Source organism: Herbidospora yilanensis (genome assembly GCF_001570565.1).
GTDB classification, from domain to species: Bacteria; Actinomycetota; Actinomycetes; order Streptosporangiales; family Streptosporangiaceae; genus Herbidospora; species Herbidospora yilanensis.
Map to the genome: position 1 here is coordinate 56,727 of NZ_BBXE01000033.1, position 57,671 is coordinate 114,397.

Genomic DNA, 57,671 nt, shown 5'->3' on the forward strand with positions numbered 1-57,671 from the left:
GGGCCGAGGTGAGCGCGACGACCGCGACCCTCGACCGCGACGTCGAGTACGAGGACGTCGCCATGGCCACGGTCCGTTTCACCACCGGCGCGCTGGCCTCCGTCGTGACGAGCCTGCTGTCCCGCCGCGAGGAGAGCTACCTGCGCTTCGACTTCACCGACGCGACCGTGGAACTCCGCCATCTGTACGGCTACCGCAACGAGAACTGGACCGCCACGACCGACCTGTGGCAGCCCCCCGACGACCGCCCCAGTTCCCACGAGGCCCAGCTCGCGGCACTGCTGGACGCCTACGAGAAGGACGAGCGCCCGCCCATGAGCGCCCGCCAGGGCCGCCAGGCCCTGGAACTGGCCACCGGCATCTACGCCTCGGCCCACCGCAGACGCCCCGTGACCCGCGCCGAGCTGACCCCCGACGACCCCTTCTACCACCGGCTGGACGGCGGCGCATGGACGAGCTGATCTACGACGAGCGCGGTGTGGAGATCCTGCGCTACGTCTACGACGACCGCGACACCGACGTCTTCGAGTCGCCCAAGCCCTACTTCCACCCGATCAGGACGCTCGACGGCGATCTGGTAAGCGCCTTCCGGCCGCACGACCACCGCTGGCACAAGGGCCTGGCGATGACGGTCTCCGACCTGTCGGGCCAGAACTTCTGGGGCGGCGGCACCTACGTCCGCGAGAGGGCGGGCTACGTCGACCTGCCCAACACCGGCACGATCCGGCACGACGGCTTCGACCGTCCGGGCGTCCAGCGGCTGAGCTGGCACACCCGCGACGGCGAGCACTGGATCGACGAGCTGCGCGAGTTCCGGGTGACCGACGTCGAGGACGACTCGTGGGCGCTGGAGTTCGCCACGACGCTCCGCAACGTCCGGGGGGCCGGCCTGGTGTTCGGCAGCCCGACGACCAACGGCCGCCCGATGGCGGGCTACTGCGGCCTCTTCTGGCGCGGCCCGCGCTCCTTCGAGCACGGCGAGGTGATCGCCGAGGCGGGAGAGGGGCCTGACATGATGGGCCGCACCTCCCGGTGGCTGGCCTACGTCGGCCGCCACGACGGCGTCGACCGATCGTCGACGCTGCTCTTCCAGGCCCCGGTCCCGGTGACGTGGTTCGTGCGGACGACGCCGTTCGCGGCGGTCAACCCCTCGATCGCGTTCGACGAGATTGTTAACCTGCCGCCTGGAGAGAGCATGCGGCTTGGCTACCGCGTCGTCGTCTGCTCGGGGGCCTGGGACCGGCCCCGGCTGGTCGCGTACGTGAAGGAGCACGCATGTTCGGCATAGGCGTCACCGCCCTGAGTGTCTACGACTGGCCCGGCGCCGACGGCCGCTGCGGGGGATCCCCGCATCTGCACACGTTGTGCGCGGAGGCCTACGTCGTGGTGGCGGGCAGCGGGTCGGTACAGACCCTGACCTGGGAGGGCTATCAGGAGACCCCCCTCGCGCCGGGGGCGGTGGTGTGGTTCACGCCGGGCACCGTCCACCGGTTAGTGAACGACGGCGGGCTGAAGATCGTGGTGGTGATGCAGAACAGCGGCCTGCCCGAGGCGGGCGACGCGGTGTTCACCTTCCCCAACGCGGTGCTGAGCGGCGACTACAACCGGGCCGCCGGCATGGCCCCCCGGTGGCGGCGCGACCTGGCCCTGGAAGGGTTCCGCCAGCTCAAGGAGGCGGGCCGGCCGGGCTTCGAGAAGTTCCTGGAGCACGCCGTGCGGATCGTCGGCGACCGGCTCGACGACTTCGAGGACCTGTGGCGCGAGGGCCCGCTGAAGGCCGTCGAGGACACCGAGAAGCAGCTCGCGTCACTGCGGCGGGGCGACTACGACTACCTGCGCGAGGCCCGCATCCAGGAGGCGTCCGGCGAGCCGCGCGACGGCATGTGCGGGCATCTGTTCACCTATCCCGGATAAGCGCGGCTTAAGAGCGGCTTAAAGCAGTACTATCAGTAAACTTTCTTAAAAGAAGACATTGACTCACCTGATCACGCGGCTTAGGTTCACGGTCATCGGGGCGGAACGACTCTGCCCGCCGAGGCGTCCGGGCCGCGTGAGAAAGGTGACGCTCACGCGGCCCGGGCTTACCCTGCCAATCGTGCGATTTCTCACCGTCCCGCTGGTCCTCCTGGCGGTCCTGCTGCTGCCGTTCCCGGCGTCGGCCCACAACGTGTTGAAGAGCAGCGACCCGGCCGACGGCGCGACCGTCTCCCGGCTCGACCGGGTGACGCTGACCTTCGACCAGCCGGTCCGCCCCGACTTCGCCAAACTGGCGCTGACGGGCCCCGACGGGGCGCGCTACGAGGCCGGCCTGACGGTCCGCGACGAGGTCGTGACCGCGACGGTGAAACCCCTTCCCTCCGGGGGCGTGTACGTCATCGGCTGGCAGATCGTCTCCAACGACGGCCACCCGGTGACCGGGACGATCCGGTTCACCTACACCCCCTCGGCCGCGGGCACCCCGACGGGGGCCGCCGCGACGCTGGCGCCCGCGCCCGGCGCGGTGTCGGCCCCGATCCCGGCCGCCTCGGGCGGAAGCTGGGTCTGGGGCCTGCTGGTCTTCGCCCTGCTGATGCTGGCCCTGTCGACCTGGGTCCTGCACCGCCACGAGTCGCGCCCCCGCCGCGCCGGCTCGACGCGCCCGGCCCACGACCGGACCCTCGCATGACCCTTCTCGACTCCCGCCCCGCCGCCGTCGACCGGCGGCTGCGGGCCCTGCCCCTGGCCGGGTTGGCCGGCGCGGGGCTGACCGCCGTCGTGGTGGCCACGTGGGCCACACTCCCGGAACCGCCCTTCGGGCTGCCCACAGCGGGCCCCTGGGTCGAGTTCGGGCTTCCGGTGACCCGGTTCATCCTGGACGTCGCCGCGCTCGTCACCGTGGGTCTCAGCCTCTTGCCGAAGCTGCTGGGGTTCGACCATCCGGAGGCGACCGAACCGGCCGCGTCCCGGGCGCGGCGCTGGGCGGTCTACTCGGCGATCGTGTGGGCGTTCGCGGCGCTGGTCTCCACGCTGCTGAGCGCCGCCGAGGTGATGCCCGACCGGTTCCCCGACGTCCCGCTGTTCGTCGACGCGATCGGCTCGGGGCAGGGGCTCGTGGTGAGCGCGGCGGCGGCCACGCTGAGCGCGGCCATCGGGATGTTCGCCGTCAGGTTCGGCGAGAAGGTGCCCGCCGAACTGCGGGTCGGCGCGGCCGTGTTCGGGCTGCTGCCGCTGCCGGTGACCGGGCACGCCACGAACTGGTACTGGCACGACCTGAGCATGGTCGCGATGGAGCTGCACGTCATCGGCGCGGCCCTGTGGACGGGCGGGCTGCTCGCGGTGGCGCTGCTGCTGGCGTCCGACCGCGAACTGCTGGGCCGCACCCTGCCGAGGTTCTCGAAGCTGGCCACCACGGCGCTGCTCGTGGTCGCCGCGTCGGGCCTGTTCAGCGGGATCGTGGAGCTGCTGCTCTCCCCCGCCGAGGCGTTTCCCGCCTCGCTGGTGACGACCCAATACGGCGTCCTGGTGCTCGTCAAGACGGCGCTGGCCGGGCTGATCGCCCTGCTGGGCGCCAACATCCGGTTCCGGCTGCTGCCGGGGGTGGTCGACCGCCGCCCGACCGCTTTCGCGGCCTGGGCGGCGGTCGAGCTGACCGTGCTCGGCCTCGCCTACGGCGTGGCCGTCGTCATCACGCGGACGGGCGGCTGAGCCGTCTGCCGACGAGTTCCACGACGAGCCACGCCACCGCGAGCCCGCCGATCGCGTAGGGCCACGCCCACGGGGCGTAGGGCGGCGCGATCAGGTAGGCGTCCTGCAGCCAGAGCCCGCCGAACACGCCGCCCGTGACGAGCAGCGCGCCGACGACCACCCGCACGTACAGCACGGGCACCAGGAACGCCAGGTCGACGCAGAGCGCCGCCACCAGCAGGAAGAACGGGATCGCCGAGGTCGGGAAGCCGACCCCGGCGAGCAGCGGCCAGATCACCATCCGGTAGGCCACGTAGCCCGCCGCGACCAGCGTCGCGGTGAACCGGTAGCCGGTCGCCGCCCGCGCCGCGACCAGGATCGCCATGCCGACGATCCCGGCCCAGAGCGAGTAGACCTGGTCGGGCACGGGCAGCGCGAAGTTCTGCACCGCGATCAGGTCGACCGGCCGCCCGAGGTCCTCGGCCGCGAAGGCCAGCAGCGACGGCTCGGCCTCCGGTTCGCCGCGCACCCAGGCGGCCAGCCCGATCACGCCGTACTCCTGGTGCTCGCTCGGGAAGATCGCGTTCTCCAGGAAGAAGCCGAAGAGCGCCGCCAGCACGACGGTCCGCCGCCGGCCCGGGGGCGCGCCGACGTACCAGCCCCGGATCACTCCCGCGATCATGAACGCGGTGCCGATGAACAACAGCGCGTGCGACGGGCTCCACGCGGTGATGTCGAGGCCGTTGATCCGGTGGTTGATCAGGTCGAGCGGGATGGCGACCAGGAAGGTCCCGGTCCCCCACAGGATCAGCCGCTGGGCCGCCCTGTCGACGCCGTAGCCGGTGTACCAGTGCACGATCGTCAGCCCGACCACGATCATCGTGCCGACCGTGTTGATCAGATGGGGTGGCGCGAGGTCGTCGCGCAACCAGCGGAAGTGCCACGACACGTCCCAGGACGCGCCGAGCACCTTGAGGCAGAACGCCACGATCCAGGCCGTGTAGAGCACCCGGAAGAGGTCGGGCGGGGTCGGGCGGCCGGGCAGGCCACGCGACCAGAGGGGCAGGCCCCAGGCCACGACCTGACGGGGCACCCGCGTGAGCATCGTTCCAGTCACCACGCGCGAAATGATGCCGTTCCCTTTACTCGCGGCGCAATCAAGAGATGAGGTTACGGAATGGACCTCGATCGCAAAGCCGCCCTTCTCGGCGGGCAGGACATGTGGACGCTCCCCGCCGCGCCCGAGATCGGCCTGCCGTCGCTGGTGACCTCCGACGGCCCGATCGGGGTGCGCGGCCCCCGGTGGATCGCCGGCGACCCGGCCGTCGCGCTGCCCTCCCCGACCGCCCTGGCCGCCACGTGGGACGTCGGCCTCGCCCGCCGCGTGGGCGAACTGCTGGCCGCCGAGTGCCGCCGCAAGGGCGTGCACGTGCTGCTCGCGCCGACGGTCAACCTGCACCGCACCCCCTTGGGCGGACGCCACTTCGAGTGCTTCTCGGAGGACCCGCTGCTGACAGGGGAGATCGGGGCGGCGTACGTGACCGGGGTGCAGTCGGGCGGGGTCGGCGTGACGCTGAAGCACTTCGTGGCCAACGACTCCGAGACCGACCGGATGACCGTGGACGTCCGGGTGGACGAGCGCACCCTCCGGGAGCTCTACCTGGCCCCCTTCGAGCTGGTGGTGCGCAGGGCGGCGCCGTGGGGGGTGATGGCGGCCTACAACGGCGTCAACGGGCTGCCGATGTGCGAGCACGCCGGGCTGATCGAGGGCGTGCTGCGCGGCGAGTGGGGGTTCGACGGGGTCGTGATGTCCGACTGGACGGCCGCCCGCGACGCCGTCGGCTGCGCGCTGGGCGGGCTCGACCTGGCCATGCCGGGGCCGGGGAGCGTCTACGGCGAGCCGCTGGCCAGGGCGGTGCGCGACGGGCTCGTACCGGAGGAGCTCCTCGACCGGAAGGTGGCCAGGCTCCGGACGCTCCTCGACCGGGCCGACCTGTCCGGGCGGGAGTCGCCCGACGGGGTCGCGCTCGCGCGGGAGGTCGCGGCGCGGTCGGCCACCCTGCTCGCCAACGACGGCGTGCTGCCGCTCGCGCCGTCCGCGAAGGTCGCGCTGATCGGCGGCCTGGCCGCCGACGCCCGGATCCTCGGCGGCGGCAGCGCCCTGGTCTTCCCCGAGCACGCCGTCTCACCGCTCGAAGGCCTCACCGCCGCCGGGGTCGAGGTGACCTACAGCCGGGGCGCGGACGCGAGCGACCGGATCGGCTCCGCCGTGATGGCCGCCACCGCGACCGCGCGCGACGCCGCCGGGCGGATCCTGGGCGAGTTCCCGCTCCACGACGGCACGCTCGTCTGGCTCGGCGACGTCCCCGTCCCCTACGAGGACCTGCACAGCGTCGAGATCAGCGGCGTCCTCGACGCGGCCCCCGGCTGGAACACCCTGGCCGTCGAGGGCGTCGGCCGGTTCACCCTGGAGGCCGACGGCCGGACGCTGTTCGACGGCGTGGTCCACCCGACCGGCGACGACCCCATGGCCGCGTTCTTCCTCCCCCCGCAGCACGAAGTGCTCGCCGACCTGCCCGGCCCGGTCGTCGTCAGCCTGGTCCACACCGTCACGCACGCGCCCACCTACCAGCCCTTCGTCGGCTTCTCCCTCTGCCACCGCCCCCCGAGGCCCACCACGGGCCGGATGATCTCCGAGGCCGTCGCGGCGGCCGCGGCGGCCGACGTGGCCGTCGTCGTGGTCGGCACCTCGAAGGAGGTGGAGAGCGAGGGCTTCGACCGCACGTCGCTGCGGCTCCCCGGCCGCCAGGACGAACTCGTCGCGAAGGTCGCCGCGGCCAACCCGCGCACGGTCGTCGTGGTCAACGCCGGGTCACCGGTCGAGATGCCGTGGCGCGACGAGGTCGCCGCGATCCTCCTGACCTGGTTCCCCGGCCAGGAGGGCGGCCACGCCCTGGCCGACGTCCTCACCGGCGCCGCCGAACCCGGCGGCCGCCTCCCCACCACCTGGCCCGCCGCCCTCGGCGACTGCCCCGTGACCAACGTCACACCCACCGGCGGAGTCCTCGCCTACGACGAGGGCCGCTTCATCGGCTACCGCGCCTGGGACCGCCACGACACGGCCCCGGCCTTCCCGTTCGGCCACGGCCTCGGCTACACGACGTGGTCGTACGACGAGATCGCCGTCGACGGCATGACGGTGACCGTCACCCTGACCAACACCGGCGACCGGCCCGGACGCGAGGTCGTGCAGGTCTACCTGGCCCCCGAGGACCCGGGCGACCGCCCGGCCCGCTGGCTGGCGGCCTTCACGACGTGCGAGGCGGAGCCGGGCGAGACCGTCTCGGTCGGCGTGGAGATCCCCCGGCGGGCGGTGGAGGTCTGGACCGAGAACGGCTGGCAGGCCGTCCCCGGGCGCTATCGCGTCCTCAGCGGACTCTCAGTCGGCGCCGATAGCATCGCGATATGACGTTTCGCGGGGGCCGGCGCGGCCTCGCCGTGCTCGCCGCCGTGCTCGTGGCCGTCGCCGGGATCATCTGGATCGCCTGGCCCTCCGACGGGCTCCCCCAGGGGCAGGACGTGGTCATCCCCGTCGTCGACGGCCCGGCCGACGACCAGAAGGTGCTGATCGACGCCTCCTACTTCCCGCCCGAGGGCGACGGCAGGGCGCCGGCGGTGCTGCTCGGGCACGGGTTCGGCGGCAGCAAGAACAGCGTCCGTGACCAGGCCGGGCAGCTCGCCCGGGAGGGCTACGCGGTGCTCACCTGGTCGGCGCGCGGGTTCGGGCGCTCCACCGGGGAGATCGCGCTCAACTCGCCCGACTACGAGGTCAAGGACGTCCGGCAGCTCATCGACTGGCTGGCGAAGAAGCCCGAGGTGCTGCTCGACGCGGCCGGCGACCCGCGCGTCGGCATGGCGGGCGGCTCCTACGGCGGCGCGATCGCCCTGATGACCGCCGCCCACGATCCCCGCGTCGACGCCATCGTGCCCTCGATCACCTGGTACGACCTGGCCGACGCCCTGTTCCCCGAGGCGTCGGGGGCCGGGCCGGCCACGGGCGTGTTCAAGAAGATGTGGGCCGGGATCTTCTTCAGCGCCGGCGGGTCGGGGCTCAACCCCGCCTCGCAGGCCGACGGGCTGGCGCGGCTGCTGAGCGGCTCCGGCGGGCAGCCGGCCCCCGACGGGGTCACCCCCGAGCAGGCGCAGTGCGGGCGGTTCCTGCCGTCGATCTGCGCGGTCTACCAGCAGATCGCCGCCACCGGGAAGGCCACGCCCGAGGCCGTCGACCTGCTGCGCCGGTCGAGCCCCGTCTCGGTGCAGGGCCGGATCAAGGTGCCGTCGCTGATCATCCAGGGGCAGCGCGACTCGTTGTTCCCGCTCGGCCACGCCGACCTGAACGCCAAGGCCATCGCCGCGACCGGCGCCCCGGTCGAGGTCGCCTGGATCGCCGGGGGCCACGACGGCGGCGACGCCGAGGCCGACTTCGTCTTCGCCCAGACCCTCAACTGGTTCGACGCCCACCTCAAGAAGGACGGCGCGGCCACCGGCCGGGCGTTCACCGTCTCGCGCGACGGCGGCCGCGACCCCGGCACCCGGCAGAACGTCCTGCTGCATGCCGAGGGCGCGGCCTACCCCGGCCTCGGCGGCACCGTGACGACCGAACTCGACCTGCTCGGCCCCGACCAGGAGGTGGCCACGCCGCCCGGCGGCAGCCCCGCCGCCATCTCCTCGGTGCCGGGCCTGAGCGGCCTGCTCGGCGGCGGCGCGGGAGGCGGCGGGCCGGCGGGCGCCTCGCTCGACCTGCCGGGCCAGGTCGCGGTCTTCCAGACCCGTCCACTCGACCGCACGCTCACGGTGACCGGTTCGCCCACCGCCGAGATCAAGGTGTACGGCGAGGGCGAGGTCACCCTCTTCGCCAAGCTCTACGACGCCGCCTCCGGACAACTCGCGGTGCTCCCCGGCGGCCTGGCCGCGCCGCTGCGCGTCACCGCGACCCCGACCGGCACGCCGGTCAGGGTCACCCTCCCGGCCATCGACCGGCGCGTCGAGGCGGGCCACGTGCTGCGCCTGGCGATCACCACGACCGACATGGCCTACGCTCTCCCGGCGCAACCCAGCGTGCACAGGGTCGGCCTGGCCTCCACGACGCTGACGATGCCGGTCGACGCCGGTCTGGCCGCGCCCGCGCGGGGCCCCGCCTGGTGGACGTGGGCGTTCCCGCTCGCGTCGGTCCTGGCGGCGGCGGCGATCCTGCTGACCGGCCGGCCGCGCCGCGCCATCGTCGCGCCCGACCCCGCGCCGGCCGAGGTGCCGCTGCAGATCACCGGGCTGACCAAGCGCTACAAGAACGGCCACAAGGCCGTCGACGACCTGTCGTTCCGGGTCGAGAAGGGGCAGGTGCTCGGCCTGCTCGGGCCCAACGGCGCGGGCAAGACGACCACGATGCGGATGATGATGGGCCTCATCCACCCCGACGGGGGCGAGATCCGCATCTTCGGTGAGAAGGTCGTGCCGGGCTCGCCGGTGTTGTCGCGGCTGGGCTCCTTCGTCGAGGGCGCGGGCTTCCTGCCGCACCTGTCGGGCCGCGACAACCTCACGCTCTACTGGCAGGCCACCGGCCGCCCGGCCGGCGACGCCCACCTGGAGGAGGCGCTGGAGATCGCCGGTCTGGGCGCCGCCGTCGAACGCGCCGTGCGCACCTACTCGCAGGGCATGCGGCAGCGCCTGGCCATCGCCCAGGCCATGCTGGGCCTGCCCGACCTGCTCGTGCTCGACGAGCCCACCAACGGGCTCGACCCGCCCCAGATCGCCGAGATGCGGCGGGTGCTGAAGGCGTACGCCACCGAGGGCCGGACCGTCATCGTGTCGAGCCACCTGCTCGGCGAGGTCGAGCAGACGTGCAGCCACGCCGTGGTCATGCACCGGGGCCGCCTGGTGTCGGCCGGTCCGGTCGCCGAACTGCTCCGCCGGGGCGAACTCAACGGCTCCACCCGCCTGGAGGACGTGTTCCTCGACCTGATCGGAGAAAAGGCATGACCGCGACCGGCTACGCGCCCGGGCGCACCCTCCCGCTGCGGGTCGAGTTCGTCCGCCAGTTCCGGCGCCGCCGCACGATGGTCATGTTCGGGCTGCTCGCGGCGCTGCCGTGGATCCTGGTGATCGCCTTCCAGTTCGGCCCGAACAACAACCGGGGCGGCACCGGCCTGCGGATCTCCGACCTGGCCATGGAGGGAGGCCTGAACTTCGCCGCGTTCGCCCTGTCGGTCTCGGCGAGCTTCCTGCTGATGGTCGCGGTGGCGCTGTTCTGCGGCGACACCGTGGCCAGCGAGGCCAACTGGTCGTCGCTGCGCTACCTGCTGGCCGCGCCGATCCCCCGCGACCGGCTGCTGCGCCAGAAGCTCATCGTCGCCCTCGCCTATTCGGCCGCCGCCGTCACGGTCGTGCCGGTGATGGCGGTGCTGGCGGGCACCCTGGCGTTCGGCTGGAACGACGTGCGGGTGCCCGGCACCGGCGAGGTCATCGCGGCCCTCGACGTCCTGCCCAAATTCGGAATCGTCATCCTGTACGCCATGGTCACCAACCTGGTCGTCGCATCACTGGCGTTCCTGCTCTCGGTGAGCACCGACTCACCGCTGGGCGCGGTCGGCGGCGCGGTCGGCCTGGTGATCGTCAGCACCATCCTGCAGGCGGTGGAGGCCTTGGGCGGCCTGCGCGAATTCCTGCCGACCTTCTGGAACACCGCCTGGCTCGACGCCCTCGCGCCGGTCCCCGACTACAGTGGCATGATCAAGGGCACCGCGATCGCGGTCACGTACGCCGCCGTGCTGCTGGCCTTCGCGTTCCGCCGGTTCCGCCGTAAGGACGTCGTTTCCTGACATTGACAGGTCTCCGATTTCGTGTAGGAATCGATGGGACAAAAAGGCTCAATTAAGCTCGGACGCTTTAATTAAGCGCAATCACGCCCACACAACGCACCGGGCCGAAACCTCCTGCGCCCCTGGGACCGTGCCATTGCCGGTTCCCTTTTCGTCGCGCCCGGCCAGACGAACCGGAAGGACCTGCTCGTGACCAGTGTCGTTTCGTCGCCCCGGTTGGATGTCCCCTCCTTCTACTGCCCCTTCCCCTACGCCATCTCCCCCGAGGCCGACGACGTGGACCGTGCCACCGTGAAATGGATGGACGACTTCGGCCTCTTCCGCTCCCCCGAACAACGGCAGTACCTCGCCGCCCAGCGCATCGGCCACTGCGCCGCCCTGGCGCTTCCGCACGGCCGCGGAGAAGGGCTCCGTCTCGCGGCCGACTACGTCTTCTGGTTGTTCACATTCGACGACATGTACTGCGACGAACGTGTCCACGAGATGTCGCTCGACGCGTTCGTGCAGTTCGTCAGCAAACTGACCCGCATCGTCGAGGCGCCCACCGCGAAGATCCTCACCGACGACCCGTGGGCCGAGGGCCTGCGCGACATCCGGTTACGGATGGAGCGGACCGCGACCCCGGTCCAGCTCGCCCGCTGGGTCGAGGAGCAGCGCAAATACCTCTTCGGGCTGATCTGGGAGACGGCCAACCGGCTGGAGGGACGGATCCCGCCCGTCGACGACTACGTGACCATGTGGCTGAACGCCAGCGCGTGCGGCGCCAGCGTGATGTTCGTGGACATCAGCGCCGGCTACGAGGTCAGCGCCGACGACATGGCCGACTCGAGGGTACGGGCGCTCACCGAGATGGCCAACGCGATCATCGCCTGGGACAACGACCTGATCTCCTTCAACAAGGAGTCGTACCGGCAGCACCGTTACGGCTATCCGCAGATCCAGAACCTGGTCAGCGTGCTGACCTCGGGCGGCAGGTCGGTCGAGGAGGCCTCGGCCGAGGCGGTGCGCATGCGCGACCGGGTGATGACCCTGTTCCTGAAGGTCGGCGACGAGGTGCGCGCCGATGCCTCACCCGAACTGGACCGTTACGTCTACGGCCTGGGCGAGTGGATCAGGGGCTATCTGGCCTGGGCGATGAGCACCGGCCGCTATCTGGACCCGCGCAACCCGACCGACCGCGCCGCGGCCGACCCGGTCGCCATGCCGGGCACGTGGAAGGAGCGGGCCAGCGACGACCGCCTCGACCCGCTGCCGCTGCCCGCCATCACCTGGTGGTGGGACCAACTGGGCTCTGTCTGATTGGGCAGATTCCAGAAACGCGAGCCACACCCGGCCTTCGGCCGTGCGCGTCTCGCTTTACCAGTGAGGCGGCCGGTCTTCGAGCAGGCGGGCGTCGTCGTCGGACTCCCGCCACTCGCCCCACCCGTGATCGGTGTCGTCGATGGTCTGGTCAGGGAGCACCGGCAGGCCGTCGTCGGACAGGTCGACCGGGCGCAGTTCATCGGGCTGCGGCTCAGACATGGCTCCAAGCCTAGCGAAGCAGGGAGCCGGATCAGGTATCTCCACGACGATCCCCCCGGCAAATCGCATCAAAGGTACGATGCCGAAGCAGGTGTAGGCCGGAACGCGACACCCCCGTGAGGCGGCATGGCGACCCCAGCAGGTTGGCGAAGAGACGGCAATCTCCCCGCGGAGCTCACCAGCTTCGTCGGGCGGTCGCGGCTCCTGACCCAGATCAGACAGCGCATCCAGCAGTCGCGCCTGGTCACGGTGACCGGGATCGGCGGTGTCGGGAAGACCCGCACCGCCCTGCGCGTCGCCCATCAGCTGCGCTCGCAGTTCGACGACGGCATCTGGTACGTCGACCTGGCCCGCCTCCAGGACCCGTCGATGCTCCACCACACCGTCCGCACCGCGCTCGGCCTGGCCGACCAGTCGAGCCGCACCAGCGGCGACTCCCTGGCCGACTGGCTGGGTGATCGCACCGTCCTGCTCATCCTCGACACGTGCGAGCACATGGTCGAGGCGTGCGCCGAGCTGATCGAAGACCTGCAGGGCCGCAACCCGAACCTCAAGGTGCTGGCCACCAGCCGCCGGTCGCTGAACGCGGCCGGCGAGTCGGTCATCCCGATCCCGCCGCTGCCGGTGCCGGGCGACGACCCGGCCGAGTCCCCCTACAACAACGACGCCGTGGAGCTGTTCCGGCAGCGGGCCACCGCCGTGGTGCCCGACTTCACCGTCGAGGAGAACAACGTCACGTCGGTCGCCGAGTTGTGCGTGCGGCTCGACGGCATCCCGCTGGCGATCGAGCTGGCGGCGGTCCGGCTGCGGGCCCTGTCGGTCGACCAGATCCTCGGGCTGCTGACCGACCGGTTCTCCCTGCTGGCGGGCGCCTCCCGCACCGCGTTACCGCGCCACCAGACGCTCCGGGCCGCGATCGGCTGGAGCCACGAACTGTGCGAGCCGCCCGAGCGCCTGTTGTGGGCGCGGCTGTCGGTCTTCGCGGGCGACTTCGAGCTCGACGCCGCGCGCTACGTCTGCGCCGGCGACACGCTGCCGCCCGACCGCATCATGGACGTCATCACCGGCCTGGTCGACAAGTCGGTGCTGCTCAGCTACAACACCGTGTCGGGCCAGCGCTACCGCCTGATCGACACCCTGCGCCAATACGGCGAGGAGTGGCTCGACAAGCTCGGCGAGACCGACAACCTGCGCCGCCGCCACCGCGACTACTACCTCCAGCTCGCCGAACGCGGCGAGCACGCCTGGTCGGGCCCGCGCCAGGTGCACTGGTTCGTCCGGATGCGCCAGGAGCACGACAACGTCCGCACGGCCGTCGACTACTGCCTGTCGACCAACAGCGAACACCGCATCGGCCTCGAACTGCTGTCGTCGTTGTGGTTCATGTGGGTGGCCTGCGGCTTCATGCGCGAGGGCCGCCACTACCTCGAACGCGCCCTGGGCCTGTCCCGGCAGGCCAGCAAGGAGCGCTGCCGGGCGTTGTGGACGCTCGCGTACGTCTGCAACATGCAGGGCGACCACGACGGCGCGACCGAGGCGGCGGAGAAGTGCTCCTCGGAGGCGCTGGAGGTCGGCGACTCGGGCGCGGTGATCTTCGCGACCAAGATGCTCGGCACGAGCGCCATGCTGAAGGGCGACTTCAAGCGGGCCACCGCGCTGCTCGGCGTGGCGATCGAGTTCCACAAGAGCGGCCGGGAGCTCAACCCGGGCCTGCTCCCGGCGGTGGCGGAGCTCGCGCTGGTGCTCACCTACCAGGGCGACTACACGGAGGCCGAGACCCTCGTCCAGGACTGCCTGAAGATCTGCAACGAGCGGGGCGAGTTGTGGATCCGCTCCTACGCGGTGTGGATCCAGGCCCTGATCGAGATCGAGACCGACCGCCCCGAGCAGGTCAAGACCAGCGCCCGGGAGGCGCTGCGGATCAAGCGGCACTTCCACGACGTGCCGGGCGTGCTGCTGTGCCTGGAGACGATGGCCCGCCACGCCGCGTCGTCGGGCGAGGTCGCCCACGCGGCCTACCTGCTGGGCGCCTCGGAGCACAACTGGCGGGCCTCGGGGCTGGCCCAGCTCGGCTCGCCCTTCCTGAGCGACGACTTCAAGCGCACCATCAAGGAGTGCCGCGAGACCCTGGGCGTCAAGGAGTTCGACCGCCTGTTCACCGCCGGGCAGGCCCTGTCGCTGGAGGACACCATCGCGGTGGCCCTCGGCGAGCTGGAGATCTCCGAGTCGCTCTAGGCCTCTCCGAAGATCTCCAGGGCGGTCGTGTCGCCGAACATCCGCGCGGTGTCGGCGGCCGACGGCCGCCCCTGGTGGGGGTCGGCGCCCGCCTCGAACAGCGCCCTGACCACGTCGTGGTTCTTCTTGAACACGGCCCCGGCCATGGGCGACTGGCCCTTGTCGTTGGGCCGGCCGGGGTCGGCGCCGCGGTCGAGCAGGGCCCGGACCGTGTCGGCGTGGCCATGGTAGGCGGCCAGCATGAGCAGGGTGTCGCCGTTCTCGTTGTGCAGGTCGGCCGGCACGCCCGCGTCGACGTAGGCGACCAGTTCGGCGGTCTGCCCCGCGCGGGCGTAGCCGAACAGTCGGGTGGCGAAGTCGACGAGTTCCGGATCCGGCTCCATGCGCCTTATTGTCCAACGGTAGGGTCCCCGAAACGGCGTGGAATCGATTCACCTCGCCGTAGGTTCTGTAGATGAAACAGACCGTGAGAAAGGCTGCCAGTCGTGTACGACCCGACGGATCTCTACCGGCTCGACGGTGACGTCCCCGAGCTGACCGATCCGGTGATGCTCTACCACTTCGAAGGCTTCGTCGACGCGGGCGGGGCCGGACGGCTGGCTCTGGGGCACCTGATGGCCGAGCTGGACCACCGGGTCGTGGCCACCTTCGACGTCGACCGCCTGATCGACTACCGTTCGCGGCGCCCGATCATGGTCTTCGACACCGACCGCTGGGTCGAGGCCGACATGCCGGAGTTGTCGCTCCACCTGGCCCACGACCTGACCGGCACCCCGTTCCTGCTGCTCACCGGCCCCGAGCCCGACCGCGAGTGGGAGCTGTTCACCGAGGCGATCGGCATGCTGGCGACCCGGCTGAACATCGGCAAGATGGTGACGATCCACGGCATCCCGATGGGCGTCCCGCACACCCGCCCGATCGGCCTGACCGCCCACGGCAGCCGCCCCGACCTGATCAACGGGCAGGTGAGCCCGTTCGGCCGGGTCCAGGTGCCCGGCAGCGTGGCGGCCCTGCTCGAACTGCGCCTGGGCTCCAAGGGCCACGACGCCCTCGGCTACTCGATCCACGTCCCCCACTACCTGGCCCAGGCGGAGTACCCCCAGGCCGCGGTGACCGCCCTGGAGGCGATCACGAGGGGCACCGGCCTGGTCTTCCCGATGGACGCCCTCCGCGACGCCGCCGACAAGACCACCGCCGAGATCGAGGAGCAGATCCAGGCCAGCGCCGAGTTGTCGGGCGCCATCACGGGCCTGGAGCAGCAGTACGACGCCTTCACCGCCGGCAAGGACAACCTGCTGGCCGAGTCGACGCCCATGCCGACGGGCGACGAGCTCGCCGCCCAGTTCGAGGCCTTCCTGGCGGAGCGCGACGACCGGGATGGCTGACGAGATCAAGGTCGGGCTGGTCGGCTACGGCCCGGCCGGCGAGTTCTTCCACGCCCCGCTGATCGCCGCGACCCCCGGCCTGCGGCTGGCCGCCGTGGTGACGGGCGACCCCGAGAAGGCCGCCCGGGTGAGCCCCGGCGTGGCCGTGGTCCGGCACGCCGCCGACCTTCATCCCCTGGTCGACCTCGTCGTGGTCGCCTCGCCCAACCGCACCCACGTGCCGATCGCCGCCGAGGCGCTGCGGGCCGGGCTGCCCGTCGTGGTCGACAAGCCGCTGGCCGCCACCGCCGAGGAGGCGCTGGAGCTGGCCGCGCTGGCCCGCGAGCGGGGCCTGCTGCTGACGGTCTTCCAGAACCGCCGCTGGGACGGCGACTTCCTGACGATCGAGCGCCTGCGCCCCCGCCTGGGCGAGATCCGCCGCTTCGAGTCGCGCTTCGAGCGCTGGCGCCCGGTCCCGAAGGGCGGCTGGCGCGAGCAGGGCGGCCCCGAAGACCTCGCGGGCCTCCTCTACGACCTGGGCAGCCACCTGGTCGACCAGGCCCTCCAGCTCCTCGGTCCGGTCGCCTCGGTGTACGCCGAGGCCGACATCCGGCGCGCGGGCGTACGGGCCGACGACGACAGCTTCATCGCCCTGACCCACGTGAACGGCGCCCGCTCGCACCTGTGGGTCAGCGCCGTCGCCGCAGACCTGGGCCCCAGGTTCCGTGTGCTGGGCTCCGAGGCGGCCTACGTGAAGTGGGGCATGGACCCCCAGGAAGACCGCCTGCGGGCGGGCCGCAGCCCCGCAGAACCGGGCTTCGGCGACGGCGAGCCGGGCTTCGTCGGCGACGAGCGGGTACCCACCGAGCCGGGGAACTACCTGGCCTTCTACGAGGGCGTGGTCCGGGCGCTGTGGGGCGAGGGGCCACCGCCGGTGACGCCGGAGTCGGCGGCCGAGACCCTGACGGTGCTGCGGGCGGCGCGGGTCTCGGCCGACGAACGTCGCGTCATCACGACCAGTTAGGGAACAGCGGGCCGTTCGGGTCGTGGGCCGGCGAATACGCGTTGGCCGGGCGATGGTGTTCTTCGGCCGCCGATCTGAGTTCTTCGGGCAGCACCTCGCGGATCTCGGCGTAATAGAAGCCGAGTGAGTCGAGGATCATCTCCTCGACCAGTCCCCTGAGATAGGTCCTGTCGGCGTCGGCGCTCTCGGCGGCGATCTCCAGGATGAGCCCGGAGAGCCGGGAGAGCGTCGCCGCGTCCCTGTTCTCGATGGCCGGCCAGAGGCGGTCCCAGAGAATCTGCAGGAATTCGCGATAGGAGAGCGGGTAGTCGGGCTCGATGGAGTCGTGCTCGCGCTCCGCCTGCTCGATGTCGAGCTCGAATTCGGGCAGCCACCGGATCATCGCCGCCCGGAGATAGGGGCGGGCGTCGTCGACGTCGTCGGCGCCCGCTTCGGCGAGGTACCGCACGGCCAGCTCGATCAGGGGACCGTGCACCGGTCGCAGGCCGAACCACCGGCGGACCCGGTCAGGGAGACGAAGGCCCCTGAGGTTCACGAAGCCTCCACAGTGGTCGCGCCTGGTCGGGGGGCCGGCCAGGCGGAGCCGTAACGGAAGAAGGTTCGGTCAGTCGCGGAGGCGGGCGCGCAGGGCGGCGGTGTCGTCCCCGGTCCAGGCGTGCTCCGCGAGCCAGCCCATCGGGCCGCCGTAGCGGGTGTCGAGGATGTCCAGGAAGTGCTCGATGTACTCCGCGCGCGGGACGTGGCTGTCGGCGGGCTTGGAGTCGAGGTCGACGCGGTAGGTGTCGCTCGACCGGAGGCGTTCCAGGATGGCGGCGATGCGTTCGCCGGTGGCGACGTAGTCGGCCACGATGGCCTCCCTCGTCACTCCGGCGATCTCCTGGGCCAGGGCGCACAGGACGCCGGTGCGGTCCTTGCCGGCGGCGCAGTGGACCAGCGCGGCGCCGTCGCCGTGGGCCATCACGCGGAGCGCGGCCACCACCGAGTCGGGGCGGTCGCGCAGGTAGCCGTAGTAGTGGCCGGTGACCCGCAGTTCGGGGTCGAGGCGCTCGGCGTCGGCCCACGGGAGGGCGCGCTCGTCGATCTCGGCCTCGTCGGGGTCGTCGCTGGCCGCGTCGGTGAACAGGCCGCCCTCGGCGAAGAGCGTGTGGTGGTGGATCTCCACGGCCGCCTCGCCGGTGAGGGGGCCGGGGCCCTCCAGCCGGACCTCGGTGTTCGACCGCAGGTCGATGACGTGGCGCAGCTTCAGCTCCGCCACCAGCAGGTTCACGTCGGCCGGAGTCAGGCTCTGCAGGTTGTCGCCGCGCAGGACCCGGCCGGAACGGGTGACGCCGCCGTCAACGGTCGGCAGGCCCCCCAGGTCCCGGACGTTGACCGCGCCTTCGAGAACTATCCAACGCCCATTCTCATTCATCACTTATGAGCCTATCTGGTAGCTAATGTCAGTCACATGGCCCCTATATGAACCTTCCGTACCCCATCAGCGGGGCGGTCTGGCCTGGTCGAGGGCCTCCTGGGCGCGGCGGGCGCCCGACTCGTTGCCCAGGTGCAGGTAGATGTCCAGCGCCCGGCGGGCGGGCTCGTAGGCCTCGCTCAGGCGGCCGGCCCGGATCAGCACTTCGGCCTCCGTGCGCAGGCACCGCGCCTGCCACCACCGGTCGCCGAGGGCCTCGAAGTCGTGTACGGCCCCCCGCAGCATGCCCACCGCCTCGTCGACCCGGCCCAGGCGTTCCAGCACCCGTCCCTCGCTGACCTCCGACCGGGCCACGCCCCAGGAGTCGCCCAGTTTGGCCAGCATCTCCTTGGCGTCGCGCACGTTGGCGTGCTCGGTGAGCATGTTCGAGGGGTCCCCGATCTCCCCGGCGGCGCGCAGGCTGCGGGCCTGCTCCCACTCCTCGCCCCGGTCCCGGAAGGAGCGGATGGCGAACCCGAGCGCGTTGCCGGCCAGCACGAAATTGCGTTCGGCCGCGTGGACGTCGCCCCGGGTCAGCAACATCCGGGCCTCGGCGCCCAGCACCTCGCCCAGGGCCCGCTGGGTCTGCGCCTCGGAGTAGCGGTTGCCGGCCCGCTGGAAGGTGCCGAGCGCCTCCTCCAGCAGTTCCCGGGCCTCGGTGTAGCCCCGCTGGGCCAGGCGGAGTTCGGCCAGGTTGCGCTGGGTGCGGGCGGTCCACCAGCCGTCTCCCCCCGCCTTGAAGGCGGTGATGGCGCCGATCAGGTACTCCTGGCCCCGGTCGAGGTGGCCGCTGGTGAACAGGGTCATGCCGACCGCGCGCATGGCGCGGGCCGCCCACCAGGCCTCGTTCTGCTCGGTCAGCAGGTCGAGAGCGCGCTGGGCGTCCTTCAGCGCCTCCTCGCCGCGCCCCACTCCCCCGGCGACGGCCGCGCGTTCGAGCAGGGCGATGCCGAGGGCGCGGGGGTCGTCCATCCGTTCGGCCGCGTCGCAGATGACGTCGGCGACGGCCTGCCAGTCGGACCAGTAGGCCCGCAGCGAGTGGCACAGGGAGCAGAAGGCGCGGCCGATGCCCCAGGCCAGGTCCCACATCTCCTCGGCCTGGGCGGTCTGCACGGCCGACAGCAGCGACAGGCGTTCGGCGGAGAACCAGGTGCCCGAGGTGACCTCGGGGCTCTTCAGGACGCGGATGGCCGAGCCGGAGGCCTCGATGCGGGGCCACGTGATCTCCTCAGCCGGGCGGGTGGTGGGGTGCGAACCGGGGCGGGGGCTCCAGTCCTGCGGCCAGCGGATGGCGGCGGCGGCCTCGGCGCGGCGGCGGTAGCCGTACAGGACGCGTTCCATGGCGGCGTGCCGGGCGGGGGCGTGGTCGGCGCGCTGTTCCTGGGCGAACAGGCGGACCAGGTCGTGGAGGCGGTAGCGGGTCTGGCCGGTCAGGTCGCGGCCGGTCACCTCGGCGAGGTGGCTGGCCACGAGCGCCTCGATCTGGTCGGCGCCGTCGGTCTCGGAGACGTCGAGCAGGTCGCCGGCCACCCAGTCGGGCACGTCGGGGGCGGGGAAGCGGGCCAGCAGGCGTAACAGGCGGCGCTGGGTGCCGGTGCACTCGTCGTAGGAGAGCTGCACCGAGGCCCGGACGCTCTTGTCGATCTCCCGGCCCACTTCGAGCTGGTCGAGGCGGCGGCGTTCGTCTTCGAGGCGGTCGTACAGGTCGGAGAGGGACCAGTGGGTCCGGGTGGCCAGGCGGCCGCCGCAGATGCTGATGGCCAGCGGCAGCCGGTCGCAGGCCCGGACGATGCCGAGGGCGGCGTCGAGGTCGGCCGCCACCCGCTCGGAGCCCGCCAGGCGGGCCAGCAGCTCGACGCCCTGGGCCTCGGTGAACGCCTGCACCTGCGCGTCGTAGGTGTTGCGCAGCATCAGCGACTTGCGCGAGGTGACGATGACGGCGCAGCGCGGCTCGGTCGGGATCAGGTCCTTGATCTGGTCGCCGTCCTGGGCGTTGTCGAGGAAGATCAGCAGGCGCCGGCCGGTGGTCCACGTCCACCAGAGCTTCTGCAGTTCCCGCAGGCTGCCGACGTCGGTGGTGAGGCGGGCGCCCAGCGCCCGCAGGAAGGCCATCAGCACCTCCTCCGGCCGCACCGCGCCGTCGGCGCCGCGCAGGTCGAAGTAGAGCTGGCCGTCGGGGTGGCGGCCGACCATCTCGTGGGCGAACCGGGAGGCCAGCGCCGACTTGCCGACGCCGCCCTGTCCGTAGAGGGACGCCACGATCGGGGAGTCGCCGTCGCGCCCGGCGAACAGGTCGCGCAGCTCGGCCAGGAGGTCGGCGCGGCCGGTGAAGTGGGCGATGACCGGCGGGAGCTCGGCCGGGATGGGCGTGCCGCCCGGTTTGGCCCTGCGCTCACGGCGGCCGGACGGGTCGGCGGTGGCCCAGGCGAGCACCCCGGCGAGCACGGCGGCCACCCCGGTGATGCCGATCCCGGCCACGACCGGGAGGTCCCAGATGTTGGTGACGGCCGCCATGGCGCTGGCGACGGCGGCCACGACCCCGACGGCGGCCGGGGCGGCGACGGACGAGCGGCGCGTCGACGGCAGGCGATCGTCGTCGTCGCGGGGAGCTTCCGACATCCTGGGTGTCCCCTCACGAAAGTGATCTAGTCAGGATTCAAGCACGCCTGTCACCATTCATCCGCAACCAACCGTCTCCTGGGCTAAATGGCCGTAATGTATGGCGTCTCAGAGATCGAACGTTCAGGGGAGAGGGATGTCGCGGCCGGTCGTCCGAGTGATCGTTCTGATATCGGTGCTGGTCGCGGGGTTAACCGCGCCAGCGCAGGCCGCCGCCGCGCCGAGGAATCACCTGGTGGGCACCTGGTCGGCCGCGACCGACCGGCTGCCGACCGCGATCGGCGGGCAGACCGTGCGCATGATCGTCCGGCTCTCCGCGGGCGGCTCGGGCCTGCGCGTCCGGTTGTCGAACCTGTACGGTTCGGCCCCGATCGTCCTGCGGTCGATCCACGCCGGCCTCCAGGCCTACGGCGCCGAGATCGAGACCGGCACCAACGAGCCGGTGCTGTTCAACCGCCGCGACTACGTGCGCATCCCGGCCGGCAAGGCGGTGTGGAGCGACCCGCTGCCGAAGCGGTACGCCGCCGGGAGCGACCTCGTCGTCAGCCTGTTCGTCCCCGGCACCCACACGCGGGTGACGGGCCACGAGAGGGCCTACGCGACGACCTTCCTGTCCGACCCCGGCGACCACGCCGCCAAGGACGACGGGATGCGGTTCAGCTACACCAGCACCCAGTGGTACTTCCTCGACCGCGTCGCCGTCACCGCCTCCGCGAAGGTGCCCGCGATCGTCGCCATCGGCGACTCGCTCACCGACGGCGCAGGCCAGCCCACCGACTCCAACCGCCGCTGGACCGACTTCCTCAGCCAGCGGCTCAGGGGCCGGGCCTCGGTGCTGAACGTGGGCATCTCGGGCAACCGGCTGCTCCAGCCGGTGACCGGCGCGAGCGTGCTCCAGCGGTTCGGCCGCGACGCCCTCGGCCAGCCGGGGGTGAAGACCGTCGTGGTGTTCTCGGGCATCAACGACATCTGCAAGGGCGACTACACCTCGGCGGCGCCGCTGATCAACGCGTACAAGAGGCTGATCACGCTGGCCCACCGGCAGAAAGTGCGGGTCGTCGGCGCCACGCTGACCCCCTTCTACGGCTACCCCGCGTGGAGCGAGGAGCGGGAGGCGGTGCGGCAGCAGGTGAACAGGTGGATCCGCACCAGCGGGGCGTTCGACGCCGTGGCCGACTTCGACGCGGCGCTGCGCGACCCCACCTACCCCGACCAGTTGCGCGCCTCCTACGATTCGGGCGACCACATCCACCTGAGCGACGCGGGCCGGCGGAAACTGGCCTATTCACTTCGGTTGTCCCAGATCGTCTGAGACGTCCGGTTAACGGGCGGGCCACCGCCGCTTAAGCGCTGGTTCACGCGCCTTCGCCACGCTTTCACGCATGCACAACAGGACCCTCCTCGTCACTGGCGCGCTCGTCGCCGGGCTCCTCGCCGCCACCCCCGCGGCGGCGACCCCCCACAAGGGCATCACGCTGCAGTTCCTCGGCCGGTACACCACCGGCGCCTTCGACGCGGGCGCGTCGGAGATCACCGCGTACGACGCGAAGACCCGCCGGGTCTTCGTCGTCAACGCCCAGGACGGCACCGTGGACGTGCTCGACATCCGCGACCCGAGGGCCCCCAGGAAGGCCGGCACCCTGCAGACCCCCGGCGCCAACAGCGTCGCCGTCAAGAACGGCCTCGTCGCCGTCGCCCAGCAGGCCGACGACAAGACCAGGCCCGGGACGGTCGGCCTCTTCTCGGCCGCCACCCTGAAGAGGCTCCGGTCGGTGACCGTCGGCGCGCTGCCCGACATGGTGACCTTCACCCCCGACGGCTCGAAGGTGCTCGTCGCCAACGAGGGCGAGCCGTCCGGCTACTGCGACGGCGACGTCGACCCCGAGGGCTCGATCAGCATCGTGGACGTCCGCCGCGGCTCGGTGAAGACGGCCGACTTCAAGAAGTACATCGGCAGTGAGGACCGGCTCCGCGCCCAGGGCGTCCGCGTCTACGGCCCCAAGGCGAACGCCGCCCAGGACTTCGAGCCCGAGTACATCACCACCGACCGGCACGGCCGCACCGCCTGGGTCTCGCTCCAGGAGAACAACGCCCTCGCGATCGTCGACCTGCGCTCCGGCCGGGTCGAGGACGTCGTGCCGCTGGGCCTGAAGGACCACAACCGCCCCGGCGACGGCCTGGACGCCTCCGACAAGGACGGCAAGATCAACATCGTGCCGCGCCCGGTCAAGGGCATGTACCAGCCGGACGCGCTGGCCTCCTACGAGTCGCACGGCCGCACCTACATCGTGACCGCCAACGAGGGCGACGCCCGCGACTGGGAGTGCTTCGCCGAGGAGGTCCGCGTCAAGGACCTCAAGACGACCCTCCCCGACGCGCTCAAGGCCGACGCCGAGCTCGGCCGGCTGACCGTCACCTCGACCTCGCCGAAGAACGCCGAGGGCGTCACCACCGAACTGCACGCCATGGGCGCCCGCTCCATCTCCGTCCGCGACGCCGGCGGCCGACTCGTGTGGGACTCGGGCGACCAGATCGAGCGGCTCGTCGCCAAGGAGCTCCCGGCCGAGTTCAACGCCGACCAGGAGAACAAGACCTTCGACTCCCGCAGCGACAACAAGGGCCCCGAGCCCGAGGGCGTGGCCGTCGGCGACGTCAGGGGCCGCACCTACGCCTTCGCCGGCCTGGAGCGCGTCGGCGGCGTCGTCGCCTTCGACGTGACCGACCCCCGCCACCCGAAGATCGCCGACTACGTCAACAGCCGGAACTTCGCCGGCGACGTGGAGGCCGGCACCGGCGGCGACTCCGGCCCCGAGGGCGTGCTCTTCGTGCCCGCCTCCGACAGCCCGACCCGCAAGCCGCTGCTCGTGGTGGGTCACGAAATTTCCGGTACGACGGCGATCTACGAGATCCGCTGACGGTCTACCGTTTGGGGCATGGTGACCCCGCTCGACCCCGACGACCCGCGCTCCCTGGGCGAATACCGGCTGACCGGACGCCTCGGGGAGGGCGGCCAGGGGGTCGTCTACCTGGGTGTGGCGCCGGCGGGCGGCCCCGTGGCGGTGAAACTGCTGCGCGGGGCCGACGACGGCGTCCGCCACCAACTAGGCCGGGAACTGGCCGCCCTGCGTGACGTGGCCCCCTTCTGCACGGCCCGGGTGCTGGCGGCCGACCTGTCCGGCCGGCGGCCCTACGTGGTCTCCGAGTACGTCGACGGGCCCTCGTTGCAGGAGCGGGTCTCCTCCGGCGGCCCGCTGAACGGCGGGGAGCTCGACCGGCTCGCCGTGGGGACGGCGACGGCTCTGGCGGCCATCCACGCGGCCGGGGTGGTGCACCGGGACTTCAAGCCGGGCAACGTGCTGCTGGGCCCCGACGGGCCCCGGGTGGTCGACTTCGGCATCGCCCGGCCGAGCGAGAGCGAGACCATCACCGGCGGCCCCATCGGGACCCCCTCCTACATGGCCCCCGAGCAGATCGCGGGCCGCCCGGCGTCGGCGGCCTCCGACGTGTTCGCGTGGGGCGCGACGATCGTCTACGCCGCGACGGGCCGGGCGGCGTTCGGGGCCGACTCGGTGGCGTCCGTGCTGCACCGCATCATGACGGTCGACCCCGACGTGTCGGGCGTGCCCGCGCCGCTGCGCGGACTGGTGGCGCGGTGCGTGAGCAAGGACCCGGCGGCACGGCCGTCGGCGCGCGACGTGCTGCTGACGCTGGTGGGGGCGGCCCCCGACCCGTTACGCGCGGGCGAGGCCGCGGCCCACGGCGGCCCCGGATTCGACGGGCCCGCTTTCGGCCGGGGTTCGAGTGACCCCGCGCCCGGCCTCTGGGCCGACGATCCCGATCGCCGACGGTTCACCGAGCCGCCCCCGTGGGCGGCGCATCCGGCGCCGGCAGGCGCGGCGTCCGGCGCGCCTCAGCACTCGACCCGGGGACCCGCCTCATCCGATGCCACCCTGCCACCGGCCCACGCCAACCGGAAGGCGCTCGCGTTCGCCCTCGCCGCGCTCGGGGCGGCGCTGTTCGCGGTGGCGGTCATCGTCGTCCCGCCGCTGCTCGCGCCCGACCGCGAACCGGAGACCACCACGGTCAGGTCGACGCTCACCCCGGCGGCCGAGGAGACGCCCGCCACCGCCGAGACCTCCGCACCGTCAGGCTCCGGCATACCCGAGGCGTTCGCCGGGCGGTGGGAGGGGCGCATCGTGCCGTCCAACCCCGTCATGAGCGAGCACGACGTCTCCATCGACCTCGACGCGGGCGAGACCACCGGCGAATGGTCCGAGGACCCGTGCGAGGGCACCCTCACGCTCACCAAGGCCTCGGCCGAATCGGCCGAGTTCCGGCTCGACGGGCTCGGGGGTCAGTGCGTGCCGGGGACCGTGGTGCTGACGCTGAAGGGCGGTCAGGCCGAATACGTCTGGAACGACGACCTCGGCCTGGTCTCCTACACCGGGACGCTGACGCGGAAGTAGCTCACCGGATTCCGAGACTCTCGATCAGCGCGCCCATGCCGCTGCCGGGATCACGGTCCAGGAGGCCGCACGCCGCACCGACGCGGGCGTGGGTGCAGTCGTTGGCCGCGCATCTCTTCTCCAGACTCCGGGCGCGGCCGGCCGCGGCGACGATGTGCGGAGCCAGGTCGGCCGCCCGCGCCTCGGTGACGCGTTTGTCGCGCCCGAACTTCGACCAGGGCTCCCTCTGGTTGAGCCGTCGGACAATCTCCTGGCTCGAACCGTTCAGCGGGACGTCGTATCCGGCGAAGTGGAGATATAACCAAAAATCGAAGGAGGGGTGCGGTTGGTCCGGTCAGGGCTCACCGGCGGCCTCGCTGATCCCGCGTGCCAGCTCTCCCGGAGCGACCCGTGGAGTGCCACCGTAACGGCCCACGAGATAGCCGCGTTCTAGGTTCTCATCCTTTCGCGGAGGCGGCTGAAGGCCGGAGACGGCGTAGAGCTCAGTGGCGCCCGACGCGTCCTTCTCGGTCATCCAGACCGCGTCGCGGTCGAGTACGCGCCCACCGCCGGGGAGCGGGCGCAAGAGGGTCGCATCGTGGGTCGTGAAGATCAGCTGTGCACCCGCCCGGTTGACTTCAGGGTCTTCGAACATCCGGATGACCTCGGCGACCATGACCGGATGGAGGCTGGCGTCCAGCTCGTCGACGAGCAGAGCCGAGCCCTGATCGAGGGCACGGATGAGGTGACCGAGCATGACGAACCAGGTCCGCGTCCCAAGTGACTCCTGATTGAACCGCAGCGACTTGGCACCGTGGAGGAAATAGATCTCGCCCTCGTCAAGCGCCCGCGAGTCGAGACCCGTGATTCCTCTGTCGGCGATGGCCAGCAGCCGGATGATCCGGTCGCGGTAGGCGCTGTCGCGGGCCAACCTGGCCGTGTACATCAACGGTCGACTTCTCCGGAACCGCGTTTCCAGTGGCGCACCCAGCACCCTGAGACTCGCCCTGAACCATTCGAACACCGTCACGAGCTGCTCGTTGTTCCACTCTGCGGCCACCGTGAGGAACAACGCGTCCGGGCGTGTCCTACGGACGAGATCCTGCTTGTCGCCCTTGAGATAACCGGAGAACTGGTAGTCGTCGTCGACGCGATCGAACCAGGCTTGCCGTCGGCCCCGCGGGTAGGCGTGCAACCACTCTCCCCGCACCCGTTCGTCATCGATTTCGAATCCGTAGGTGTAGCGGATGCCGTCGATCTCCAGATCGACCTCGAAGTAGGACGGCGTGCTCGCGATGGTGTCATCGAGCGCGAACGCGACCCGCCGCTCCAGGTCGGTCTTGCTGAACCAGGACACGCTGTCCAGCACTGCTCGCTGCATATATGCCAGACCGCTGAGAACATTGGTCTTGCCGGAGGCGTTCGCGCCGTAAATGGCCACCACGGGCAGCGCGGAGAGCGTCCGCCCCGCTTCTCTGATGGCCAGTGGGCGTGCGGAACCGCCGTTCAGGTCGGTGGCAATCAGCGACAGCTGCTGTTCGTCGCGCAACGACAACACGTTGGCCAGCCGGAGGTTGAGCAACATGACAGAGGCCTCCCCGGCACAAGAATAGCCCTCTCATGCGGGATTCCCGCACGAGAGGGCCTGAAATCATCACGCAAGCCGCTCCGCCAGTTCGGTGAGGCTGTCGACGATCAGGTCGGCCTTCGCGGCGTCGTCGCGGCGGGCGTGCAGGTGGCCCCATGGTCCCCGCCGCAGCAGCGCCGCCTTCATCCCCGCCGCCAGGGCCGGCAGGACGTCGTTGTCCATCCGGTCGCCCACGTAGAGGATCTCCTCGGGCGCGTGGCCGGTGACGGCCAGGACCTTGGCGAAGAACTCCGGGGCGGGCTTGGAGACGCCCCAGCCGGCGCTGGTGTAGATGCCGTCGTGGGGCAGGTCCATGACGACGAGCTGGTCGTAGGCCTGGATGGGCTGGTTGCCGGCGATGACGACCCGGTAGCCGGCGTCGCGCATGGCGGCCAGGGACGGTCTCACGTCGGGGTAGAGGTCGTCGGCGTCGAAGTTCTCGCGCAGGCCGTCGGGGTCGTCCTTCTTCCAGGCGGCCAGTTCGGCGGTGATGTCGCGGCCGGGGGCGACGAGTTCGAAGGCCTGGCGGTAGGACCCGCCGGTGGCGGCCATCGCGCCCAGGGCGCCCATGAAGGTCAGCGGGGTGACGCCGAGGCGCTTGGACCAGCGCCACCAGATGCGCGACTCGTCGATGAGGGTCTCGCCGACGTCGAGCACCACGGAGCGGATCATCATAGTTGGGCCATCGCCTTTCTGATGCGTTTCTCCGACACGGGGGTCGGGGTGCCCAGTTGCTGGGCGAAGAAGCTGACCCTGAGTTCCTCCAGCATCCACCTGATCTCGCCTGCCGCGGGGGCGGTCCGCCGGGCCGGGGGCAACCCCGCGACCAGGTCGCGGTAGTCGTCTTCGAGGTCGTGGATCTGGTGCATCAGGGTGCGGTCGCGGTGGACGTCGTCGGGCAGCTTCTCCAGCCGCCGTTCGACGGCCCGCAGGTAGCGGTGCAGGTCGGGGAGGCGCTGGTAGCCGGTCTCCAGCACGAAACCCGGATAGACCAGCGACGAGAGCTGGTCGTTGACGTCGGCCACGATGTCGGGCGGGCCCTGGAGCCGGTTCTGGACGGTGTGCCAGACGCCCAGCACCTTCTCCACCCTGGTCACCGTCTCCCAGGTCACGGCGTAGAGGTCGGCGCGGACCTGGTCGAGCAGGGCGGTGAAGGCCGTCTCGTCCCAGGCCGGGCCCTTGGCGTCGGCGATGAGCCGGTCGGCGGCGCAGGCGACGCAGTCGTCGAACAGGGCCGGGGCGCCGCCGTGGGGGCTGCGGGACAACGACAACTTCTCGGCGGTCGACAGGCCGCGCAGGATCTGCTTGGCGGGGTTGACCACGTTGAGCAGCACCAGTCGCCGGGTGCCGGCCCACATGGCGCGCTCCTGTTCGGCCGCCGTTTCGTACATGCGGACCGCGACGCTGGTCGTCTGGTCGGTCAGCGCCGGGTAGGCCTTGAGGCGGCCCTGTTCGAAGACCTTCGGGAGGGTGCCGATGGTCCACGACGTGAGGCCGGTCCGTTCGAGGGTGTCGGCCGCCTCCGACAGGGTTTCGCGGATCTTCGGGGCCAGACGGCGCTTGAGGCTCTGGAGGTCCTTGTCCTCGGCGACCGTGCGGCGGTTGTCGTCGACGACCCGGTAGGTGACCCGCAGGTGGTCGGGCAGGGCCTCGACGTTCCACGCGTCGCGGGGGACGGCGACGCCGGTCTGCCGCAGCAGTTCCCGTTCGAGGGCGTCGAGGAGGGGCTCGCTGCCGGGCCTCACCTGGGCCAGCACGGCCTTGGCGTAGTTGGGGGCCGGGACGAAGTTGCGGCGCAGGTGCTTGGGCAGCGACCGGATCAGGGCGGTGACCAGTTCCTCGCGCAGGCCGGGGATCTGCCAGTCGAGGCCGGTGTCGGTCACCTGGTTGAGCACCGACAGCGGGACGTGGACGGTCACGCCGTCGGCCTCGGTGCCGGGTTCGAACTGGTAGGTCAGCCGCATGCGGTGGCCGCCCTGGCGGACGGCGTCGGGGTAGTCCTGGGCCGAGACGCCGGAGTTCTCGTTGACCAGCATCTCGGGCGTGAAGGTCAGCGACGACTTGTCGGGCTGTTTCTTCCACCACGTGTCGAAGTGGGCGCCGGAGACGACGTCGTTCGGGATGCGCTGGTCGTAGAAGTCGAAGAGGGTCTCGTCGTCGACCACGATGTCGCGGCGGCGGGCCTTCTCCTCCAGTTCGGCGGCCTCGGCGAGCAGCTTGCGGTTGTCGTGGAAGAAGCGGTGGTGGGTGCGCCAGTCGCCCTCGACCAGGGCGTTGCGGATGAACAGCTCGCGGGAGAGCTCGGGGTCGATGCGGCCGTAGTTGACCTTGCGCTCGGTGACGATCGGGACGCCGTACAGGGTGACCTTCTCGTAGGCCATCACGGCGGCCTGGTCCTTCTCCCAGTGCGGTTCGCTGTAGGTGCGTTTGACCAGGTGCTGGGCCAGCGGCTCGATCCACGACGGCTCGATCTTGGCGTTCACCCGCGCCCACAGGCGGCTCGTCTCGACCAGTTCGGCCGACATGACCCACTGGGGCTGCTGCCGGGCCAGGGCCGAGCCGGGGAAGATGGCGAAGCGCGCGTTGCGGGCGCCGATGTACTCGGTCATCGGGCGGCGGCCGCCCGGCTGGTCTTTCTTGGCGACGTCCTTCACGCCGATGTGCGACAGCAGGCCCGCCAGCAGCGACAGGTGCACCCGCTGCGGGTCGGCGTCGGCGGTGTTGAGGACCACGCCCAGGGTGCGCGCGACCGAGCGGAGCTGGGCGTCGATGTCCTGCCATTCGCGCACGCGCAGATAGTTGAGGTATTCGGCCTTGCACAACCGCCGGAACGCGCCCGACGACAGTTCCTTCTGCTGTTCGCGCAGGTAGCGCCACAGGTTCAGGTAGGTCAGAAAGTCGGATTCCTTGTCGGCGAACCGGCGGTGCTTCTCGTCGGCGGCCTGCTGCTTGTCGGCGGGGCGCTCGCGCGGGTCCTGGATCGACAACGCCGCCGTGATGATCATCACTTCGCGGGCGCAGCCGTTGGTCTGGGCCTCCAGCACCATCCGGGCCAGGCGGGGGTCGACCGGGAGCTGGGCGAGCTTGCGGCCCATCGGGGTGAGCCCCTTGGCGTCGAGCGCGCCGAGCTCCTGGAGCAGGTTCACGCCGTCGTTGATCTGGCGTTTGTCGGGCGGCTCGACGAACGGGAACGCCGAGATGTCGCCCAGGCCCAGGCTGGTCATCTGGAGGATCACGCTGGCCAGGTTGGTGCGCAGGATCTCGGGATCGGTGAACTCCGGGCGTCCCGTGAAGTCGTCCTCGCCGTAGAGGCGGATGCAGATGCCGTCGCTGGTACGCCCGCAGCGGCCCTTCCGCTGGTTCGCCGACGCCTGGGAGATGGGCTCGATGGGGAGGCGCTGCACCTTCAGACGGTGGCTGTAGCGGGAGACGCGGGCGGTGCCGGGGTCGATGACGTATTTGATGCCCGGCACGGTCAGCGAGGTCTCGGCGACGTTGGTCGCCAGCACGATCCGTCTGCGTGAGCCGCGCTGGAAGACCTTGTGCTGCTCGGCGGCCGACAGGCGGGCGTAGAGCGGCAGGACCTCCTCGCGGCGGCCCTTCAGCGCCTCGGCGGTGTCGCGGATCTCGCGTTCGCCGCTGAGGAAGACCAGGATGTCGCCCGGCCCCTCGGCGACCAGTTCGTCGACGGCGTCGACGATGGCCTGGGTCTGGTCGTCCTGCTCGTCTTCGATCGGGCGGTAGCGGACCTCGACCGGGTAGGTGCGGCCGCTGACCTCGATGATCGGGGCGTCGTCGAAGTGGCGGGAGAAGCGTTCGGGGTCGATGGTCGCCGAGGTGATGACGACCTTCAGGTCGGGGCGCTTCGGGAGGAGCTGCTTCAGGTAGCCGAGGATGAAGTCGATGTTGAGGCTGCGCTCGTGGGCCTCGTCGATGATGAGGGTGTCGTACTGGCTGAGGAAGCGGTCGGTCTGCATCTCGGCCAGCAGGATGCCGTCGGTCATGAGCTTGACCAGCGTGTTGTCGCTCGACTGGTCGGTGAACCTGACCTTGTAGCCGACCGCCTCGCCCAGCTCGATGTCCAGCTCTTCGGCGATGCGCTCGGCGACGGTGCGGGCGGCGAGGCGGCGTGGCTGGGTGTGCCCGATCTGCCCTTGTACGCCCCTCCCGAGCTCCAGGCAGATCTTGGGGAGCTGGGTGGTCTTGCCCGACCCCGTCTCCCCCGCGACGATCACGACCTGGTTGTCGCGGATGGCTTCGAGCAGGTCGTCTCTGCGCTGGCTGACCGGCAGTTGCGCAGGGTAACCGATCACCGGCAGCGCCTCGCGGCGGGCGGCGACCCGTGCCTCGGCGGTCTCGACCTCGCCGGACAACTCGGTGAGGATCTTCTGGCGGGCCTTGGGGTCGCGTACCTTGCGCACGCCGTCGACACGGCGGCGCAACCGCCGCTGGTCGCGCAGCATCAGGCCGGACAGGCGGGTCTGGAGATCGGAGAGCGTGTTCATCCCATCCTCAAGGATAGGCAGCCTGCCCGGCCCTCCAGCCAATGGTTTTTACCCGGCGTACTTGTAACCCACGTTACGCACCGTGACGATCCGGCCCGCGTGGCGGCCCAGCTTGCGGCGGAGGCGCAGGATGTGGACGTCGACCGTGCGGGCGCCGGCGTCGTCGTAACGGTCCCAGACGGCGGCCAGGAGCTGGCGGCGGTTGTAGACGCGGCCCGGCGCGGCGGCCAGGTAGTCGAGCAGTTCGAACTCGCGGTAGGTCAGGTCGATCTCGGCGCCGTCGGCGGTGACGGTGCGGCTGTCGCGGTCGATCTCGATCTCGCGCTGGGGGCGGGGGGCCCGGCCCGTGTCGCCGACCAGGTAGCCGACCACGACCAGGGAGGCGCCCGTCTCCGGCACGGGGATGACGCCCAGCACGGCGCCTTCGCCGGGGTCGGCTCCGGCCGTGTCGCGCTGGCGAGCCATGAGATCGATGACTGTCGCATGGGTCATGGTCGTCCCCTTTCCTCGTAGTTACCGAGAACAATACCACCTATACAAGTAGGAATTAAGGGTTGGAGGTCCGGGCATGTGCGGCACTTTGGCGGGTAGCAAGGCGCGCGTGAAGACGATCGCTGTTGTCGCGCATCAGAAGAAGACGCTCGGCGGGGGTCTCGACCGCCTCAGGTCGCTGCTGGCCGAGCACCATGACGGTGAACTGCTCTGGTACGAGGTGCCGAAGAGCAAGAAGGCCCCGAAGGCCGCCAGGGCCGCCCTGAAGAAGGGCGCGGAACTGGTCTTCGTGTGGGGCGGCGACGGGACCGTGCAGCGCTGTGTCGACGTGCTGGCCGGGTCGAAGGCCGCGGTGGCGATCCTGCCCGCCGGCACCGCCAACCTCCTGGCCCGCAACCTGGGCGTGCCCACCGACCTCGAAGAGGCGGTCCGGATCGGGTTCCACGGCCGGCGCGAGCGGCTCGACCTCGGCAGGCTCAACGGCGAGCACTTCGCCGTGATGGCCGGGGCCGGCTTCGACGCCGAGATGATCGCCGACGCCGACCGGGGCATGAAGGACCGGATGGGCAAGCTCGCCTACTGGTGGACGGGCCTGCGGCACGCCGGTTCCAGCGTGGTCGCCACGAGCATCGACCTCGACGGCGAGCGGTGGTTCGAGGGCGACGCGTCCTGCGTGCTGTTCGGCAACGTCGGCACGGTCGGCGGCGGCATCGAGGCGTTCGACGACGCCAAGCCCGACGACGGGTGGCTGGAGGTCGGCGTGTCCACGGCCAAGGGGCCGATCGAGTGGGCGCGCACCCTCGGCCAGATGTCGTCGGGACGGTCGGACGAGTCGCCGTTCCTGCGCATCACCCGGGCGCGGAAGGTGACGGTCCGGTTCGCGGAGCCGACGACGTACGAGATGGACGGCGGCGCCCGCGGCCGGGCCGCCAAGCTCAAGGTCAAGATCGTCCCGAAGGCGATCACCTTCTGCGTGCCGGAGGCGGCCCCCTACGCGAAGAGCGCCTGACCACACCCTGCGGGGTGCTGCCCGATCTCCAGGTCAGCACCCCGTGACGTAATAACGGCCCGGCCGGCTCCATCTGGCCGGGGCCCCGGATCAGCCCTTCGTCCGGCGCGACCCGGACGACCTCTTCGGCGTCGCCGAACGGCGCGTGGTGCCCCCGGCAGAGCGGGCGGTGCGGCGCGCGGCCGACCGCGAACCGTTCGCCGGACTGCCGTTCGAGCGGCTCGCCGAGCTCCGGACGGAGCTGGTCGACCGGGACCGCGACGTCCGCGCGGCCGGCGTAGAACGGCTCGACGCCGAACGGCTCGACGCCGAACGGCCCGAAGTCGAACGGCCCGAAGTCGAACGGCCCGAAGTCGAACGGCTGGTCGAGGTTCCGTTCGAGCGCGTCGTGGAGGTCGAGCTCGAACGCGGCGTGGACGTCCGCGAGGCCCCGGTCGAGCGGGCCACGGGAGTCCGCGAGGTGCCGGCCGCACCGGAGGAGGTCGCACGGCCCGTGGTCGAGCGCCCGGTGGCCGAGCCGCCCGTGGTCGCACGCCCCGTGGTGGCACGACCTGTAGTCGAGCGACCCGTAGTCGCACCTCCTGTGGTCGAGCGACCCGTGGTCGAGCGGCCCGTAGTTGCCCGGCCTGTAGTCGAGCGCCCGGCGGTCGCACGGCCTGTAGTCGAGCCGCCCGTGGTCGAGCGGCCTGTGGTCGCGCGGCCTGTAGTCGCGCCGCCCGTGGTTGCCCGGCCTGTAGTCGCACGGCCTGTAGTCGAGCCGCCCGTGGTCGAGCGGCCTGTGGTCGCGCGGCCTGTAGTCGCGCCGCCCGTGGTTGCCCGGCCTGTAGTCGCACGGCCTGTAGTCGAGCCGCCCGTGGTCGAGCGGCCTGTGGTCGCGCGGCCTGTAGTCGCGCCGCCCGTGGTTGCCCGGCCTGTAGTCGCACGGCCTGTAGTCGAGCGCCCGGTGGTCGCACGGCCGGTGGTCGCACGGCCTGTAGTCGAGCGTCCGGTGGTGGCACGTCCCGTGGTCGCACGGCCGGTGGTCGCACGTGCTGTGGTGGTCCGTGAGGTGCCCGTTCGGGAGGTTCCGGTCGTGCGGCCCGGGGTGGTCCGGGGTGTGCCGGAAGAAGCGGCTCGGCGGGTCGTCGTGGCGCCGGACCTGGTCGTCGTGCCGCGGGTCGGGGTGGTCGCGGCGGACCGGCGGGCGGCGCTGCGCGTCGCGCCCGTGGTGGCGCGGGCGACGCGGGGTCTCGACGCGGTCGTGGTGGTGCGGCGCGCGGTGGTGCGGCGCGTGGTCGTGCGCGGCTGCGGGGCCATGGTCTCCTCGGCGGCCAGGGCCGCGCCGACGATGCCGGCCTCGTTCAGGAGCATGGCGGGGACGACCGGGGTGCGCAGGTCGACCATGGGCAGGTACTTGTCGCTCCTCTTGCTGATGCCGCCCCCGATGACCATCAGGCCGGGGCTGAAGAGCATTTCCATGTGGCGCAGGTACTGACCGATGCGCTTCGCATATTTCTGCCATGACATGTCGCGTTTGTCGCGGGCGGCGTCGGACGCCCTCGACTCGGCTTCCTTACCCTTGAGTTCGAGATGGCCGAACTCGGTGTTGGGCACCAGCTTGCCGCCCACGAAGAGGGCGCTGCCGATGCCGGTGCCGATGGTGAGGACCAGGACGACGCCCTGGTTGTTCTTGCCCGCGCCGAAGGCCATCTCCGCCAGACCGGCGGCGTCGGCGTCGTTGATGACCATGACGCTGTCGAGTTTTCTCCCGAACAGCTTGTTGGCGTTGACGCCGATCCACGACTTGTCGACGTTCGCGGCGGTCCGGATGACTCCGTCGACCACCACCCCCGGGAACGTGATGCCGACCGGACCGGTCCACTCGAAGTGGTCGACGAGTCTGGCCACGACCTCCGCGATCGCCTTCGGCGTGGCCGGCTGCGGGGTCGGAATTCGGTGGCGCTCCGCCGTGAGTTCGCCCGTTTTCGTGTCAACGGGCGCGCCCTTGATTCCGGAGCCGCCGATGTCGATGCCGAGAACGTTCATACTCGGAGCGTTACCCGGAGGAATCACCCTCATTCCCCCATACCAGCGTCTCTAGCTCGGGCAACGGCCGCCGCGCGGTCGGTCACGCCGAGTTTCGTGAAGATGTTGGAGACGTGATTCCTGACGGTTTTCTCGCTCAGTACGAGCTTTCTGGCGATGGCGTGGTTCGTCAGCCCGCGCGCGAGGAGGGCGAGCACCTCCGATTCGCGTTCGGTCAATTCCGGGAACGGCCTTGACCTTTTCGATGGGTTCGAAAGCGCGGCCAGCACGCGTGTTCCGGCCCCGTGGCCGAACACGACCTGCCCGGCGGCGACCGCGGCGACCGAACGGGCGATCTCCTCGGGGGTGGCCTCCTTCAACAGGTAACCGCGCGCGCCGGCCCGGACCATGTCGTGGATGGTGGCGTCGTCGCCGAGCATCGTCAGGGCGAGCACCGCCACGCCGGGCAGCTCCGCCACGATGACGCGGGTCGCCTCGACCCCGCTCATCCCGGGCAGGTGCAGGTCCATCAGCACGACGTCGGGCCGGGTCTCGCGGGCTAACTCGACCGCGCGTTCGCCCGTCGCGGCGTGCCCGGCGACCTCCACGCCGTCGAGGTCGCCGAGCAGGGCGACCAGGCCGTCGGCGAACATCGGGTGGTCTTCGACGACGAGGACCTTCATGGCTCCTCCCATGGCTCCTCCAGGGGCAGGACGACGCGGACGGACGTGCCGCCGCCGGGCTCGGTGACCAGGTCGAACGTGCCGCCGAGGTCGGTGGCGCGGCGGCGCATCGACGACAGTCCGACCCCGGGCCGCAGCGGCTCGGGCAGCCCGGAGCCGTCGTCGTCGACCCGGAGTCGCAAGCCACCTTCGCAGACGTCCAGGTCGATGGCGCAGCATGACGCGCCCGAATGGCGGGCGGCGTTGTTCAGCGCCTCCGCCGCGATCCGGTAGACGGCCAGTTCGACGGGCGCGGGCAGCACGGGCGGCGTGCTCCCGGCCCGCACGACCACCGCCAGGCCGCCGGCGAAGTTGCCGGCCAGTTCCTCCAGCGCGCCGGTCAGCCCGAGGTCGTCGAGGGGCGGCGGGCGCAGGTCGTTGACGATCGCCCGGACGTTCACCACGGTCGCCCTGATCTGGGTCGCCAGCCCGGCCAGCAGTTCCGCCGCCTCCGGGGCCTGGCGGCGGGCCCGGTCGGCCTGGAACGCCAGCGCGGCCAGGGTGGGGCCGACGCCGTCGTGGAGTTCGTGCATGAGGCGGGCGCGCTCCTCCTCGCGGGCCGCCAGCAGCCGCCGGTGCGACCGTTCGAGGTCGGCGGCCAGGCGGTGGGCCCGCACGGTCACCGCGATGTGCGGGGCGAGCTCGGTCAGCACCGTCCGGTCGCGGCGGCGCAGCGGCTCGCCGACGACGAGCGTGCCGGTCTCCGCGCCCCGGTGCCGCAGCGGGACACGTTCGAGGGGGCCGCCGGGCTCGCCCCACGCCGCGACGACCTCCCCGGCCTCCTCGACGGCGACGTACCGGACGCGCAGTGCCCGCCCGAGCGACTCGGTGACCTGTTCGAGCAGCTCGGAGGGGTGCCCGGCGCCCGCGAGCCGGTCACCGAGCCGGCGCAGCGCGGCCACCGGGTCGTCGCGCTCGCCGAAGACCACCTGGTTGGCCCGCCGGTGGATCCTCGTGTACGCCGGATGCGCCAGCACCGCCGCCGCGGCCAGGGCCAGCGGCGAGAGGTTGCCGAGCAGGAGGGCGCCGGCGGCGTACACGACGACGAGCGTCACGACGAGGGCGGCGACGGTGAGAGTGCGGGCGAGCAGCAGGTCGATGTCCCACAGCCGGTGCCGCAGCACCGCGACGGCGAGCGCCACCGGCAGCGGGACGGGCGCCAGCACGATCAGCGCGGGGCTGTCCAGCACGGGCGGCGCGGCCGCCGCGACGACCGCGAGCGTGAGCAGACCACCCGCCAGCACCCACTGCACCTGCCGCCTGACCTCTCCCGACGCGCGGCGGTAGCGCCAGGCGAGCGACCCGATCGCGGCCACGGCGGCGGCCAGCCCGAGGATCTGCCCGGCCGCCTGGAGGGGCGGCGCGAGTTGCTGGAACGGCGGCACCACCCCGGTGTAGCCGGGCGGGAACAGGTGCGGCACGTCGACGTCCTCGGCCGGGGTCAGCGCCCAGCCGGCCGAGCCGGTGACCATCGCCGCCACGGCCAGCGCCGCCACCGGCCACCAGCGGCGCGACGGCAGCCGCCCGTCGGGCAGGAACAGCGGGAACAACGTCGGCACGGCCAGGTAGGGCGGCACCCACAACCAGTCGGACACCCACATGAGCTCGTCGTCGAACGGCAACGGCCGGTCGTTGATCCCGACCAGCCCGTAGGCCCCGGCGGCCAGCGAGAACCCCTGCGCGAACCCGACCGCCAGCAGCAACCACCCGACCCGCAACTCCGGCCTGCGGGTGACCACGAACGCCCCCGGCACCCCGAACGCGACCGCCGCGACCGCCCGGAACGCGTCGAACCGCTCGACGAACCCCGCCACCCCCAGCTCCCGCAGCCTGGGTTCGACGGCGAGCGCCCCCGCGACGAACAGGAGGATCACCCCGGCGACCGCGAACCCGGAATCGCCGAGAATCCGGCTGTTCATGCGGTTCATTCGGCTTATCGTCGCATTCAGGACGTCCCGGCGTCATGGGACGAGAAGTCCCGGGTCAGACGTGATCAGGAGCTCATGCGCCCGCCGCGCGGCACGCCTCAGGCTGGGCCCATGACCACCAGACCCCTCTCCGGCAGATCACCGGCCCCCTCGTTCGGGCAGGGGGCATGACGTCGTCCTCCGAGAAGCTCACCCCCTTCGCCGTGGCGGGGGCGGTGAGTGCGTTCGGGTGGTTCGGCCTGGGAGCCGAGTCGATCGCCCGGCCCGAGCCGGCGGACTTCCGCGACGCCCTGGTCCTAGTGCCGTGGACACTGCTGACGGTGACGCTGCTGGGGGTGCACCTGGCGCAGCGCCACCGGACGGGGCGCGCCGGGATCGCCGGGCTCGCCCTGATCGTGACGGGGGCGGCGGTCGCGATCACCGGGAACGTGGGGCTGGTGCTCGGCACCGAGACGCTGACGTTCCTGTCGTTTCCGGTCGGCCCGCTGGTGTTCTGCGCCGGGCTGGCGGTGTTCGGCGTCGCCACCTGGCGGGCGGGGGTCTTCCCCCGGTGGACGGCGGCGCTGATCGCGACGAGCCAGGTCATGACGACGGCGGCGGGGGTGACGCTGTCGGTTTGGGCGCCGCTGAACGCGCACGGGAGTTACTCGGGCGTGTTGTGGCACGGGGTGACCATGCTCGCCGTGGCCGTGCGCCTGAGGCGGGTGCGGCCGGCCACGTCATGAGATGTCCGAACGAATTGCCTTTCACTAAATAATGCACGACGTAACGATCAGGCCCTCCGTTCGCGAAGATCTGGGATAGAACCAGCGCAGTCACCCCAACCAGAGGAGCGATCTTGGAGCAGGCGTCGCTTGAAGCTCTACTCCCCTACGGCGGCGGATTGCTGGCCCTGTTCGTTCTGTTGTGGGTGGTGGACAAGTTCACCGGCGGCATCGTCGAGGAACTGGGAAAACAGCTTCTCGGACGTTTCCAGTCCAACCGTCAGCAAGACGTTCTGAAGCCCAAGGCGCTGAGGGCCTACACCGCGGCCGTGCACAAGAATCACAGCAGCCACACGTTGGGATTTCGTCGCGACGATGCCCCGATCATGGTGGAGAAGGTGTATGTGCCGGCCCGCTACGAAGCCGACGGAGTCACGGCAAATGGCAGTTCACCCCGAGACAACTCGAGAGCGCTCTGGCCGACGGGCGGCTGCGTCTCTATTTCGACGGCCTCGACGAAATCCTGCAGGCCCACTACAACGCGGCGCTCTCGGATATCAAGAACCTGGCCAGGCAGCATCACAACTGCCCGATCTTCGTCACCTGCAGAGACGAGGTGTACGACGGCGAGCTGGCGGCCGAGTTCGGGCCCCCCATAGCCGTGGTCGAACTCGACGACGAGGCGCTGCGGCTGCTCTTGCGGCATCTCCTCGAAAGCGACCTGAGCGTCGAGGCGCTCTTCAGATCCCTGCAGGGCAACCGGCCCGTCCTGACGCTCGCCCGCAGCCCGATGCTACTGACCATGATCGCCTATCTCTATGTCGAAGGAGTGTTCGGTGGGCGAGGAGAGCTCATGCCTCGTTCCCGTTGGGAGTTCTACGAACAGGCGATCGCCTACCTGCTCCGCCGCGACGAGGCCAGAGGGCTCGGCGAGATCACCCGGCACGGTCCCGCGGTCAAGCTCGCGATCCTGCGAAAAGTCGCGCTGTTGCTGATGGACCGGCACTCCTCCGACGATTCGAATGACCGCCGCGTGATAACCCATCTGGAGCTTCTCCGAGTGATCCGGAGCGAGGGCGAACACTTCAACCTCGACTCCGGCCAGGCCGACGACCTGATTCGCGAGATCGTGGAGCGGAGTCGCCTCCTCATCCGCCTGGAGGGGAAGAACGACACCTACGGATTCCGGCACCTGACGCTGCAGGAGTATCTCGTCGCGCTGGAACTGCGTACGGACTGGCATGGGCTGCTCGGTCGCTATTCTCGCCATCCGGAGGTTTGGCACGAAGTGGTCCGGCTGTGGTGCGGACTCTCTTCGGACGACTCCACCCCCCTTCTCCGGAGAATCTACGAACTCGACGGCGGAGACGGAAAACTGCTGATCCTTCGCTGCCTGGCCGAGGCCACTCGCATCGACAGCGTGTTCTCCGGCGAGGTGATCGACCACTATGTCGGCAGGCTGGAGTCGAACACCAAGCTTTCCGAACCGACCATCCGCGCGCTCGGCGCTCTGGGAAGCGCCAGTGGGCCGCGTGGCGACCGTCTGATGAACCACCTGCTGGCGGCGGCGTCGAGAAATCCGTCCGCGGTCAGAAGGAATTCCATGTCGAGGCGCCAGACGTTCAGGGTGCTCGCCGCCACGGGTCGTGCCGACGCGGTCGACGCTCTGATCAGCCTGACCCCGACGGAATCGGCCGCCCGGGCCGAACTGAGGTCAATGGGGGATCTGGCGATTCCGGCCCTGGCCAGAGCGGCTCGCGACGGCAGCGTGTGGGCGATCGACGACATCGGCCGGATCGGAACGCCAGCCGCGGCCGAGGCCCTGGTCCCGTTGCTCACAGCCGGTCCTGGCACGCCGGAATCCACCTGCGCGCCCGCCGCCTGGTGGATGGCGGCGCTGCTGAACAGCGACGACGTCCTGGCCACGTTGAACAGGGACCAGAAGAACAAGGAAGTGATCTCCGGTGATCGCATCGACTGGATCACGGAGCCCTTCGACGGCGAATGGTCGCCTCACCTGAGATCGATCATCGGCCGGACGGCCTGGCTCATCAGAGAGAACCTCGACGGGGGCGTGCCGGACACATTGCCTCCCCTGAGCCCGCTGATAGTTCTTCCATTGCACGTGGAATTGCAGCCGAAGGTCACGACGCGACTGTTCACCGTCGATTCCGAACTGAAGGAACTGACCCGGAAAATCGCCGCCGAAGATCCGGCCCTACCGTCTCTGCCCCACATCATCGCCTCGGCTTCGGACGTCTACAGGCTGATCGACGACATCGGTCTGGCCGCCAAAGCCGGGTCGATCGAGAGCAGCACGGCCCAGCTCGCCGACACGCTCACCACAGAAGTACTCCGGAGGGCGTTCCGCGATTCACGACCCACGCGATATGACCAACTGCTGAGCACGCTGGACTCCCCGGTCAGGTGGGGTCTCGTGGCCGGCCTCGGGATCAGGGAATGCCGCCGCGACGACTGGGAGAACCTCGCGCAGCCCGCGCCGAGGCCGCGTTTCCTCGGCATGCTCACCAAAACCGTCTGGACGGGAATCGGACTGGTCCTTTCGGTTTCGGGCGGAGTTCAGCTGATCAACACGGTCAGAGGGGTGGACGCCTGGGGACCCTCCTGGCTGGCGATTATTGCGGTCATCGCCGTCGCGGCAGCCGTCATATCATTGCCCGTCGGCCTGGCGATGGAGCCGGAAACCATCGAGAGCGACACGGCCTGGGGAATCTTCGCACTCTCCGTGATACCCGGCGCACCGATATTGGCCGGCAACGGTTTCGCGGCCACGCAGGGTTTCCTGCGTCAGCATGTCGGCCCCTGGAACTGGGCGATCATAATAGCCGTGCTCATCGCCGCCAGCTGGCTCTTCGGCGTTTACATGGCACGGGTGGAGCGATTCGAGAATCCATTCCGGAACCTGTTGTACAAATACGCGCCGCAGTTGCTCCCCACCCGGAACGCCGGTTGACGGCCGTCCCGCGGGTTCGCCCGGCCCCGGAACCGGGCGAACCTGCCACACAGGGTGATTACACGTAGACGCCGAACTCCCAGAGCGAATAGCCCCACGGCGTGCCGCGTTGGGTCATCTCCACCCGCACGTACCGGGCGGTCGCCGTCAGGTTCAGGCTGTCGAAGCCGCCGTCGCCCGACGTCGTCGCGTAGGACTCGGTCCACGTCGTCCCGTTGGTGCTGGTCAGGACGCGGTAGGACTTGCCGTAGGCGCCCTCCCAGGCGAGTTGCACGTGCTTCACCGCCTGGTTGGAGCCCAGGTCGACCTGGATCCACTGCGGGTCGGCCCACTCGCTGGCCCAGCGGGAGGTGTAGCTGCCGTCGGTGGCCCGGGCGGCGTTGAAGGGGCCGCCGTCGCCGGTCGCCTGGAAGGTCGAGGCCGTCGTGGTCTTGCCGGCCGCCACGTTGACGCCGGGGGCGACGGGCGGCACGACGCGGAACGACTTCGTCTCGATGCCGACGTTGCCGTGGCCGTCGTAGGCGTACACGTACACCTTCCAGACGCCCATGGCCTGCGGCGCGGTCACGGAGAAGCGGCCCGGCGAGGTCTCGGTGAACCTCACGTGGTCGAAGCCGCGGTTCCCGTTGACGTGCTTGTTGGAGAACATCAGGTTGTAGCGGATCAGGTCGCCGTTCGGGTCGGTGGTGCCGGTCTCCACGACGAACTGCGAGCCCGCGGGGACGGCCGTCTGGTTCTGGACCGTCATGGAGTTGATCTCCGGCGGGGTGTTGGCCGAGGCCGTGCCCGTGTACGCCCGCTTCAGCGAGTGGTAGCCGTGCCGTCGCCAGCCGCCCGTGAGGGTGTTGAGCCACACGCCGCCGAAGTCGTTCTCCAGGCCGTAGTGGAACTGGGTGGCGCCCAGCGCCACGCCGGTGTGGTTGTGGATGGCGTTGTAGCTGGCGGTGTACATGTCGCGCTTCTGCAGGTCGGTCGGCTCGGTCGGCACCCCGTTGACGTCGTCGGGGACCTCCCACTCGCCGTCGGGCCCGGCCTCGGTGACGATGTAGGGCTTGGTGTAGCCGCCGTTGATCCAGTCGGTGCGGACCGTGTGGATCGCGCCGTAGGAGTTGACCGCCAGCAGGTCGAGGGCCGGCGAGTGAGCCCGGTAGTAGGTCCAGGCGAAGGTGTAGGCGTCGGTCGAGGTCACCGGGTGGTTCGGGTCGGCCGCCTTGATGGCGACCGCGACCTCGTTGACGAACTGGGCGTAGGCGACGCGCCGGGCCTCGACCGTCGCGGCCGGCAGGCCGTGGTCCTGCATCGTCAGGATGACCTCGTTGCCGACGTCCCACATCAGCACGCCCTGGCGGCCCTTCAGCGTGTTGACCCGGGCCACGATCTCGGCCTTCACGGCGGTCTTGTACGCCGTGTCGTTCACGTAGTCGGCGCCCTGGTTCAGCCAGTGGCCGACGATCACCTTGATGCCGTGCTGGGCGGCCTTGTCGAGCAGCGCCGGGGTGGCGTCGTCGACGCCCCAGATGCGGATCGTGTTGACGCCCATGTTCTTCAGGTCGCGCAGGTAGCCGTCGCCGGCGCTCTGCGGCGGGCCGTACGTGAGGCCCTTGACCTCCCAGGGCTGGCCGTTCACCTGGAGCTGCCAGTTGCCCTGGGTGCCCGTCACCCGCACGACCGACGGCCCGGCCGGAGTCGGGGGGTCGGTCATCGCGGCCGGGGTGGCGCCGGTCTGGCGGGCGACCTGCACCCAGTCGACGCTCAGCACGCCCCCCGGCGTGGTCGCGGCCGTCGGGGTGGTCTGACCGGCCAGCGCGTTCGGCAGCGAGCCGCCGATGGCCAGGTCGAAGCGCAGGTAGAAGCCATGGTGGATGGCCGCCTGCCAGGCCGCCACGCCGACCTGGGACTCCCTGACGACCCAGGTCTGCCGGCCGTCGAGGTAGAAGCGGATCTCCTCGTCGGTCTTGGTGCGGTCGATGACCTGCGTGTACTCGTGGTAGCCGGTCTGGCAGCCGGTGCACGACGCGAAACCGCTGGTCCTTCCGTCGTACTCGTTGCAGACGCCGCCGGGCGCGGTGCCGCAGTGGAGGGTCTGGGCGAGCTGGTTGCGGCCGTTGACGTTGGTCATGATGTCGGTCTCGCCGACGCCGGGCCAGTTGGTGTAGTCGCCTCGGTAGGCGGCTCCCGTGGCGCGGAAGCCGGGCCAGTAGCCGAGGGCGTTGGCGACGTCGGGCTGCTTGAGGCGGGCGCTGAACCGGAGCATCTGGCCGGGCTGGGGGGCGAAGTCGGTGCGCTGGGTCTCGACGCGGCCGGAGGTCCAGTTGCCGGCGCCGTCCCGCAGCGCCTTGATCTCCAGGAAGCCCTGGCCGTTCAGCGACACGTTGGCGGTGGAGGCGCTCATGGTCTCGACCTCGCCGGTGCCCCAGTTGGCGGCGCCGCCGGGATAGGAGGTGCCGGTGCGCAGCAGCCAGTTCGCGGCGCTCGGGGAGGTGCCGGCGCCGCCGGTGAAGTCGTCACGCCAGACCTCGGTCCAGTCTCCCGGCTGCTCCGGTTCCTGAGTGCCTCCGTCGCCCGAGTAGACCGCCATCTCCCACAGGCTGTAGCCCCAGCCCGAGTTGCGGGCGGTGCCGTGCATGCGGATGTAGCGGCCGGTCCCGCTCACGTCGATCGTCTGGGTGCCGCCGGCGCCCGTCGTGGTGCTGTGCAGGTCGGTCCAGGTCGTGCCATTGAGGCTCGATTGGATCTTGTACGCGGTCGCGTACGCCCCCTCCCAGGTCAGCACCACCTTGCAGACCGGCAGGGCCGAGCCCAGGTCGACCTGCACCCACTGCGGGTCGCTGTAGGCGCTGGACCACCGGGTGGTCGCCGAGCCGTCGAAGGCGGCGCTCGCCGGGGTGCCGGCGTTCTCGACGCTGGAGGCCGTCGCGGTCTTCCCCTGGGCGACGTTGGCGGTCCCGCACGTGCCTCCGGGGTCGCCGGTGCCGCCGCCCGGCCCGAAGACCTGGAACTCCCAGAGGGAGTAGCCGTAGCCGGTGCCGCGCTGGGTGCCGTAGAGGCGGACGTAGCGCCCCGAGCCGGTGACGTTCAGCGTCTGGACGCCGCCCGTGCCGGTCGTGGTGGTGTAGACGTCGGTCCAGGTCGTGCCGTCGGTGCTGGTCTGGATGGCGAAGGAGCGGCCGTAGGCGGCCTCCCAGTGCAGGACGACCTGGCTGATCTGCCGGGTGGAGCCGAGGTCGGCCTGGACCCACTGCGGGTCGCTGAAGTTGGAGGCCCAGCGGGTGGTGAGGTCGCCGTCGAAGGCGGCGGCCGGGACGAAGGCCCCGCCTTCGGAGGAGGAGGCGGTCGCGGGTTTGCCCTGCGAGATCGGCGGGTCGGCGGCCGCCGCCGGTGACGGGACGGCCAGCCCGGACGCGACGAGCGCGGCCAGGGTGGCGATGAACAGGCCTAAGCGGGACACGGCCGCTCCTTGGGGGGTGAAGGGCTTCGCGGTTGGAGAGCGCTCTCCAAATCAAGAGACTCGCGCGGGCGGCTGACAGGTGTCAAGGCCCCAATCCCGCGCGGGGAAACACCACCGAAACACCGGGGATGGCCGGAAGCAGGCATCGACGCAGGTGGAGAGCGCTCTCCATGCGGCCGGCCCGCTGACCGAAACACCCGCTTTGACCTGCAGTAAGACCCGATCTGACTTCGGGCAGGCCGGCGCCGGATTGTCAAGGGCGGGCGCCGAATCGGGGCTGAAACTGCAGGCCGTTACCGCGATGTCATGAAACGTAATGAAATTTCGTCGTTTCCTTGACCCTGCCGAAAACGCGTCCATAGCCTCACAGAAGGGCGTAGTGGGAGCGCTCCCAAATCAGTCGGCGGGGGCGCGGATTCGTGCTGTCCGCGTGAGCGGGACGCGGACGGCCGCAGGCCGGTCGTGGCCCGGGCTGCGAATCGGCCCCGACGAGGGGCCTCGACGAATCCGGAGCATCTGTTGACCAGTCTCTCCCCGGCCAAACAGGCACTTCTCGCCCGCCGGCTCCAGCGCCGGACCGTCTCGGAGACCATCGCGCCGCGTTCTCCCGAGATCGTCCCGCCGCTGTCGCACGCGCAGGAGCGCCTGTGGTTCCTGGAGCACTACCGGGCGGGGACGACGGCGTACACGGTCCCCTACACGACCCGCCTCACCGGCGCCCTCGACGCGACGGCCTTCGCGGCGGCGGTGACGGAGGTGTCGCGCCGGCACGAGAGCCTGCGCATGCGCTTCCTCGCCTCGGACGACGGGCTGCCCGAGGTGGTCGTCGACGCCGAGCCCGCCACCGAGTTCTCCCTCGTGGAGGCCGCCTCCGAGGAGGCCGCCCAGGAGCTGATCACCGCCACGCTGGCCCGGCCCTTCGACCTGGCGGCCGGGGGGCTGCTCCGCGTCCTGCTGGTCCGCCTGGCCCCGGACGACCACGTCCTCCTGATGGCCGCCCACCACGCGGTCACCGACGGCTGGTCGGCCGAGATCCTGCTGCGCGAGCTGCTGACCCTGCACGGGGGCGACGCCCTCGACCCGCTGCCGATCCAGTACGGCGACTACGCCCTGTGGGAGCGCACCCGCGACCACACCCGCGACCTCGCCTACTGGCGCGACCGGCTGACCGGGGTGCCGCCGCTGGAGCTGCCGCTCGACTTCCCCCGCCCGGCCGAGCAGACCACCTCTGGCCGGGGCCACCGCTTCCGCGTCGACCCCGATCTCCTGGCCCGGTTCGCCGACCAGGGGGTGACGCCCTACATGCTCATGCTGGGCGCGCTGCAGCTCACCCTCGGCAGGTGGTCGGGGCAGCACGACTTCGCCGTCGGCTCGCCGGTCAGCGGACGCCCGCTGCCCGAGCTGGAACCCCTCGCCGGCATGTTCGTCAACACGCTCGCGATGCGGGCCGACCTGTCGGGCGACCCGTCCTTCGGGGAGTTCCTGCTCCGCGTCCGCGACTCCTGCCTGGACGCCTACGCCCACCAGGAGCTGCCGTTCGACAAGCTGGTCGGCGAACTGAAGGTGGAGCGCGACGTCAGCCGGTCGGCGGTGTTCCAGGTGCTGCTCGCGCTGCAGAACTACGGGCCCCGGGACGACCACGGGCTGACGGTCTCGGCGTTCCATCCCGAGGTGACGGTCAGCCGCTTCGACCTGGCCTTCTACCTGTGGGGCGGCGACGGCCTGGTCATCTACAACCCCGACCTGTTCCGGCCCGAGACCGTCACCCGGCTGACCGAGTCGCTGACGACCGTCCTGCGCGCCGCGCCCGAGACCCCGTTGTCGCAGGTGGCGTGGGTTCCCGACGCCGACGAGGTGCTGGCCCTGGGGGTCGCGGCCCCGGCCCGGCCGCTGCCCGCCCGGTTGCTGCACGAGCTGCCGCCCGTCACCGACGCCCCGGCCGTGGTGTTCGGGGGCGAGGTGGTGACGTACCGGGAACTGGACCGGCGCGCCAACCACCTGGCCCACCGGCTGCGGTCGTCCGGGGTGCGCCCCGGCGACCGCGTGGCCGTCTGCCTGGAGCAGTCGGCCGGGGTGGCCGCGGCCCTGCTGGGCGTCCTCAAGGCGGGCGCGGCCTACGTCCCCCTCGACCCGGAGCAGCCGGACGACCGGCTGGCCTACCTGATCGGCGACTCCGGGGCGCGGGTGTCGGTCACCGGACGCCCGCTGCCCGGCGGGACCGTCGAACTCGGCCTGGACGCGGGCGAGGCGGCCGGCCCGCCCGACACCGGGGTGACGCCCGGCGACCTGGCCTACGTGATCTACACCTCCGGGACGACCGGCCGGCCCAAGGGGGTGGCGGTGCGGCACCGGGAGGTGCTGACCTACCTGTCCGGCGTGCGGGAGCGGTTCGGGATCGAGGACGGGAAGGTGTTCGCCCTCCCCCAGTCGCTCGCCTTCGACTTCGGGGTGACGATCTTCTACCTGTCGCTGATGACCGGCGGCACCCTGCACCTGATCCCGCCGAAGTCGACCGACCCGTGGCCGGTCCGCCCCGACTACCTGAAGATGACCCCCTCCCACCTGGCGGCCCTCGACGTCGAGCTCCCGAAGGAGCTGCTCATCCTGGGCGGCGAGGCCTCGACCGTCGGCTGGGCCTCCGAGCTGGCCGGGCACTGCCGGGTGGTCAACCACTACGGCCCGACCGAGGCGACCGTCGGCGTGACCACCTTCGAGGTCGAGCCCGGTCAGACCGGCCAGGCCACGCTGCCCATCGGACGGCCGCTGCCGGGGGCGCGGGTCTACGTGCTGGACGAGCACCTGCGGCCCGTCCCGGCCGGGGTGACGGGCGAGATCTACCTGGGCGGCGACCGGCTCGCCCGCGGCTACCTCGGCAAGCCCGCCCTCACCGCCGAGAAGTTCCTCCCCGACCCCTACGGGCCGCCGGGCTCCCGCGTCTACCGGACCGGCGACCTGGGCCGCTGGACCCACGACGGGGTGCTGCAGTTCCTCGGCCGCCGCGACCTCCAGGTCAAGATCCGGGGCTACCGGGTCGAGCTGAGCGAGGTCGAGACGGTGCTCGCCGAACATCCCGCCGTCGCGCAGGCGGTGGTGGAGCTGCGCGACCAGCGGCTGGTCGCCTACCTGGTCGGCGACGAGATCCCGGCCGTCGACGTGCGGGCCTGGGCCAGGGACCGGCTGCCCGACTACATGGTCCCGGCCCGGTGGGTGTGGCTCGACGTCCTGCCGCTCAAGGCGCACGGCAAGGTCGACCGCGCGGCCCTGCCGTCGGCCGACGAGCCGGTCCTGACCGGCCTGGTCGCGCCCGCGACGGAGGCCGAGGAGACCATCGCCGCGATCTGGGCGGCGGTATTGGGGCTGGAACGGGTCGGGGTGACCGACGACTTCTTCGACCTGGGCGGCCACTCCTTGCTCGCGATGCAGGTGGTGGCCCGCATGCGCAAGGCCGGTCACCCGGTGACGCTGATGCGGCTGTTCACCCACCCGACCGTGCGTGAGCTGGCCCGGGAGGAGAGCGGCTCCGGCGGCCTGCTCCACCGGCTGACCCCCGAGCGCCCGGTGACCGCCTCCCTCGTCTGCGCCCCCTACGGCGGCGGCAGCGCGGTCATCTACAAGCCGCTGGCCGACGCGATGCCCGGCGACTGGGCGCTGCACTCGATCGCCGTCCCCGGCAACGAACTCGGCGAGGAGCCGCGCCCGGCCGAGGAGGTCGCCGAGCAGGTCACCGCCGAGATCCTCGCCACCGTCGAGGGCCGCGTCGTCCTGTACGGCCACTGCGGCGCGGGCACCACCCTCGTCGCGGCCGTCGCCCGCCGGCTCGAAGCGGCCGGGCGGCCGGCCGAGGCCGTCTACCTGGGCGGCGTGTTCCCCTTCACCCGGCCCCGGGGCCTGTTCGCCCGGGTGGGCGAGTGGCTGGAGGACCACGGCAGCGACCAGTCCCGCATCAACGGCCTGGTGGCCTCGGGCCTGGACGTGGCCGAGTTCGACCAGGCCGAACTCGAACTCATCGTCCGCAACCGGCGGCGCGGCACCCGGGAGGCGGAGCGGTACTTCGCCCGCCTCTTCGAGGAGGGCGCGGAACCGCTGTCGGCCCCGGTGATCGCGGTGGCCGGGGAACGCGACCCGGTCATGGAGTTCTACCAGGAGCGCTACCGCGAGTGGCACTGCCTGTCCCGGGTGACGGCCTGTGTGGTCCTGGACGAGGCGGCGCACTACTTCGTGAAATACCGGGCCGAGGAACTGGCCACGATCGTGACCACCGTCCACGGCGAGCTGGCGGAAGACGCGTCCGGTGACGTGCTGCCCGCGAAGGGGACCGGCACGTGGTGGGTCGAGGGCGTCTCCCGGACGGACAGCCCCGTCCCGGACGCCGGGCTGCCCAGATCGGCCGGGCCCGCGCCGAGCATGCGGCGCTTCCTCGTGCTCGCCGCGGGTCAGCTCGTCTCGATGACCGGGTCGGCGCTGACCGAGTTCGCCATCCCGCTCTGGATCTACCTGGAGACCGGCTCGCTGGCCAACTTCGCGCTGTTCTCGGTGCTGGGCCTGGTGCCGGGGCTGCTCGCCGCCCCGCTCGCGGGGGCCGTGGTCGACCGGTTCAACCGGCGGGCGGTGCTGCTGTGCGCCGACTTCGCGGCCGGGGGGACCCAGCTCGGGCTGGGCATCCTCGTCTGGACCGGAACGATACAGATCTGGCATGTCTACCCGCTGCTCGTGACGCTCTCGGTCGCGCTCACCTTCCAGCGGGTCGCCTACGCCTCGGCCATCCCCCAGCTCGTGCCGAAGCGGTACCTCGGTCACGCCAACGGCGTCGTCGGGATGGCCACCGGGGTCGCCCAGCTCGTGGTCCCGCTGGTCGCGGCGGGGCTGCTCGCGGTGGTCGGGCTGGGCGGGATCCTGGTCATCGACGTGGTCAGCTACGTGGTGGCGATCGCCGTGCTGGCCGCGATCAGGTTCCCGCGCAGCCTGCCGTGGAAGCGGCGGGAGACCGTGCTGAAAGAGATGGCCGAGGGGTTCCGCTACACCTGGGGGCATCTGGGCATCCGGCGCATGCTGCTGTTCTTCGCGGTCGTGAACCTGTTCATGTCGCCGCTGTTCCTGCTGGTCTCGCCGCTGGTGCTGAGCTTCGGCGACACCGCCGACGTGGGGCGGGTGGCGTTCTTCGGCGGGCTCGGGGTGTTCCTGGGCGGGCTCGCGATGACCTTCTGGGGCGGCCCGCGCCGGCTCCGGCTGCGCGGCCAGTTGCTCGCCACGCTCTCGCTGGCGGCGTTCGCGCTGGTCGTCGGGGTGCGTGAGGACTTGGTCGTGATCGCGGCCGGCGCCTTCGGCATGTTCGCCTCGCTGACCGTGCTGAACGGCATCTACAACACGATCATCCAGGTCAAGGTTCCCCAGCGGTTCCACGGCCGGGTCTTCGCGCTGAACCAGCTTGTGGCCTTTTCGACACTCCCTATCGGCTATGGGCTCATCGCCCCTTACGGAACGGCGCTGTTCGAGCCGTTGATGGCCGCGGACGGCCCCCTGAGCAGTACGGTCGGCATGATCATCGCAACCGGGGAAGGGCGTGGGATCGCTCTCATGTACGTCCTGTTCGCCCTGGTCATGGCGGCCACGGTCGCCATCGGGACACGGATGCGGCGGTTGTGGAATTTCGATCTGGAGGTTCCGGACGCCATCCCCGACGATGTCATCGGGTTCGCAGCAGTTGGTGCGAAAAAGCTCAGCACGGAGGAAAAGTGAACGTAGAGCGGGTCATGCGGCTCTGGAGCGAGATCCTCGGGGTTCCGGTCACGTCCCCGGACGTGGACTTCTTCGACCTCGGCGGTCAGTCGCTGGCGATGGTGCAGTTCTTAGCCCGGGTGGAGAGCGAGTTCGGCGTGGTGTTGCCGATCGAGGTGCTGTTCGCGGGCGACCTGACCGCGTCCGGGGCGGCACGGGCCATCCAGGAGATCCTCGACGAGGAGGGCGAGGACGTCGACGCGCTGCTCGCCGAGGTCGACGCCCTGCCCACGGGCGAGATCAGGGCGCTTCTGGGAGACCGCACGTGGCGCGAGTGATCATGTCCACGCACGGCAGCCATGGTGACGTGCTGCCGTTCGTGGCCCTCGGCCGGGCGCTGCGCGACCGCGGCCACGAGGTCGAGCTGCTCACCCACGGGCCCTTCCGGGACCTGGCGGAGCGGGCCGGCCTGGAGTTCACGGCGATCGACACGCGCGAGGCGTACGAGGCGAACCTGGCGGACACTCCCCCGCTGCTGGGCGCCGGCCTCGGGCGGTGGCGCGACTACTACGAGGCCAACGGGCTGTTCGAGCAGATCGTGTTCGAGATCCGGCACACGATGGAACGATACGTTCCGGGCGAGACCATCTTGGTGGGGCGGCACACCACGGCCATCTCCACCCTGTTCGCCGCCGAGGCGCTCGACGCCCCGGCCGCCTGGGTCGCGGTGACGCCGATCCAGTACATGTCCGAGCGCGGCATCGCGCACACCTACGCCCAGACGATGGCCGACCGCCTCGACGCCGTCCGCGCGGGCGTCGGGCTGCCGCCGGTGAAGGACTGGGCGGCCTGGTTCGCGTCGGCCCACCTCGACGTGGCGCTCTGGCCCTCGTGGTTCGACCGGGCGGGCACTCCCTCGCCCAAGCGGGTGCGCCTGACCGGCGCGCCGCTCGGCGACTCCGACGGCGACCACGAGCTCCCGCCGGAGGCCGCGGAACTGCTCGACCAGGACGCCGTGCTGGTCACCGGCGGGACCGGGCGGATGCTGCACCAGCGGTTCTACGAGGTCGCCGTCGAGGCCTGCCGGGCGGTCGGGCGGCCCGCGCTGCTGGCCGTGCGGCACCGCGACCTGGTGCCCGCGACGCTGCCCGACGGGATGCGCTGGTTTCCCGGCCTGCCGTTCGACCGGGTCGTCCCGAGGGTGGGGGCGATCCTGCACCACGGCGGGATCGGCACCCTGATCAGGGCGGCCACCTCGGGCACCCCGCAGGTCGTCCTGGCCCACGGGTTCGACCGGGCCGAGAACGGCGCCCGGGTCGCGGCGGCCGGGCTCGGGTCGTGGTTGCCCGAGCAGCGGTGGTCGCCCGAGGAGGCGGCCGCGCTGCTGAAGGCCGCGCTGACCGGGCCGCGTGTCCGGGTGCCCGCCGACGGCGGGCTCGGCGCGGCGGCCGAGGCGATCGAAGGGCTGGCCGGAACCCCGGCCCCCTATTCGGCCAGACATCTACTCACCCGGGAGGAGCGCCTGGCGCTCGCCCGCCGACTGCGCTCAGGAGAGACGGCATGACCCCGGCCCAGTTACGCGCCTGGTTCCTCCAGCAGTTCGACCCGGAGGACGCCGCCTTCAACCTGCACCGGGTCCGGCTGCTGACCGGGCCGCTCGACCCCGCCGCGCTCGAACGGGCGGTGACGGCGGTGGCCCGGCGGCACGAGACGCTCCGCACCCGCTTCCCCGCCGTCGACGGGCGGCCGGTGCTGGTCGTCGAACCGGCCGCGCCGGTCGAGGTGGAGTGGCTGCGCGCGTCGTCGGCCGAGGAGGCGGAGTCGCTCGTCGCCGAGCGGACCAACCGGCCCTTCGACCTGGTCGCCGACCTGCCCTTCCGGGTGTCGGTGGTCGGGCTCGGGCCCGAGAGCCACGTGCTGGTGCTGGTGACCCACCACATCATCGCCGACGGCTGGTCGCTGGACGTCCTCATGGACGACCTGGCGGTCTTCTACGGCGGCGGCGAACCCGGCCCGCTCCAGGTCACCGCCCGCGAGCACGCCGCGCAGACGCCGGAGGTCGACCCGAAGGAGCTGGACTACTGGCGGGAGCGCCTGGCGAACCCGCCGACCCTGGAGCTGCCCGCCGACCGGCCCCGCCCGGCCGAACGGCTCGGGCACGGCGACGAGATCGCGTTCCGGATCCCGGCGTCGCTGGTCTCCCGGCTCTCCGAGGTGGCCCGTTCCTCGCGCTGCACGCTGTTCGCGCTGCTGCTGGCGGCCTACCAGGTGCTGCTGTCGCGGCACTCCGGCCAGGACGACGTGACGGTCGGCGTCCCCGACGGCGGCCGGGACACCGAGGAGGCGCACGCGCTGGTGGCGGGCCTGTCGGGGATGCTGGTGCTGCGCGGCGACCTGTCCGGCGACCCGCCGTTCCAGAAGTTCCTGCGCGGCACGATGGCCTCCCTGCTGGGGGCGTTGTCGCGGCGGCGGGTGCCGTTCGAGCGGCTCGTCGAGGAGCTCGACATCGGCCGCGACCTCAGCGTCACGCCGTTCTACCAGACCACGTTCACCCTGCACCCGGGCGAGCTGGAGCGCGAGCAGCACTTCTCCGGGCTGACGGCGACCCCCTTCCCGCACGGGTGGAAGTGGGTGCGCTGCGACGTCGCGGTCGACGTCTTCTGGGCCGGCGACGACAGCGGGGACCTGGTGACCGTGGTCCGCTACGACACCGACCTGTTCGACGAGCCGACCGTCACCGCCCTGTTCGAACGGTTCCGGGTGCTGCTGCGCGGCATCGCCGACGACCCGGCGCTGCCGCTCTCGCGGTTGCCCCTCATGACCGGCGACGAGCGGGCGAAGCTCGTCACCACGTGGAACGCCACCACGCGGCCCGTCCCCGCGCCGCTGCCCCGGCTGTTCGCCGAGCAGGTGGCCCGCACCCCCGACGCGATCGCCTTCTCCGACGGCGAGCACGTGCTGACCTACGCCGAACTCGACCGGGCCGCCGCCCGGATCGCCGGGCGGCTCGGCGACCGGCGCGGGTCGGTCGTCGCGGTGTGCGTCGACCGGTCGGTGCGGGTGCTGCCCGCGCTGCTGGGCGTGATGCGGTCGGGGGCGGCGTACCTGCCGATCGATCCCGACAACCCGCCGGCCCGCATCCAGTACATGCTGGAGGACTCCGGCGCGGTGCTGGTGCTGGCCGACGAGGGGCCCGCCGACCGGCTGCCGCCGGGCGTGGAGGTCGTCACGGTCTCCGAGGCCCTGGCGGCCGACCCGTCCGGCGGGTTCCCGCCGGGGCCGGACGACCACGCGTACACGCTCTACACCTCGGGCTCCACCGGGCGGCCCAAGGGCGTGGTGATCCGGCACTCGGCGCTGGCGAACTTCCTGGCCGGGATGGCCGACCTGCTCGGGTCGGACCCCGGGCAGGTCTGGCTGGTGTTGTCGTCGGTGTCGTTCGACATCTCGGCGCTGGAGCTCTACCTGCCGCTCGTCGGCGGGGGCCGGGCCGTCATCGCCGAGCGGGACGTCGCGGTCGACGGCGCGGCGCAGATCAAGCTGATCGAGGACGCCGGGATCACCCACATCCAGTCGACGCCGTCGGGCTGGCGGGTGCTGATCGAGGCCGGGTTCTGCGCCCCGGCGATCACCGGGCTGGTCGGCGGCGAGGCGCTGCCCGAGGAGTTGTCGCGCGAGCTGCGGCCGAGGCTCGGCCGCCTGGTCAACGTCTACGGCCCCACCGAGACCACCATCTGGTCGACGACCTGGGAGGTGCCCGCCGGCGGCGGGGAGCCCCGGATCGGGCGGCCGATCGCGAACACCACGTGCTACGTCGCCGACCGCGCGGGCGGCGTCGCGCCGACGTTCGTCGCCGGTGAGCTGCTGATCGGCGGGGCCGGGGTGGCCGACGGCTACCACGGCCGCCCGGAGCTGACCGCCGAGCGGTTCGTCGAGTTCGAGGGCGAGCGGGTCTACCGGACCGGCGACCGGGCCCGGTGGGGCTTCGACGGGAACCTGGAGTTCCTCGGCCGGATGGACAACCAGGTCAAGGTCCGGGGTTTCCGGGTGGAGCCCGGCGAGGTCGAGGCGGCGATCCTCACCTGTCCGGGGGTCGACCAGGCGGCGGTGACCGCGCGGGGCGACATCCTCGTCGGCTACGTCGTCGGCGACGCCGACCTCGGTGACCTGCGCGACCACCTGGAGAGGATCCTTCCGGCGTACATGATGCCGGCGCTCTGGACCCGCCTGGCCGCGATGCCGATGACGATCAGCGGCAAGGTCGACCGCAAGGCGCTGCCCGATCCGGTCGCCGAGAGCGGGGCCGAGTTCGTCGAGCCCCGCACCGACGCCGAACGCCTGGTGGCCGACATCTGGCAGGAGGTCCTCGGCCTCGACCGGGTCGGCGCGCTCGACGACTTCTTCGCCGTCGGCGGCCACTCCCTGATCGCGGTACGGGTGGCGGCCCGCATCCGCGCGATCATCGACCTCGACGTGCCGATCAGGTACCTGTTCCTCCGCCGGACGGTCGAGGAGCTGGCCAGGACCATCGAGGACCTGCTGGCCGAGGAGCTCGACGCCCTCACCGACGAGGAGGCGGCCCGGCTGGTGGATTGACAGGGCCGGTCCCGGATCCCTTCAATGGAGAGCGCTCTCCAAACCCACTCAGACGCGGGGGGATCTGTGGACTTCGTCCGGCTGTTGTCCGGGTCGTCGGTATGGCGGACCGCTTCGGAACCTCTCCTGGGGCTGCCCGAACTCGTCATGTCCGACGGCCCGGTCGGGGTGCGCGGCCCCGGCTGGGACGAGCGGCGCACCTCGCTCGTCCTGCCCTCCCCGACCGCCCTGGCGGCGACCTGGGACGTCGGTCTCGTCGGCGAGCTCGGCGCCCTCCTGGGCTCCGAGGCCCGCCGCAAGGGCGTCGACGTCCTGCTGGCCCCCAACCTCAACCTGCACCGTTCCCCGCTCGGGGGCCGCCACTTCGAGTGCTTCTCCGAAGACCCCCTGCTCACCGGGCTTATCGGGGCCGCCTACATCGCCGGCGTCCAGTCGCGCGGGGTGGCGGCGACGGCCAAGCACTACGTGGGCAACGAGGCCGAGACCGAACGCATGACCTACGACTCGCTCATCGCCGCCCGCGTGCTGCGGGAGGTCTACCTCGCGCCGTTCGAGGCGGCGGTGGCGGCGGGGGTGTGGGTGGTGATGTCGGCCTACAACCGGGTCAACGGGGCCTCGATGGCGGAGAATCCGCTGCTGCGCGACCCGCTGAAGACCGAGTGGGGCTTCGACGGGGTGGTGGTCTCCGACTGGGGCGGCGTGCGCTCGACGGTCGCCTCGGCCCTGTCGGGCCAGGACCTCGCGATGCCGGGGCCGAACGACTTCTGGGGCGACCCGTTACGCGCGGCCGTCCGGGACGGAACGGTCCCCGAGGCGGTCGTCCACGACAAGATCGCCCGGCTGAGGTTGCTGGCCGACCGGGTCCGCGTCCTGCCTGAGGCGGCGACCGGGCCGACGCCGCACGCCGAATGCGACGCGCCCCTCCAGACGACCTCGCCCGACCGTCCGCACCCCGGTCGTGAAGCTCCCCGCGCAGTTCCGAAGACGCTGGCCGAGCGGGTGCAGCTCACCCGGAACGGTGGGCTCGCGCCGGAGACGGCCGGATCGGAGCAGGCCGCCGGCGGGCACGCGGGCGACCCCGCCGAACTCGCGCTGCTGCGGCGGGCGGTGGCCGACTCGTGCGTGCTGCTGAAGAACGACGGCGGGGTGTTGCCGCTGGCCACACCCCGGATCGTGGTCATCGGGGCGCACGCGGCGCGGACCAGGATCCAGGGCGGCGGGAGCGGAGGCGTCTACCCCTCGGGTGTCGTCTCCATCCTCGACGGGCTGCGGGAGGTCGCGCCCGGACTGGTCCACGTGCCGGGGGTCGACGTCCAGGCCGGGCCGACGCCCGTCGACCGGGCGTGGGTGCGGATGCTCGGCGGCGACGGCGAGGAGCTGTTCGCCGAGGACCGGCGGACCGGCTGGTTGCCCGAGCCGTCGGTGGTCGAGGGCACCACGACCGTCGAGGTCAGCTCCTTCCTGCGCCCGGAGGTCTCCGGGCACTGGCGGCTCTCCATCGCCGGCTGGGGACGCCTCACCCTGAGCGTCGACGGTCAGCGGGTGCTCGACACCCATGTGCCCTGCGACAGCGACGATCCCGCCACCGTCCACCTCAAACCGCCGTTCCGGCACGCCGTCGTCTGGCTCGAAGAGGGCGTCGAGGTGCTCGTCACGGGCACCCGGGCCATCGAGCCCCATACCGGCCGGGCCTGCGTGCTGGCCGCCGACCCGCCCCGGCCCGACGACGACGCCGCGATCCAGGCCGCCGTCGACGCGGCGCGGAACGCCGACGTCGCGGTCGTCGTGGTCGGCACCACCGAGGAGATCGAGAGCGAGGCGCACGACCGGGCCGACCTCGCGCTCCCCGGCCGCCAGGACGACCTCGTCAAGGCCGTCGCGGCCGCCGCGAGGACGGTCGTCGTGGTCAACTCGGGCGGGCCGGTCGCGCTGCCCTGGCGCGACGAGGTCGACGCGCTGCTGCTCTGCTGGTTCCCGGGGCAGCAGGGCGGGCACGGCGTCGCCGACGTCCTGTCCGGACGCCGGGAACCCGGCGGCAGGCTGCCCACGACCTGGAGCGACGTCCCGCTCCTCCCGGCCGCGCCGGTGCACGGGCAGGTGATCTACGCCGAGGGGCCGAACGTCGGCCATCGCGGCTGGCTGACCGCCGACAGGTCGCCTGGCTACTGGTTCGGCCACGGCCTCGGTTACACGACGTGGTCCTACGAGAGCCTCACGCCGGTCGGCGACGGGGTCCGGGTCAGGGTCAGGAACACCGGCGAGCGGCCGGGGCGGGAGGTCGTGCAGGTCTACCTGTGCAAACCGGGGTCGGGCCGGCCGCCGCGCTGGCTGGCCGGGTTCGCCGTCGTGCGCGCCGATCCGGGCGAGGCGGTCGAGGTGGTCGTCGGGTTGCCCCGGAGGGCCTTCCAGCACTGGGAGGCGGGCGGGTGGCGTACCGAGGATGGGGAGTTCGTCGTGCACGCCGGACGCTCGGTGGTCGATCTGCGCCTTAAATGCGTTGCGTCCCCATCGCCGTGACCACTATCAATGGTGGCCGGAAGAAAGGAGGGATCGATATGCGTGGCATCATCACGCCCGATTCCTCCCGACAGGGCGAGGAGTGATCGGGCGACCTCTCACGAAGGAAGCCCATGTTGGAAATCCGGCCCCTGAAGGGCCGTCACGAACTCGACCTGTTCCGCCGTTTCCCGTCGTCGCTGAACGCCGAACTGGAGGCCGACCTCGACGCCGGCCGCCGCCGCCTCGACTGGT

General features: G+C 71.4%; 38 protein-coding genes (2 of these 38 cut by a window edge). 24 read left to right on the forward strand and 14 right to left on the reverse strand.

Annotated features, from left to right (window positions below):
- The 5 genes from AW273_RS26240 to AW273_RS26260 all read left to right on the forward strand — a co-directional run.
- A protein-coding gene (locus tag AW273_RS26240) for a Gfo/Idh/MocA family protein (RefSeq protein ID WP_062353444.1) crosses the window boundary here: on the forward strand, positions 1-461 show its final stretch. The gene continues 574 nt to the left of window position 1, outside the view; only the last 461 of its 1,035 coding nucleotides appear in the window; its start codon lies off the left edge, out of view; it ends in the stop codon at positions 459-461.
- Positions 449-1,288, forward strand: a complete 840-nt coding sequence (locus AW273_RS26245; protein WP_062353446.1) for a DUF6807 domain-containing protein — start codon at positions 449-451, stop codon at positions 1,286-1,288. Before AW273_RS26240 ends, AW273_RS26245 begins: the two co-directional genes overlap by 13 nt.
- Complete coding sequence (locus AW273_RS26250) at positions 1,276-1,914, forward strand: cupin domain-containing protein (RefSeq protein ID WP_062353448.1); 639 nt, start codon at positions 1,276-1,278, stop codon at positions 1,912-1,914. Before AW273_RS26245 ends, AW273_RS26250 begins: the two co-directional genes overlap by 13 nt.
- A gap of 181 nt (positions 1,915-2,095) precedes the next feature.
- Positions 2,096-2,665 carry a copper resistance CopC family protein gene (locus tag AW273_RS26255; RefSeq protein WP_062353451.1) on the forward strand — a complete coding sequence of 190 codons (570 nt, stop codon included), beginning with the start codon at positions 2,096-2,098 and terminating at the stop codon, positions 2,663-2,665.
- Positions 2,662-3,684 carry a CopD family protein gene (locus tag AW273_RS26260; RefSeq protein ID WP_062353454.1) on the forward strand — a complete coding sequence of 341 codons (1,023 nt, stop codon included), beginning with the start codon at positions 2,662-2,664 and terminating at the stop codon, positions 3,682-3,684. Before AW273_RS26255 ends, AW273_RS26260 begins: the two co-directional genes overlap by 4 nt.
- Here the strand turns inward: AW273_RS26260 and AW273_RS26265 are convergent.
- A complete protein-coding gene (locus AW273_RS26265) occupies positions 3,665-4,783 on the reverse strand; it encodes a hypothetical protein (RefSeq protein WP_232327599.1) in 1,119 nt (372 codons plus the stop codon). The genes AW273_RS26260 and AW273_RS26265 overlap by 20 nt on opposite strands.
- 57 nt (positions 4,784-4,840) lie before the next feature.
- Between AW273_RS26265 and AW273_RS26270 the strand changes: the two genes are divergently transcribed.
- From AW273_RS26270 to AW273_RS26285, 4 genes are all read left to right on the forward strand, one after another.
- The gene (locus tag AW273_RS26270) at positions 4,841-7,132 is read left to right on the forward strand and encodes a beta-glucosidase family protein (RefSeq protein ID WP_062353460.1); all 2,292 of its coding nucleotides are present in this window, start codon (positions 4,841-4,843) and stop codon (positions 7,130-7,132) included.
- Positions 7,129-9,699, forward strand: coding sequence for an alpha/beta fold hydrolase (locus AW273_RS26275; RefSeq protein ID WP_062353463.1), 2,571 nt, complete (start codon positions 7,129-7,131; stop codon positions 9,697-9,699). Before AW273_RS26270 ends, AW273_RS26275 begins: the two co-directional genes overlap by 4 nt.
- Entirely contained in the window at positions 9,696-10,538 is an 843-nt protein-coding gene (locus AW273_RS26280; RefSeq protein WP_062353466.1) for an ABC transporter permease, read from the forward strand. Before AW273_RS26275 ends, AW273_RS26280 begins: the two co-directional genes overlap by 4 nt.
- Before the next feature lie 189 nt (positions 10,539-10,727).
- Complete coding sequence (locus tag AW273_RS26285; RefSeq protein ID WP_157556158.1) at positions 10,728-11,837, forward strand: terpene synthase family protein; 1,110 nt, start codon at positions 10,728-10,730, stop codon at positions 11,835-11,837.
- A 57-nt stretch (positions 11,838-11,894) separates the two neighbouring features.
- Here the strand turns inward: AW273_RS26285 and AW273_RS38130 are convergent, their stop codons facing one another.
- Positions 11,895-12,059: a hypothetical protein gene (locus AW273_RS38130; protein WP_169806296.1), complete on the reverse strand. Its 165-nt coding sequence runs from the start codon at positions 12,057-12,059 to the stop codon at positions 11,895-11,897.
- 126 nt (positions 12,060-12,185) lie between these two features.
- On the opposite strand from AW273_RS38130, the gene AW273_RS26290 reads away from it, so the two are divergent.
- Positions 12,186-14,294, forward strand: coding sequence for an ATP-binding protein (locus AW273_RS26290; RefSeq protein ID WP_062353471.1), 2,109 nt, complete (start codon positions 12,186-12,188; stop codon positions 14,292-14,294).
- Here AW273_RS26290 and AW273_RS26295 read toward each other — a convergent pair.
- Entirely contained in the window at positions 14,291-14,677 is a 387-nt protein-coding gene (locus AW273_RS26295) for an ankyrin repeat domain-containing protein (RefSeq protein WP_062353474.1), read from the reverse strand. The genes AW273_RS26290 and AW273_RS26295 overlap by 4 nt on opposite strands.
- 102 nt (positions 14,678-14,779) lie before the next feature.
- Here AW273_RS26295 and AW273_RS26300 point away from each other — a divergent pair, with 102 nt between their 5' ends.
- Both AW273_RS26300 and AW273_RS26305 read left to right on the forward strand, forming a co-directional pair.
- Positions 14,780-15,679, forward strand: a complete 900-nt coding sequence (locus tag AW273_RS26300; protein ID WP_062353477.1) for a proteasome assembly chaperone family protein — start codon at positions 14,780-14,782, stop codon at positions 15,677-15,679.
- Positions 15,672-16,682: a Gfo/Idh/MocA family oxidoreductase gene (locus tag AW273_RS26305; protein WP_062353480.1), complete on the forward strand. Its 1,011-nt coding sequence runs from the start codon at positions 15,672-15,674 to the stop codon at positions 16,680-16,682. Before AW273_RS26300 ends, AW273_RS26305 begins: the two co-directional genes overlap by 8 nt.
- Here AW273_RS26305 and AW273_RS26310 read toward each other — a convergent pair.
- The 3 genes from AW273_RS26310 to AW273_RS26320 form a co-directional block, all read right to left on the reverse strand.
- Positions 16,669-17,217, reverse strand: a complete 549-nt coding sequence (locus tag AW273_RS26310) for a hypothetical protein (protein ID WP_062353483.1) — start codon at positions 17,215-17,217, stop codon at positions 16,669-16,671. The two genes, AW273_RS26305 and AW273_RS26310, sit on opposite strands and share 14 nt — an antisense overlap.
- A 69-nt stretch (positions 17,218-17,286) precedes the next feature.
- A complete protein-coding gene (locus AW273_RS26315) occupies positions 17,287-18,093 on the reverse strand; it encodes a tyrosine-protein phosphatase (protein ID WP_062353486.1) in 807 nt (268 codons plus the stop codon).
- Positions 18,094-18,159: 66 nt separating this feature from the next.
- Positions 18,160-20,751, reverse strand: coding sequence for an ATP-binding protein (locus tag AW273_RS26320; protein ID WP_062353489.1), 2,592 nt, complete (start codon positions 20,749-20,751; stop codon positions 18,160-18,162).
- A gap of 157 nt (positions 20,752-20,908) precedes the next feature.
- Here AW273_RS26320 and AW273_RS26325 point away from each other — a divergent pair, with 157 nt between their 5' ends.
- From AW273_RS26325 to AW273_RS26335, 3 genes are all read left to right on the forward strand, one after another.
- Positions 20,909-22,063 (forward strand): SGNH/GDSL hydrolase family protein, encoded by a 1,155-nt coding sequence (locus AW273_RS26325; RefSeq protein ID WP_198168368.1) that lies wholly within the window; start codon positions 20,909-20,911, stop codon positions 22,061-22,063.
- A gap of 70 nt (positions 22,064-22,133) precedes the next feature.
- On the forward strand, positions 22,134-23,666 hold the full coding sequence (locus AW273_RS26330) for a choice-of-anchor I family protein (RefSeq protein WP_062353495.1): 1,533 nt from the start codon (positions 22,134-22,136) through the stop codon (positions 23,664-23,666).
- 18 nt (positions 23,667-23,684) lie between these two features.
- Positions 23,685-25,217 carry a serine/threonine-protein kinase gene (locus AW273_RS26335; protein ID WP_062353498.1) on the forward strand — a complete coding sequence of 511 codons (1,533 nt, stop codon included), beginning with the start codon at positions 23,685-23,687 and terminating at the stop codon, positions 25,215-25,217.
- Between the two features lie 334 nt (positions 25,218-25,551).
- Here the strand turns inward: AW273_RS26335 and AW273_RS26340 are convergent, their stop codons facing one another.
- The 4 genes from AW273_RS26340 to AW273_RS39205 all read right to left on the reverse strand — a co-directional run bounded on the left by AW273_RS26340 (position 25,552) and on the right by AW273_RS39205 (position 31,820).
- Entirely contained in the window at positions 25,552-26,781 is a 1,230-nt protein-coding gene (locus AW273_RS26340) for an AAA family ATPase (RefSeq protein ID WP_062353501.1), read from the reverse strand.
- Positions 26,782-26,850: 69 nt separating this feature from the next.
- Positions 26,851-27,495: an HAD family hydrolase gene (locus tag AW273_RS26345; protein ID WP_062353504.1), complete on the reverse strand. Its 645-nt coding sequence runs from the start codon at positions 27,493-27,495 to the stop codon at positions 26,851-26,853.
- Positions 27,495-31,328 carry an ATP-dependent RNA helicase HrpA gene (gene hrpA, locus AW273_RS26350; protein ID WP_062353506.1) on the reverse strand — a complete coding sequence of 1,278 codons (3,834 nt, stop codon included), beginning with the start codon at positions 31,326-31,328 and terminating at the stop codon, positions 27,495-27,497. The genes AW273_RS26345 and hrpA overlap by 1 nt, the downstream gene beginning before the upstream one ends.
- A gap of 48 nt (positions 31,329-31,376) precedes the next feature.
- Positions 31,377-31,820 carry a winged helix-turn-helix domain-containing protein gene (locus AW273_RS39205; RefSeq protein ID WP_062353508.1) on the reverse strand — a complete coding sequence of 148 codons (444 nt, stop codon included), beginning with the start codon at positions 31,818-31,820 and terminating at the stop codon, positions 31,377-31,379.
- A gap of 109 nt (positions 31,821-31,929) precedes the next feature.
- Here AW273_RS39205 and AW273_RS26360 point away from each other — a divergent pair, with 109 nt between their 5' ends.
- Positions 31,930-32,829, forward strand: coding sequence for a diacylglycerol/lipid kinase family protein (locus AW273_RS26360; protein ID WP_232327600.1), 900 nt, complete (start codon positions 31,930-31,932; stop codon positions 32,827-32,829).
- A gap of 90 nt (positions 32,830-32,919) precedes the next feature.
- On the opposite strand, the gene ppgK is transcribed toward AW273_RS26360, so the two are convergent.
- From ppgK to AW273_RS26380, 3 genes are read right to left on the reverse strand one after another with little or no spacing between them, the layout of a single operon-like run.
- Positions 32,920-34,854: a polyphosphate--glucose phosphotransferase gene (gene ppgK, locus AW273_RS39395; protein WP_198168370.1), complete on the reverse strand. Its 1,935-nt coding sequence runs from the start codon at positions 34,852-34,854 to the stop codon at positions 32,920-32,922.
- A gap of 29 nt (positions 34,855-34,883) precedes the next feature.
- Complete coding sequence (locus tag AW273_RS26375; RefSeq protein WP_062353519.1) at positions 34,884-35,516, reverse strand: response regulator transcription factor; 633 nt, start codon at positions 35,514-35,516, stop codon at positions 34,884-34,886.
- Positions 35,513-37,474 (reverse strand): sensor histidine kinase, encoded by a 1,962-nt coding sequence (locus tag AW273_RS26380; RefSeq protein ID WP_157556160.1) that lies wholly within the window; start codon positions 37,472-37,474, stop codon positions 35,513-35,515. Before AW273_RS26380 ends, AW273_RS26375 begins: the two co-directional genes overlap by 4 nt.
- Positions 37,475-37,650: 176 nt before the next feature.
- Between AW273_RS26380 and AW273_RS26385 the strand changes: the two genes are divergently transcribed.
- Both AW273_RS26385 and AW273_RS26395 read left to right on the forward strand, forming a co-directional pair.
- A complete protein-coding gene (locus tag AW273_RS26385; RefSeq protein WP_062353526.1) occupies positions 37,651-38,208 on the forward strand; it encodes a hypothetical protein in 558 nt (185 codons plus the stop codon).
- Between the two features lie 595 nt (positions 38,209-38,803).
- Complete coding sequence (locus AW273_RS26395) at positions 38,804-41,161, forward strand: NACHT domain-containing protein (protein ID WP_062353532.1); 2,358 nt, start codon at positions 38,804-38,806, stop codon at positions 41,159-41,161.
- Positions 41,162-41,219: 58 nt separating this feature from the next.
- Here the strand turns inward: AW273_RS26395 and AW273_RS26400 are convergent, their stop codons facing one another.
- Positions 41,220-44,609 carry a discoidin domain-containing protein gene (locus AW273_RS26400; RefSeq protein WP_062353536.1) on the reverse strand — a complete coding sequence of 1,130 codons (3,390 nt, stop codon included), beginning with the start codon at positions 44,607-44,609 and terminating at the stop codon, positions 41,220-41,222.
- 519 nt (positions 44,610-45,128) lie between these two features.
- Between AW273_RS26400 and AW273_RS26405 the strand changes: the two genes are divergently transcribed.
- From AW273_RS26405 to AW273_RS26430, 6 genes are all read left to right on the forward strand, one after another.
- Positions 45,129-50,345 carry a non-ribosomal peptide synthetase/MFS transporter gene (locus AW273_RS26405; protein WP_232327601.1) on the forward strand — a complete coding sequence of 1,739 codons (5,217 nt, stop codon included), beginning with the start codon at positions 45,129-45,131 and terminating at the stop codon, positions 50,343-50,345.
- Entirely contained in the window at positions 50,342-50,662 is a 321-nt protein-coding gene (locus AW273_RS26410; RefSeq protein WP_157556162.1) for an acyl carrier protein, read from the forward strand. Before AW273_RS26405 ends, AW273_RS26410 begins: the two co-directional genes overlap by 4 nt.
- Complete coding sequence (locus tag AW273_RS26415) at positions 50,650-51,888, forward strand: glycosyltransferase (RefSeq protein WP_157556164.1); 1,239 nt, start codon at positions 50,650-50,652, stop codon at positions 51,886-51,888. Before AW273_RS26410 ends, AW273_RS26415 begins: the two co-directional genes overlap by 13 nt.
- Positions 51,885-54,920 carry a non-ribosomal peptide synthetase gene (locus AW273_RS26420; RefSeq protein ID WP_062353545.1) on the forward strand — a complete coding sequence of 1,012 codons (3,036 nt, stop codon included), beginning with the start codon at positions 51,885-51,887 and terminating at the stop codon, positions 54,918-54,920. Before AW273_RS26415 ends, AW273_RS26420 begins: the two co-directional genes overlap by 4 nt.
- Positions 54,921-54,986: 66 nt before the next feature.
- Positions 54,987-57,437, forward strand: a complete 2,451-nt coding sequence (locus AW273_RS26425) for a glycoside hydrolase family 3 C-terminal domain-containing protein (protein ID WP_232327602.1) — start codon at positions 54,987-54,989, stop codon at positions 57,435-57,437.
- Positions 57,438-57,550: 113 nt separating this feature from the next.
- Positions 57,551-57,671, forward strand: the 5' end (the start) of a protein-coding gene (locus tag AW273_RS26430; RefSeq protein ID WP_062353552.1) for a GNAT family N-acetyltransferase. It continues 767 nt past the right edge of the window; only the first 121 of its 888 coding nucleotides appear in the window; the start codon lies at positions 57,551-57,553; its stop codon lies off the right edge, out of view.

Bases quoted from the DNA above. Each gene is read 5' to 3' on its own strand.
- AW273_RS26245 (WP_062353446.1), top strand. From the start codon at position 449: ATGGACGAGCTGATCTACGACGAGCGCGGTGTGGAGATCCTGCGCTAC.
- AW273_RS26250 (WP_062353448.1), top strand. From the start codon at position 1,276: ATGTTCGGCATAGGCGTCACCGCCCTGAGTGTCTACGACTGGCCCGGC.
- AW273_RS26260 (WP_062353454.1), top strand. From the start codon at position 2,662: ATGACCCTTCTCGACTCCCGCCCCGCCGCCGTCGACCGGCGGCTGCGG.
- AW273_RS26270 (WP_062353460.1), top strand. From the start codon at position 4,841: ATGGACCTCGATCGCAAAGCCGCCCTTCTCGGCGGGCAGGACATGTGG.
- AW273_RS26275 (WP_062353463.1), top strand. From the start codon at position 7,129: ATGACGTTTCGCGGGGGCCGGCGCGGCCTCGCCGTGCTCGCCGCCGTG.
- AW273_RS26280 (WP_062353466.1), top strand. From the start codon at position 9,696: ATGACCGCGACCGGCTACGCGCCCGGGCGCACCCTCCCGCTGCGGGTC.
- AW273_RS38130 (WP_169806296.1), bottom strand. From the start codon at position 12,059: ATGTCTGAGCCGCAGCCCGATGAACTGCGCCCGGTCGACCTGTCCGAC.
- AW273_RS26290 (WP_062353471.1), top strand. From the start codon at position 12,186: ATGGCGACCCCAGCAGGTTGGCGAAGAGACGGCAATCTCCCCGCGGAG.
- AW273_RS26295 (WP_062353474.1), bottom strand. From the start codon at position 14,677: ATGGAGCCGGATCCGGAACTCGTCGACTTCGCCACCCGACTGTTCGGC.
- AW273_RS26305 (WP_062353480.1), top strand. From the start codon at position 15,672: ATGGCTGACGAGATCAAGGTCGGGCTGGTCGGCTACGGCCCGGCCGGC.
- AW273_RS26315 (WP_062353486.1), bottom strand. From the start codon at position 18,093: ATGAATGAGAATGGGCGTTGGATAGTTCTCGAAGGCGCGGTCAACGTC.
- AW273_RS26320 (WP_062353489.1), bottom strand. From the start codon at position 20,751: ATGTCGGAAGCTCCCCGCGACGACGACGATCGCCTGCCGTCGACGCGC.
- AW273_RS26330 (WP_062353495.1), top strand. From the start codon at position 22,134: ATGCACAACAGGACCCTCCTCGTCACTGGCGCGCTCGTCGCCGGGCTC.
- AW273_RS26335 (WP_062353498.1), top strand. From the start codon at position 23,685: ATGGTGACCCCGCTCGACCCCGACGACCCGCGCTCCCTGGGCGAATAC.
- AW273_RS26340 (WP_062353501.1), bottom strand. From the start codon at position 26,781: ATGTTGCTCAACCTCCGGCTGGCCAACGTGTTGTCGTTGCGCGACGAA.
- AW273_RS26345 (WP_062353504.1), bottom strand. From the start codon at position 27,495: ATGATCCGCTCCGTGGTGCTCGACGTCGGCGAGACCCTCATCGACGAG.
- hrpA (WP_062353506.1), bottom strand. From the start codon at position 31,328: ATGAACACGCTCTCCGATCTCCAGACCCGCCTGTCCGGCCTGATGCTG.
- AW273_RS39205 (WP_062353508.1), bottom strand. From the start codon at position 31,820: ATGACCCATGCGACAGTCATCGATCTCATGGCTCGCCAGCGCGACACG.
- ppgK (WP_198168370.1), bottom strand. From the start codon at position 34,854: ATGAACGTTCTCGGCATCGACATCGGCGGCTCCGGAATCAAGGGCGCG.
- AW273_RS26375 (WP_062353519.1), bottom strand. From the start codon at position 35,516: ATGAAGGTCCTCGTCGTCGAAGACCACCCGATGTTCGCCGACGGCCTG.
- AW273_RS26380 (WP_157556160.1), bottom strand. From the start codon at position 37,474: ATGAACAGCCGGATTCTCGGCGATTCCGGGTTCGCGGTCGCCGGGGTG.
- AW273_RS26385 (WP_062353526.1), top strand. From the start codon at position 37,651: ATGACGTCGTCCTCCGAGAAGCTCACCCCCTTCGCCGTGGCGGGGGCG.
- AW273_RS26420 (WP_062353545.1), top strand. From the start codon at position 51,885: ATGACCCCGGCCCAGTTACGCGCCTGGTTCCTCCAGCAGTTCGACCCG.